The organism is Endozoicomonas sp. ALE010 (assembly GCF_049310165.1).
Lineage (GTDB): Bacteria > Pseudomonadota > Gammaproteobacteria > Pseudomonadales > Endozoicomonadaceae > Endozoicomonas.
Genome location: NZ_JBLYNV010000015.1, coordinates 57,672 through 102,289, shown reverse-complemented (window position 1 = coordinate 102,289; position 44,618 = coordinate 57,672). Strand labels below are relative to the sequence as shown.

Genomic DNA, 44,618 nt, shown 5'->3' with positions numbered 1-44,618 from the left:
ATAGCCCCGCTATTCTCCTCAGAAGCAGAAATTTTTATCCTCAATTTCTCGCAATCCTCGCTACGGACGCTTAAGTCCGACAGGCTCCTAGGACAATATAGAAGTTTTTAGCCGCTTTATCCGGTTTCGTGACTGAAATATTTTGAGGTGGCTGCCAGGATGGGGGCTGGCAGCTATGGTGTCGGCTTATTTACCCAGTTCGCGCTCCAGTGGGATCATGTGATGTTTTGGCTGCAGTACCAGAATATCGGTTTTGACCTCGGAGATCAGCTGTTCGGCGGTATTGCCAATAGCCAGGGCGCTGATGCCGGTTCTTGCGTGAGTGCCAAGAATCAGAAGTTTGGCATCAATGTCTTGCAGCAGCGCGGGGATCATGGTCTCGGTTGGACCGGGTTCAATATGGAAATAGTCTTCATTGAGATTGAACTCCCGGGCATATTCCTGACAATGCTTTTCGTAGTAGTCCTTGTCAGTCCGTCCATCACCGTGATCCTGAATCGCCAGCATCGTTGTCGGGTAAGCGGTGGCCAGATGCAGCTCTGATGAGAACTCACTGGCGATGTCCGTCGCATATTGCAGGATCGCCTGGTTAAGAATGCTGTGATAATGGTCTCTCGGGTCGGCGTTAATGGCCGCGAGGATTTTGCCTTTAGTCCAGTCACTATTATCCTGCACCAGCAGTACAGGAACCCGGCAGCGGCGGAGGAGGCTCCAGTCTTCAGGCGTAGAGAAGGCTTTCTTGAGGGCGGTGATTAACTTGGCATCTTTGACTACCAGGTGGCAGCGTTCCATCTGACGCACATGGATAATGGTTTCAATAACAGAGCCATTCCATGTTTCATGCAGATAAACCTCCTGACCCTCAGACATCAGTGGCTCAGCCAGTGCTTCCAGGCGAACCATTGATTCACCATCGGCCCTGGGGTTTGGCGCAAGAATATGCAGGGCAGCACCGGTTACCCGGCAGATCTGGCTGGCCCGTTCAAGGGCAAGCTGCTGTTCCTTTCTGGTATCAACAACGGCCAGAACCTTGGTAATTCCACGCATAATGTTTCCTCTCTTGCTGAATATTCTGCTTGTTATAGTTCCATCATGCATGAGCGGAACTGATGTTTTTATGATCTGGGTCAATAAAATGCTGTGCAGTTAGGAGTATGTGGAATGTTATTCCATGAATATTTGTATTTATAAAAGAGATCTTATGGAAACCGTTGTGTTTTTTGAAGAATTGATCTGGGTCAATAAATGTGCTGGCGAACTTTATATAATAACAGCATATTACATTTCCGGTTGATAAATAACAAAAAAGGTAAGGAATGAAAATCAAATCGCTTTCTCTCGCTATTATCAGTGCAACTGTATTGCTATCTGGTGCCGCACAGGCCTATGAGGCTGGTGACTTTATTGTTCGTGGTGGTCTGGCCAGTGTAAATCCTGATGTGGATAGTGGAAATCTGTATGTAGCAGGGGTCGAACAGCCTGACTCAAAAGTGGATGTCAATAATGAGACTCAACTGGGATTATCATTGACTTATATGATTCAGGATAATTTCGGTATTGAGTTGCTTGCAGCTACTCCATTCTCACACAAGTTGCAGGGTAAGGGTGGGCTTTCTGGTCTTGGTGATTTCGCTGAAGTAAAGCACTTACCACCTACTTTGAGTGTTCAGTATTATCCAATGGGTAATGCGTCAGCGTTCCAGCCCTATTTTGGCGCGGGCTTGAATTACACTATCTTTTTCAGTGAAAAGTTTGTTGGTGCTGGTTCGAATGCTGGTTTTCGGAATCTGAAGCTGGATGACTCCCTTGGTCTGGCGGCTCAGGTCGGTTTTGATTACCAGGTTGCTGATAACTGGAGTGTGAATGCTGCCGTCTGGTATATGGACATAGATACAACGGGTACTTTCACAGATGGCTCAAATGATTACAAAATTGATGTATCTCTGGATCCCTGGGTATATATGGCCGGTGTAGCATACCGTTTCTAAAGCCATGGCAATAAGTTGAATAAAAAAAGCTGTCAGTTGTCTGACAGCGTTTTTTATTCTGCGCATTGGTGAATCTGACCTTTGTAGCTTCAGCGTGCTTTATGGGTCTGCTTGATCTCCTGCTTCATAAGAAAAAGACATTGATGCCTCACTTTAACGCCCTCCTGTCGCTCGTGTTACCATGCTGGCTCAGCCAGGTGAGCCAGTTATGACCAATATTTCGCCCATTCTTGAATTCTTACCCTGTCCAACCCCTGAGGCATGGATTGATGAAGCGCGCAAACCAGAGAATCTTGCGGTGATTCTGGTTGATCATGCCAATAATGAACTGAAGGCCGCTCAATCAGCGATGGCGATAATGAGCCGTTATCGCACCGGGACGTTCGGCCGGGGTAACGGTCGCTGTGAACAGCAGAAAGGTGGGCTGCAACTCAGAATAGAAGATCAGTTAAGCCTGCTGAACAAAATGTCCAGACTGGCCCGTGAAGAGTTGCGGCACTATGAGCAGGTTCTGGCCATTATGGCACGCAGGGATATTCCCTATGTTCACCTTGGAGCCGGTCGCTATGCGGGGCAGTTAAGTGCTGCCATCAGAACGTTTGAACCATTCAGGCTGGTCGATACCCTGGTGATGGGGGCGTTTATTGAAGCCCGTTCCTGTGAGCGTTTTGCGGCACTCTCGCCATGGCTGGACGATGAATTGAAGAAGTTTTATCAGTCATTATTGAAGTCTGAAAGTCGACATTTTCAGGACTATCTGGCATTGGCAGAGGCCATTAATGGCGGGTCAGTGGCTGACCGGGTGGCGATATTCGCCGGGATTGAACAGGATGCCATTGAGTCTCCGGACAAACTATTCCGTTTTCACAGTGGTGTGCCTGTCTGAGAATATTGGTGCCAGGGGCTTCGCCGCTGTGACGACTGTCCGTAAAACGTGATAGACCGGCTCTGCATTGTCGTGGTTTTAAAATCTCTAGCCGTCTTTGCTTGTAAATAAACGTACGGGGGATAAAAAAAGGGAAATAAATGTCCAACAGGGCTATCGAAAACTGAATTGGAATTACAAAATGTATAGTGCAGTTTCCAGTCCTGATAGCCAGAGCACTTTCGCCGGTACAACTCCCTCTGGCCCTGATGCCACGGATAAGTCGTTAGCCGCTGTTCCTGCCTTGCCAAAAGAAACTTCCCTTGCTCACAACAGCCCTGTCCCCGCCGCTGCCCTGACGGAAAGAACCATCGCACCATCAGGGCATCATAACCCACGCCCCTTGCCGGAAAACTGGCAATGGCAATTTGTCTCTGGAATCCTGAATGGAGAAATCGAGGCCATTTCAGGATTACTTCAACAAGGTGCAGATGTTAATAGCGACCTCTCCAGCCAGATTGCAAAATTGGCTCAACAACCTGTCAACATTCACGGGACGCACCCCTCTGTGACAGTCCGCCTGGGCAAGACTGCCGGGCTGGGGGCTCTGTGCACCCCGCTCTGGCTGGCAGCCGGGGCTGGCAAGCTTGAAGTGGTAGAACTTCTGCTGTCTAAGGGGGCGCTCCCTGATGCCAGGGGCTCTCGCTTTGCACCTCTTGAGATGGCAGCCGTTGCAGGGCATCTGAAGATAGTCAGGGTCCTGCTGGAATATAAGGCAGACATACAAGCTGGCAGTACCACAGGAGTTAATTCTCCACTGTACTGGGCCGTTCATGCTGGCCATCAGGATGTGGTGGAGTTTCTGGAAATGAACGGTGCCCATTTGCAAGTTGGTTGCCCGGGCATGGATGCTCTGATTCACGAATCAGCCAGAAGGGGATCGACCAATTTAATAGAGTATCTGCTCAATCTCGGCGAGGACATTGATAACCACAGTACCGGTCAGCATACCCCGGTTTATGCTGCGGCAATCAATGGCCATTTTGAGCCGGTCAAGTTACTGCTTGAGCGAGGTGCCAACAATAGCCATGGCGAAACCGGTTACAAAACCTTGATCTGGGCTGCCTGTTATAGCGGCAACCTCCAAATGGTCAAATATCTGCTTGATCAGGGGGCGGACATCAACGCTGGCGGCGGTAATACCTACCCCTGGACAGAACCCCACCCCATCGAGGCTGCTGCTCATTCTGGCAATTGCCAACTGTTGGCGTACTTGCTGGAGCATCAGAATCTGACTATCAACACCCCCGACCTCAGCGCTACTCTGTTCCGCCACGCTGCTGAGGGAGACAAAGTGGTGATGATGGATTACATTGCCAACAGGGCAACTATCAACATTAATGAAACGGGTTGCGATTCCCCGATCTCAGCAGCGGCTCGCAGTGGCTCTATCGAAGCGGTGAAGTGGCTACTTGAAAAGGGTGCAAACATTGAGGCCAACTGCTCAGGCCCACAAGCTCCACTGTGTCAGGCTTGCGCCCGGGGGCACTTTAAACTGGTCAAATTCCTGGTCAGCAAGGGCGCAAGACTTGACGGCAATACAGGGTTGGATTCGCCAATCTATTTTGCGGCCAGAGCTGGCAGTATTGATACCGTGGCATACCTGCTTGACAGGGGCGTCAGCGTCAATGCCGATGCTTCAGGTTTTCGTACCCCTATCTATATAGCAGCGCAGAAGGGGCTTGTGGAGATGGTGGAATACCTGCTGGATAAAGGCGCAGAGGTTAATGCTAATGTTAATGCTGACGAAGGTCTCCACTCGCCTATCTTTGGGGCTGCATTTAATGGGCACCTTGAGCTGGTCAAGCGTCTGGTTCATAAATCCGCAGCAATTGATGCAGGTTCTTTGCTTTTTGGTGCCGCCCTGGGAGGTAACTGCCCCATACTGGAATACCTGTTTGAAGAGAACACAATACTGCAGCGTATCGAACTGTCACACTTTTCAGGGGCACTCATTCAAGCGTCTTTTCATGGCCACCTGAACGCAGTAAAGTACCTGCTCCGCGCATTCGAGACCCATTTCAGTACTGCCCCCAAGCCTGACATCTCTAAACCGCTCTGGATGGCGGCCCAAAGTGGGCATGTTGATGTGGTGAAGTATCTTGCTGGGCTGGGGGCTAACGTGAATGTGGAAAGCCAGAACTTTGGCAGCGCGGTTTGGACTGCATCAAAGTATGGTCATCTGGATACCGTCATGTACTTGCATCAACAGGGTGCCGACATTCACTACTCAAACCCTGCCAACAATACGGATGTACTTTCCATAGCGGAGCAAATGGGTCATCAGGATGTTGCTCAATACCTGCAGCAGCTTAATCATTTTTCTCCCAATGACCAGCAGTCTTTGTCGGAAACCCGGGGAGCACTTTTCCTTGATGAGTCAAAAAATGAGTGAAATCCGATTTCACAGCGGGGTGCCTGTCTGAGAATATTGGTAGCAGAGTCTTCGCCGCTGTGACCACTGTGCATAAAACTTGATAAACCGGCTCTACATTGTCGTGGTTTTAAAATCTCTGGCTGTCTTTGTTGTTAAATAAACGTCTGGCGGATAAAAAAAGGGAAATAATTGTCCAACAGGGTTCTCGAAATCTGAATTGGAATGACAAAATGTATAGTGCAGTTTCCAGTCCTGATAGCCAGAGCACATTCGCCGGTACAACGCTCTCTGGCCCTGGTGCCAGGGATAAGTCGTCAGCCCCTGTTTTTCCTGCCTTGCCAAAAGCGCCTGCCTGCAATCGCGCTGTCCCCGTCACTTCCCTGACGAAAAGAGCCATTGCACCATCATGGAATCATAACCCACGCGCCTTGCCGGACAACTGGCAAAGACAATTTGTCTCTGGAATCCTGAATGGAAAAATCCTCGCCATTTCAGGATTGCTGCAACGGGGTGCCGATGTTAATGGCGACCTCTCCGAGCAGATTGCAACATTGGATCAACAACCGGTCAGCATTCACGGGACGTCCCCTTATGTTATAGCCCGTCTGGGCAGGACTATTAAGATGGGGGCTCAGTGCACCCCACTCTGGCTGGCAGTCGGGGCTGGCAAGCTTGAAGTGGTAAAACTTCTGCTGGCTAAGGGGGCACTCCCTGACGCAAAGGGTTCTCTTTATGGACCTCTTGTGATGGCGGCCGTTTCAGGGCATCTGGAGATAGTCAAGGTTCTGCTGGAATATAATGCAGACATTCAGGCTGGCAGTACCACAGGTTTTATCTCTCCACTGTACTGGGCCATTCATGCAGGCCATCAGGATGTGGTGAAGTTTCTGAAAGAGAACGGTGCCCAGTTGCAAGTCGGTTGCCGGGGCATGGATGCTCTGATTTACCAATCGGCCAGAATGGGATCGACCAATCTAATCGAGTATCTGCTCAATCTCGGCGAGCATATTGATAACCACAGTACCGGTCATCGTACCCCGGTTCATGTTGCGGCAATCAATGGCCATTTCGAGCAGGTCAAGTTACTGCTCGAACGAGGTGCAAACAATAGCCATGGCGAAACCGGTAGTAAAACCTTGATCTGGGCTGCCTGTCGCAGCGGCAATCTGCCAATGGTCAAATATCTGCTTGATCAGGGGGCGGATATCAACGCCGGATGCGGTAACACATACTCCCAGACAAACCCGCACCCTCTTGAGGCAGCGGCCCATTCTGGTAATGTGCAACTGTTGAGGTTCCTGCTTAGGCACCTGAATCTGAATCTTGACACTCCCCACCTCAGCGCCACTCTGTTCCGGCAAGCGGCTGAGGGTGGCAAGGTGGTGATGATGAATTACATTGCCAGCAGGGCAGCCATCAACGTTAATGGGGCGGGTTACGATTCCCCGATCTCTGCTGCGGCCCGCAGTGGCTCAATTGAAGCTGTAACGTGGCTACTTGACAGGGGGGCAGACATTGAAGCCAATTGCTCAGGCCAGCAAACTCCGTTGTGTCAGGCCTGCGCCGGCGGGCACTTTGAACTGGTCAAACTCCTGCTGGAAAAAGGCGCAGATATCAACGCCAACGTCACGCTCGATACGCCTGTTGTTGAGGCTGCATCGAAGGGGCACCTTGAGCTGGTCATGCTTCTGGTTCATAAATCCGCAGCAATTGATGCGGATTCTTTGCTTTTTGTCGCCGCCCTGGGAGGTCACTGCCACGTACTGGAATACCTGTTTGAAGAGTACACCATACAGCAGCTTATCAAACCGTCACACGTTTCATCGGCGCTCATTCATGCGTCAAGTCAAGGCCACCTGAAAGCGGTAAAGTATCTGCTCAGCGCATTCGAGACCCATTTCAGTACTGCGCCCAAGCCTGACATCTCTGAACTGCTCTGGAAGGCGTGCCAAGGTGGGCATGTTGATGTGGTGAAGTATCTTGTTGAACTGGGGGCTGACGTTAATGTGGAAAGCCGGAACTTTGGCAGCGCGATCTGGACTGCATCAGATTATGGTCATCTGGATACCGTCATGTATCTGCATCAACAGGGTGCCGACATTCGCTACTCAAACCCTGCCAATAATACGGATGTACTTTCCATTGCTGAGAAAATGGGTCATCTGGATGTTGTTCAATATCTGCAGCAATTTAATGTGACCAGTAGTCTCCGCCGAAAACCTTAGGGCGTTTTCCATCGATAAGTCAAAAATGAGTGACATCCGATGTCACAGTGGTACCTGGTTTTTCGTCAGACTATACCTGAGCGTTTATTTGCGATGATAAGTCTTGCAGCGGATTGACTCTGCGCAGGCTGGTTTTCAGTATTAGAGGGGGTGGGTTGGAGCTGACGTTTGAGCGGGAAGCATTATGTTCATAAACACATGGGTAGCCATTGTGATGGATCCTGAAATCACTGCCTGGGCAAAGAAAGACAGAGTTTGATGTTCGCCACGTAGTTGCTGATAATTGATCCATTGACGAGTATCGTTAGCAAAGTAGTGTTGGTCTAAAAAATCTGCGGCAGGCTGGTTGAAGTGTGATTGGACCCTATCGATCGCCAAGGCAGTCAAGCAACCACAACTTTACGCCACAGTACTATACGCAGCGAACTTAAATGCCTTGACAGCCGTTGTTGATTCTAAGGACCGGGGCTCTTGGGAATTACCTTGCTGTCTCGCAGGAGTATTGGTGATGTGACTGGAAAACATGATCAAATCCTCTTAATTAATGTAAGATTATTTCTTATGACAATATCAGAGGGGCATTTGTTCAATTTTTGAAAAAAAATTATTGTTTTCATGCGGATTCCAGGGCATCGGGCGCAGTAAAATTTTTACTCGCAGATCATGGATGTTTTATCGGGAAAGCATCCAGCGTTATACCATTACTGTCCAGCTCAATCTCCCAGCCCTTATTCGTCCAGTCACCCAATACATAGCGTTTGCCAATCCCATGTTTCAACGCGACTTCATGGATGTCCGGGCGGTGGGTATGACCGTGGATCAAGGTATCTACCTCGAACCTTTCCATCGCCTCAACAACTTCGGATCGCGTAACATCCATAATGTCCAGCGCTTTTCCGATTTTGGCCGCTTTGCTTTTTTGCCGGATTTTGCGGCCCAGATTCTTGCGGTAAGACAAGGGAGTCATACGCAGTAAAGCCATCACCAGGGGATTACGGATGATTTTTCGGTAGCGCTGGTACTGCTTGTCTTCAGTGCAGAGTGAGTCACCGTGCATCAGCAGAATTTTCTGGTTATTAATCGTGATCAGTGTCGGGTCTTTCAGCCACTGTGCGCCGGTGGCCTGCAGGAAGCTTTTCCCGATGGCGAAATCCCGGTTGCCGGGCATCAGGTACAGGGCCTTGCCGCTGTTGGTATACTGTCTGAGTCGCTGGGCAATATCGTGTTGAAAGTCATCCATGGCATCATCCCCAACCCAGTACTCAAAGAAGTCACCCAGAATATAGAGGGCATCAGCCTGCGGGGCCCGATCGGCCAGATAATGGCAGAACGCCCGGGCAACCGCCGGGCATTCTGGTGTCAGGTGAAGGTCTGAAATAAACAGCGCCTTCATCAGGCGGTTTCCACGTTCTCAAGCACTTCAGCGGACTCAATCACCACGTCTTCTACCGGAACATCCTGGTGGCCAGCACGGAAAGTGGTTTTCACCCCTTTGATCTTGTTGACGATATCCATGCCTTCAGTCACTTTGCCGAAGACACAGTAACCCCAGCCATCACTGGTTTTGGCGCTGTGGTTAAGGAAGTGGTTGTCTTTGACATTAATAAAGAACTGGGCAGATGCCGAGTGCGGGTCCATGGTTCTGGCCATGGCAATCGTCCCGGTTTCATTCTTCAGGCCGTTATCGGCCTCATTGTCGATGGGCATCCTGGTTGATTTTTGCACCATGCCAGGTTCAAAGCCGCCGCCCTGGATCATAAAACCATCGATAACACGGTGGAAAATGGTGCCATTAAAATGGCCGCTATTCGCATACTCAATGAAATTGGCAACGGTTTTTGGTGCTTTTTCAGCATCCAGGTCCAGTTTGATATCACCGAAATTGGTGTGTAATACGACCATCATGTGGGTCACCACTCTTGTTAAATAACGTCTGTTAAATAACGTCCACAGACTCTGGGAGCGTCAGGAAAACCAGGGATTCTAGGTGTTTCTCGTACCCGTGTAAAACCTATTCGTTAAACCGGGGGCCGAATACTGATAGTCAATACGATCTATTATTGTCTGTTAAGGTATCTGTCGGTAAAAAGTGACGCCATACCTGGTAAATTCTCCTGGCAGGATAATGAGTTATTTTCCAGCATTGGCAGATATGGTAGTCTCAGCCGATTATGGCGCAGGTGTCTAAACTCTGTTCGCCAGTAACCTCTCATAGATGCATCAGTGACAATGACTGCTACCGAAAAAGCCAGAAACTTTCTGGAACAGATTATTGAAAAAGACTTGGCAGAAGGCCGGGTCAGCCATATTCAGACCCGCTTTCCTCCAGAGCCGAATGGTTTTCTCCACGTTGGCCACGCTACTGCTATATGTCTGAACTTTGGCCTGGCAGAAAAGTACCAGGGTGAGTGCAACCTCCGTTTTGACGATACCAACCCGGAGAAAGAAGAACAGGTCTATGTGGATGCCATTCAGGAAGATATCCGCTGGCTGGGCTTTCAGTGGTCCGGTGAAGTTCGTTATGCCTCCAGCTATTTTGACCAGTTTTATGATTGGGCTCTGCACCTGATTCGTGAAGGCAAGGCCTACGTGGACCATCAGGACGCTGAAGCCATGCGCGTTAACCGGGGTGATTTCAATAAGCCCGGTGTGGAGAGCCCGGACAGAAACAAGTCTGTCGAAGAAAACCTGGCTGAATTTGCCAAAATGCGGGCCGGTGACTACGAAGAAGGCAAGGCATCCCTGCGGGCCAAAATCGATATGCAGAGCCCCAATATGAACATGCGGGACCCGGTTCTCTATCGGATTCGCAAGGTGCCTCACCATCAGACCGGCGACAAGTGGTGCATTTACCCCAGCTATGACTTTGCCCATGGCCAGGAAGATGCCATTGAGCATATTACCCACTCTATCTGCACCCTGGAGTTCCAGGATCACCGTCCTCTCTATGAATGGTTCCTGGATAACCTGCCGGTTCCGGCCAGGCCCCGACAATATGAGTTTGCCCGTACCAACCTGAATTACACGGTGACTTCCAAGCGCAAGTTGAAGAAGCTGGTGGATGAAGGTGTGGTGAATGGTTGGGACGATCCCCGAATGCCAACCATCTCCGGTATGCGTCGTCGTGGTTATACCCCGACTTCCATCCGCCGCTTTTCCGAGATGGTGGGTGTAAGCCGATCCGATGGCACCGCTGATGTGTCCATGCTGGAACATGCCATTCGTGATGACCTGAACACCAATGCCGCCCGAGCCATGGCGGTACTCTCGCCTTTGAAGCTGGTGATTCAGAACCTGCCGGAAGGCGAGGTGCAGGAGATGGCGGCGGCAGCACATCCAAATCGTCCGGAGCTGGGGCAGAGAACCCTGCCGTTTACCCGGGAAATCTATATCGATCAGGAAGACTTCACTGAAGATACCACCTTATCCCGCAAAAAGTTCAAGCGTCTGGTGATTGGTGATTATGTTCGTCTCAGAAGTGCCTATGTCATTAAGGCAGAAGCAGTGATCCGTGATGAGAGTGGCAATATTGTTGAAGTTCATGCCTCTTATGTGCCGGGTACGGTAGGGGAAGATCCACCGGCAGGTATTCGTCCTCGTGGCGTTATTCACTGGGTTTCGGCGACTCAAGGGCAACAGGCTGAATTGAGAATTTATGATCGTCTGTTCAGCCATCCGGCACCGGATCGTGGTGAAGAGGACTTTCTGAGTCATGTGAATCCGGACTCCCTGAAGGTGACTCAGGCGTGGGTTGAGCCATCGCTGGTCAATGCGGCACCGGAACAGTCCTTCCAGTTTGAGCGTGAAGGTTACTTTGTTGCAGACCGGCGTGACCACTGCGCCGAAAACCCGGTGTTTAACCTGACCATTGGTTTGAAAGATACCTGGGCCATTAAGGCTTGAAGAAAGGATACCGATAAAGTGCTGCAGATTTATAACAGCCTGACCCGCAAGAAAGAGCCGTTTACCCCGCTGGATGGCAATCACGTGCGCATGTACGTCTGTGGTATGACGGTCTACGACTACTGTCATATTGGCCACGCCCGTACGGTAACGGCGTTTGATGTGGTGGCACGTTATCTCCGTGCCCGTGGTTATGATCTGACCTATGTTCGCAATATTACGGATGTGGATGACAAGATTATTCGCCGGGCGGCCGAAAATGGTGAGGATTTTATGGCCCTGACCGGTCGTATGATCGCCGCCATGCAGGAAGACTTCCAGCGATTGGGTAACCTGCCACCAGACCAGGAGCCCAAGGCCACCGAATTTGTACCGGGCATGGTGGCAATGATCGAGCAGCTGATCGGTAAGGGGTTTGCCTACGCACCGGGTAATGGGGATGTCTATTACCGCGTTCATAAGTTTGCGGATTATGGCAAGCTGTCCGGCAAGGTGCTTGAAGAGCTGGAAGCGGGTGCCCGAATTGAGGTGGAAGAGCAAAAAGAAGATCCGCTGGATTTTGTTCTATGGAAAGCAGCCAAGCCCGGTGAGCCCAGCTGGTCATCGCCCTGGGGTGAGGGGCGTCCGGGCTGGCATATTGAGTGCTCTGTTATGGGTAAATGCTGTCTGGGCGATACCTTCGATATTCATGGTGGCGGTTCAGATCTGAAGTTCCCTCATCATGAGAATGAGATTGCCCAGAGCGAAGCGTGTAACGACGCCAGGTTTGTGAATACCTGGATGCACTCTGGCGCAATCCGCATCGATAATGTGAAGATGTCCAAGAGCCTTGGTAACTTCTTTACCATCCGGGAAGTGCTGGATAAGTACGATGAAGAAGTGGTTCGCTACTTTATGATCTCCAGCCACTACCGCAGCCCGATCAACTATTCCGAAGATAGCCTGAAAGAGGCGGGTGTACGCCTTGAGCGTCTATACACCGCGTTACAAGGGCTTGACCTGGAAGGGGTGTCCGCAGCAGAAAATAATGAGTTCGAGCAGCGGTTCTTCAAGGTTATGGACGATGACTTCAATACCGCAGAAGGGCTTGCCGTATTGTTTGAGCTGGTGCGTCACCTCAATACCGTGCGCAGTCAGGACGAATCTGCCGCTCTGCCACTGGCTGCCCTGCTGGTTAAGCTTGGTGGGGTTCTGGGTATTCTGCAGCGGGACCCGGAAGTGTTTCTGAAAGCCGGTGCGGATGTGGATGAAGCCATGATTGAAAGCATGATTGAGCAACGCAACAATGCCAAAAGACATCGTGATTTTGCTGAAGCAGATCGTATCCGTGATGAACTTGCTGCCCGGGGAGTTATTCTTCAGGACAGCAGAGAAGGTACAACATGGCGGATTGAGCGTTAAAGTCATTTTATACGGCTGGCGGCTTTTTGCTGTCAGTCCTCTTTCGGAAGGAGAGAAACCTCGCTGGAGCGCAGTTTTATTTTATTTATATTAAAGTCTCTCATAAAGGCTTCAGCCCCAAAGCCAAAAACATAGCTTTTTAATTTTTCATCATTGATTGGTTTTATTTTTGCCTGCAATTTACGGTATTTATTCGACAATTCTGCGATCGGGACACTCTTGAATTCTTGATCAGGCAGTCTGAAAAGGAAGCGGGTACTGATGCCACTTGCTTCATCATAATGGCAGGCAATACCTCCCTGGTGCTTGCTAAAAAATATCAGGATATCTGCAGTGATTGGCTGTCCGAAAAGCGATTTAATATGAGTCAGCACCTGTTGGGATTCAGGTGTAATTCTTCTACTGGCTTCATCAATCAAGGCGGTAGCTATCAAATAGATGGGAATTTCTTTTGCATGCTTTACATTCTGAAGCCGTAGGTCATAAAAAGCTCCTTCAGAATGTTTTTTGACATACGCTGCCACTTCGCTCTGATTAAATTTCAGATTCCCTTCTAACTTCATTGCCTTGATTTGTTGGTTGGGCAGTGCTTTAAACGCCTCAGGGAACCAAATGCGGAATTTAATGTGTAGTGGGTAGATGTAAGCTCTGCCAAGACCAGCGGATTTATGGTCTGTAACATGAATGATATCGCCATATATGCGTTGGTTTCGATAAAGGTTTAAACATTCTATTACATCAAGGCACTGCTGGCTGTGGGAAGGCATCCAGTTCACGGTTGGCTGATTGAAAGTGGTCGGAGTAGGCAGCAAGGGTGTCTTATGATTTTGGTTTTGCTGTAAAAATAAATGAAAAGCTCTTGCCAGCAAGGTGTTAGAGGGGGGGATCCCAAAAGTATTTTCATAGTTGAGGGTGGCTGCCCATAATTCGGCCATAAGCACTTGTACATGGGCATTATTTTGCAGGCTGGAATAAGGATTGATTGAGCTGCCAGCGAATGCTCCGGGTAACATTCCGTTGTCTTCTGATAACGATGCTTCAGCACTTTCAGCTGATTCATTAATCCCGTTGGCGGATGATGTTTGAGAAAAGCTATCAGTGTGTCTTTTTCCATCGTCGGGGCAGTGCTCAGATTTTCTGGGGTGGGGCCGATTCGGATTGCCTGTTGCTGTAGATTTGGGGGTATGTTCTGAAGTATGGGGTGTTGGGACATGTACGGGTGCCGACTTTTTCCTTTGTCGCATGTGCGGTTGCACATCGGCAATGCTGGTGCTGCCAGGACCGGTGAAATCCGGGTTTAAATATGAGGTGAACATCTGCCCCTGTTGACCTGTAAAGTATGGGAGTTGAAGTCGCTGTGCCAGATGAGCTGTGTGACTTATATTTCGTCCCTGCCAATGGGGCATTCCTGTAAAGGAGGGCTGTCGATAAGGAGAAGCCAGTTGAGCTGGTACTGGCACACCGTATCTGGGGTATCCTTGTGCAGTGGCGTTTGTTGTGTATGGATTGTTGTTCATTGTGAGTCACTTTGCCTGATTAAATTGTTAAATAGCTGGATTAAGAAGCGTGATGTCTTATTATCTCCCGGACTAATCATCTGATAGAAAACTAACAGTGTGAGAAAATAACTGTATGCTCCCCCTTCTGCGAATGCCTCGTCTAAGAAAGCAGCCTACACCCAAAGATTCAATATAATCTGATAACTCACTGTCATTCATGGAATGCTCTATGGTAGCTTCCAGTTCGCAAAACAGCCCCCTGAGCGATGATACTGACAGTGACGTATACACTGTAGGTGTGTTAAACATAAAATAGGCAAGATAGCCTGTTGTCGGGTCTCTATGGCAAGCTATTCCGCCAACTTGTTTGGAGTCAAAGAATACTATTCTGGCAGTGACTCTTTTCTCATTCAGGGATTTCAGGTGATCGATAATTTTTGGTATTTCCTGCTCTGCCTCCAATGGGTCAATGGTCTCCTGAGAGATTGCCAGCTGAGTAGATGAAGATGATTTCATTTCATCACATTTCAGGAAAATAGGGATTCTGCTGATGGGCTCTCTTTGCTGGTCTTTAGTATAAAAGCAGCCGGCGGGTTGTCTGGATAAGTATTGGGTCAGAGCCTTCCATGATGAGAAGCATAGCTTTCCCTGTATTGGTGACGAGATCATATCGCTGGCCATTAGATCTAATGGAAAGCGCAGGCCAACCTTCAGATTAAAAATCCCCAGTTGTATATTGCCAGTACCAGCTCTTCGATGGCAGGCAATGTCGTCAATGGTTGAAGTGAAGTATCTTCCCCGGTTTTCGGTAATGAGTTCCATGACTTCCGGGGCTTCAGATGCTTTTGCTGGTGTTATTCCTGCTGATCCTGCCGGAAACCGGGGCAAAAATTGAATTGCAGTGTCTGGGCAGGCCGGTTGGGGGATGTAGCAGGGCGTCAGGCTGGCCTGGAATGGACTAAAAGTGGGGGGAGGAGCGCAAAAGGTTGGTCGACAAAGGTAAAGCCCTGGCTCTTGCGCGGGGATAAAAGCAGGAATTCTTCGGCGTGTTGACACAACAGCAATGGGGTAGGTGTCACTCTGTGCGGATACCGTTGGTAGTGGTGCTGCTGCAACTGGTAGCGGTACCGGGTAAAAAACCGTTTGAGGAGGTGGGTTGAGCGCCTGTGAATAATGAACTTTTTGTTGCGTTGGCTGGTCTGGCAGGGCAACTTCTCTCTGCCGCCATATTGTTACTGGTTTTACCAGTAATGGGTTATTTGCTGTTGGTTGTATGATGATATTGTTAGTATCTGTACCAGATCGAAGCGAATTAACATGCATCTTTGAAAATTGCTCTCTTGGAGTAAGTGGACGATTAAAATTACTTTTTAATGGATAGCGCATTCACAGGGGAAGGCTTTATCTGAGTAAATTAATAGAAAGATGATTCAATATTTCATTATTATTCCTGCCACTTGTCATTTAATGCACTTTTGTAGCTGTTAATCAATTTTACTAATCAATTTGCAGGGGTTAATGTGTGACAATCCGGATATAATATGAATTCTCACCAGAAGATTTTTCAAACTTTAGTTGTTAAATAGAGCCTGTCAAATAACCAGTTTTCTGACTGTCGGTTTGTCTGGTAAAGCGTAGCGGGCCGGTTGCTTCCATAGCGCTTTTTGCCGGTATCCTCAAGCAGATTGTAATTCAGGAAACGGTTGCGGATCGAGCGCATGGGTGGGGCTTTGCCAAGAATAACAGAAAAGACATTTTGAATATCGGATAACGTGAACTCTGTTGGAAGCAGATAAACAGGCAGCGCACTGTACTGTATTTTATTTTTCAGTCTGTCCAGCGCTTCCATAACCAGTTGGTTATGATCATAGGCCAATCTGGTTACTGGTTGATCATTCACAACATCAACCCATGCCGCCTGGGCCTGTAATGACTGTTCATTACCCGGACGAAGGAGTGCGTAGTAAACGACGGTTAATGACCAGCCCCTGGAGTCTCTCTGGTTATCGCCAATGGTGACGACCTGCTCGAAATAGGTGGCAGGTTCTGACGTCAGTCGGCTCAGTTGTCGTTTTGCCGTATCTTCAAGGCAGTGATCAAATTCAGGCTCTATTCTGCCTGCCGGGAGCTGGGGGCACTTATTTTCCGGTAACTGATGAACAAGTACCTGGAGGCTGTTGTTGGCGCTGAGCTGAAATACGACCAGATCGACAGATATAAGTGCCGTGTTCAGGCTCTTGATTGTCTTGAGGCTTTTAATCGGCTGAAGGCTCTTGGTCGGCTTGGGGCCCATGGACAAATCCTGATGGCAGATACTCTGGTTGACAGGTTAGAGAACATAATTCACTATGTTAGTGAATCAGATTCCTTTTGTCACGGTGAAAATAATGTATGCCATTGGGTCGAGGGAGACCATTGCTGCTTTTGATGTGGATGCCCAGAACTGTTTCACCCCGTTGTGTCCAGATGAGCTACCGGTTCCGGATGGTCATAATATCGCTGCCGAGTTGAATCGCCAGGCCCGGCTGGCTGGTGTTCGTGTGGGTTCCAAGGATGCGCATCCGGCCAATGCAGTATGGGTGGCTGGGGCAGAGTATCCGCAGTTGACGCCGGTAACCGGTCATAAAAATGTTGATCTTCGCTGGAATAGACATGCTGTCCCCGGCACACAGGGGTTTGAGCTGGTGAGTGGGCTTCCCGACGTGACGGATTATGATTATTTTGTCTGGAAGGGGGTCGAGATGGATATTCATCCCTATGGTGCCTGTTTTCATGATCTGGTAGAACGGTTGAGTACAGGAGTTATCGAATTTTTAACCAATAAAGGCATTACCACCGTATTGGTTGGTGGTCTGGCGCTTGATTTCTGTGTAAAAACCACGGCATTGCAACTGCAGCGGGCTGGTTTTCAGGTGTATGTCAATCTTGCCGCCACCCGTGGCCTGGCTGAATCATCAGTGGCTGATGCTATTGCCGAACTGAATGCCGGCGGAGTTATTTTGGTAGAGAGTGCCAGCGATCTGATCATTGCTGATGCGGTCAGTGATGCCGACGCTCTCTGAAGGAAAGAAGTATGGATAGCCCGATTATACCAACCCTCCTCGACACCGACCTGTATAAATACACCATGCAGCAGTCCATGGTGCATCGCTATCCGGATGCCTGGGCTCGCATGGAGTTTCATTGCCGGAGTGACCAGCCGTTAGCCCTGTCAAAAAAGCAACTGAAAAGGCAGTGTGAATTTCTGGGAGAGCTGCGCCTGGGTTCGGAAGAACTTGAGTGGCTGTCTACTCTGCCGTTTATTGCGGATGATTTTATCGAGTATCTTGAGGGTTTCCGGCTTGACCCACATGCGGTTGCCATTGAACAGACCAGTGGTCAATTGTCGTTGGTGATTGAGGGGCTCTGGAGTGAAATTACCCACTTTGAAATTTTCCTGCTGGCAATCGTCAGTGAGCTTCATGGTCATAGCTTTTATGGTCAGGGAGCTCAGGATGATGTAATTACTCAAGGCCAGCGTCGCCTTGATGAAAAGCTGAGCCAGCTTCCGGGCGATAGTGGTATTATTCTGGTCGATTTTGGTACGCGTCGGCGGTTTTCAAGGGACTGGCATTACCACGTCGTGGAAAGCCTGAAGCACCGCTTACCAGATAACTTTGCGGGCACCAGCAACCTGAATCTGGCAAGAACCCTTGGCTTGAAACCGGTAGGCACCATGGCCCATGAGTGGCTGCAGTCCCATCAGGTTCTCGGTCAGAGTCTGCGGACCAGTCAGAAAGATGCGTTAAGGGTATGGCTGGATGAGTATCAAGGTCAGCTCGGCATAGCGCTTACGGATACCATCAGCATGGCAGCGTTTCTGAAGGACTTTGATGTTGAGCTGGCCAGCGCCTACCAGGGGATGCGCCATGATTCCGGTGACCCTTTCGTCTGGGGGGAATTGGCCCTTGATCATTATCGCCGACTGGGCATTGACCCGCGCAGCAAAAGCCTGGTGTTCAGTGATAAGCTGAACTTTGATAAAGCGTTGGCTATTTACCAATGGTTCGCTGGCAAAATTAATGTCAGCTTTGGGATTGGTACCTATCTCACCAACGATATGGGCTTTAATGCGCCCAATATTGTTCTGAAATTAACCGAGCTGAATGGGGCTCCCGTCGCCAAACTCTCAGACAGCCCGGGTAAAACACTGTGCCGTGATAAGGACTATATTGAGCGGTTAAAGAAAACGTTTGGCTATCAGTCAGATTACGGATACTCATGACCAATCATGCCGGTCATGGGGATTTGACTGGAAAAAGCTGGGGGTTGGCCTGTTTTATCAGTTCAACCAGCCTTTTGTTAACGTATCCTTTCATTTTTCCCCACGCCAGGATCTCCTCGCTTCCCGGGTGCGTGTTGACCAAATCATCCCTTGCCATATCGAAAACTGTTGATATTTTCTGGCTCAACTCCTTTCGATTATTCAGTGTGCCCTGTTCTTTAATCAGGTCCCTCTGCTCAATAATGTCAAGTAACTGGTTAGCCAGTTTCTTTCTCACCTGATCTTCAACTTTTCCGCCAGCAGACGATGCCCCGGCTTCCCCGACAACCCAGTCTGCCAGGAGTTTATAACAAAAGCGTCGTCTGGTATCTGTCCCCTCAACAAAGCAGGGTAGCGGCTCATTGTTTCTCTTTTTTTCCTGAATGGCGTTGCTGGCTTCCGTATCCCTGAAAGTGGGCACATACAATAATTCATGCTCGGGCTGAATCACTACCCCTTCAATATCCGTAGTCAGTTCTGAAGGCATGATCTCGATGTTATTCACTTGACTGGCAAGCATCGCAGCCGATGTTCCGGGAACATGATTAACCTTGAAATTACAGAGTTCTTTGAATGTTCCTTCTGCCAGCACATTGACCTTATGCATGTTTGGAGGACGAATTTCCTTATCCCACAACTGACTGAACTGATCGAAAGGGAGTTGTTCCCCCTCTATATCCAGGGCAAATGCAATCAAGTGATGACTCAAACCGTAATTCTGTCTGTTTTGAATATTAAAGCCCACCATTTCACAGCGGAGGAAGACAGTATCGATGTTATTTTTATTCATCCAGCGATTAACAGCAAAAATATCTTCAGTGTACTTTTTCTCGATAAGCCCTGCCAAAGGATCACTTTTGTTATGTACCTTGGTCAGTCTTTTGTATAAACAAACGTTGCCATTCCTGTCGACTTTAATGGTGGTGTTAATGCCATCGTGCTTTTCTGTTGCTACACATTTAAGTGCATCCACATCCACTTCATTGATTGATCGCAATTCAGACATGAATCGGTTGTGTTTTTCCTGATCCGTTCTGGAACCGATTATCGAGTTAAAATACCTGAAACCGAGCTGGCTTCCTTCGGCCTCATAATTTACCGTTATTCCATAATCATCAAGGCATTTTTTCTCAGGTGTTGTCGTATATGTCCCTTCATTGATCTTTACTTGGGTTTCTGGCTTGACTGCTTGTGTTTTGCTGCTATCAAACTCTCTTGAACATTCATTCGATAATTGATTTGTCAGTGTGGTTGCTATTGGTGGTGAAATTGCTGATGGGGTAAACATTATTAAATACCTGTCAAATAATGACTGTCAGGAAAAAACAAGTGTTTCAGGGAATCATAGGCCTTTCAATCGATACGTGTTGAACTTTTTTTTGGAAAGAAAGTCTAGAAAATATGAGTTGGAATTTGTTCTTCAGAAATTCGTTTTTCATGTGAGCTGACCCGGCAGCAATAACTTATTTCCCATACTGGTCAACAGGAATTGAATAATGCAGTCTACATCATGCCCAGGTGCGCCGTCCTGCCATCTGAAAGACTACTTTTTGAACGAAGAGGTATTAATTATCTCATGTTCTTGCGGTCAGATTGGCTCACTTTTATGTTATGCGGTATCGACTCTCCCTAAAGCTGTTCCTATCGGTTTTGTTTCATTTTGCACAGCTTCAGCCATTGGTCTGGCCATGGAGCAACGCAATATTGTCCGGCGCGACTATGAAACCAAACTGTTGCTGATAAGCAACAAAGAGTTAAAAAAAGAGTTAAAGGAAAAGCTTGAACGATTATCCGAGAGGCAATGTGCTACTTTTCTTGGATGTAAAAAAAATCGGGATGCAATTACTGATCTTAAAAAATTGATTAAAGGAAATGACGAAGCGCTATATAAAAAGCTTGATCGATTATGCAGGAGCCAAACCGAAAATAATCATACATGCACAATGAATAGCGAGAAAATTGAGGGCCTCCATGAACTGATAAACAACATGTCAACGGTAATAACTGAACAGCCCGGGGTATTAAATCAAATACCCACTGACCGTCATCGGCAAAAAAATGCGTAGCTGCTCCTTGTGCTCACCTGGTCCCAAAAGGCAGGGAGTCTTTCGGCTATCCCCTGGTTTGTAAGAAATGTAATATGCAGGTTATGTTCAATATCAGCACCAGCTTACAATGTTTTCTGTATTCTCCGGTCTGTTGTGTTCAACACTGCGGTTCAGTAGAGTCTGGCCAATACTGGTTCCGATCCGGTTCAAGAGCCAATCATTCATCGCCTGCCCGGACTTGTTATGGAAACCTTTTCCCTTTCCGCACTGGTTGTTTTTCTTGCTGAAATCGGTGACAAGACCCAGCTGCTCTCGCTGATGCTGGCGTTGCGGTTTCGCGCTCCCTGGCTGATCTCTCTGGCTATTTTGCTGGCGACTCTGTTGAACCATGCCGTTGCCGTCTGGTTTGGCAGTTGGGTGGTCGCCTGGATTTCCCCCGATATTCTTCAATATCTGATTGCCGCTTCCTTTTTTGCTGTTGCTGTATGGGCCCTGGTCCCGGATAAGCTGGATGACAATGATGGGTCAATGGCGGGTTATGGTGTTTTTCTAACGACACTGGCTCTGTTTTTTGTGGCCGAAATGGGCGATAAGACCCAGGTCGCGACTGTGCTTCTGGCGGCTGAATATTCTGCCACGATCAGGGTGATTGCCGGCACTACGCTGGGCATGCTGCTGGCCAATATGCCCGTGGTCTTCTTTGGTGAGAATTTGGCAGAGAGGCTGCCACTGCAATGGATTCACCGTGGGGCAGCGTTGTTGTTTGCGGTGTTGGGTGTGTTGGCGCTGGTGAATCAATGATAATATTTTTCCGGGCTCACCAGCCGGAAAAAACCGGGCCTGATTGTGAATAAAATGATGGCCAGATGTGCGCTGGCAGTTGACGTCAGGTCGGGTTTTATGCAGAATGCGCTGCATCGGGACGCGATGCCCCGGTCTTTATGGTGGACCTTGCCGGTCCCCCCGCAATAATCAGCTACGAACCCCGCCAGGCCCGGAAGGGAGCAACGGTAGTAGTGACGTTATGTGCCGGGGTGTGGCTGGCAGGGTTCGCCTCCATCATTTCGGGTTCTCCGGATTTTCCTCACTCCCAAACTCGCTTTCAAATACTTCTCTAAAGCTTCCTGATCGTGCAATTTCAAGGCTTCTTGGTTAGCATAGATACTTTAATTCCCATCTCAGGTATTGACGCTACTCAATGAGCTATCAGGTTCTTGCACGCAAATGGCGACCCCGTTCTTTCAAAGAGCTGGTAGGGCAGTCCCATGTTCTTCAGGCGCTGGTTAATGCCCTGGATCAGGATCGTCTCCACCATGCCTACCTGTTTACCGGTACCCGGGGTGTGGGTAAGACCACCATTGCCCGTATTTTTGCCAGGTGTCTGAACTGTGAGCAGGGTGTCAGCTCGACCCCCTGTGGCCAGTGTTCAGCCTGTAAAGAGATTGATGATGGCCGGTTTGTGGACCTGATTGAAGTGGATGCGGCCTCCAGAACCAAGGTAGAAGATACCCGGGAACTGTTGGATAACGTCCAGTATGCGCCAACCCGTGGGCGTTATAAGGTGTACCTGATCGATGAGGTGCACATGCTCTCGGCGCACAGTTTTAACGCGCTGTTGAAAACGCTGGAAGAGCCGCCTCCCCATGTGAAATTCCTGCTGGCAACCACCGATCCTCAAAAGTTGCCGGTGACTATTTTGTCCCGCTGTCTTCAGTTCAGCCTGAAGAATATGACGCCAGAGCGAATTGTCGGTCATCTGGAGAATATCCTCGGACAGGAACAGATCCCCTGCGAAGTGGCGGCCCTGTGGCAGCTGGCCCGTGCTGCGGATGGCAGTATGCGTGATGCCCTCAGTTTGACGGATCAGGCCATTGCTTTTGGCAACGGGCGAGTCAGTGAGGCTGAGGTGGGGGCGATGCTGGGTACCATTGACCAGGGGCAGGTGATGAAGATGGTGGTGGCGCTGTCGACCGCCAATGCGGCCCATATCCTGGGTTCGGTGTCATCCCTGGCAGAGCATTCGCCGGATTATCTGGCGGTACTGGATGATATGTTGTCCCTGCTGCATCGGGTGGCCATTGCCCAGGCTGTGCCCGATGCCGTTGATAACAGTCAGGGTGATCGTGAGCAGGTTATAGCGCTGGCATCATCAATGACGGCTGAGGATGTGCAGCTTTATTACCAGATTGGTCTTGTGGGCAAGAAAGATCTGCCCCTGGCACCGGATCCCCGGGGTGGTTTTGAAATGGCCTTGTTGCGTATGCTGGCGTTCCGGCCCGATGGTGCGCCAGCGGCTGGCAGGCCGCTTGATATTTCTGGTGCAAAACAGGATGTGATGGCGGTTGCAGCGCCGCCGACAAACAGTGTTGCCTCTTCATCTGCGCAAGGCTTTTCATCGGCTGAGGGCTCTTCATCGGCTGAAGGCTCTTCATCGGCTGAAGGCTCTTCATCTCACAACAGCACGTCTGATGAAGAAGGTGCTTCTGATCCGGAGCCTGAGCCTGCTGCCCAACAAGTTGATGCGCCTGCTGTTATTCATGAAACTGCTCAGGAAACAGTTGAGCACGAAAGCCCTTCGGTCCAGAGCGGTGGTCACAGGGATACCTTTGAGCCTCCTGTTATTGCTGAAGAACCACCAAAAACACCACCAGAGGAAATAACCTCCCGGGCGGTGGTCAGTGAAGATGCACCGCCAATCCCGGAGGTCGTTCCACTGTCAGCTTATGACCAGGCTGCCTTTGAGTCGCCTGTTTATGATGAACGTGACAGTGCTCTGGATGATATGCAGGCACACTGGTCGTCCGGAGTCGATTCTCAGGAAGTCGCTACTGTAGCGGATGCCTCTGCTCACCAGTCTCTGAGTCTGCCATCGGTTGTTGCCCCTGAAGCTCCGGTCAGGGCAGTGGTGGAATTACCGGCAAAAGAAGACCGGGTGCCATTTACGCAGATGGATGCTGTGAGCTGGATTCAGGTTTTTCGCGGTCTTCCCCTGGGAGGGGTGACAGGCACCATTGGTTCCCATTGTGAGTTTGTTGACAGTGAACAGGGTGCCGTCCGGTTGCGACTTGATGAACAGCGCAGCACGCTCTACAACGACACCCATCGTCAGCGTGTGGAAAAGGCGCTGTGTGATTATTTTGAACAGTCCGTTAAACTGTCAATTGACACTGGTCGTATTGTTAATGAAACTCCTGCTGCCTGGCGCGAACGGAAAATTGCCGAGCGTCTCCAGGAAGCGAAAGAGAGTATTTATTCCGATGCCAGGGTAAAGGGGTTGATTGAGACCTTTTCGGCCATGGTTCTGGATGATTCGATTCAACCAGTTGGTAATATTATCAAGTAAAAAGCCCGGGCGGGATTATCGGTGAATTTCGGTGGTCCCTGTTTGGTGTTTTTTGTGCAGAGGTCAATATGTTTAAAGGTGGTATGGGCAATCTGATGAAGCAGGCCCAGAAAATGCAGGAAGATATGGAGAAACTCCAGGAGGAGTTGGCCAATGCAGTAGTCACTGGTGAAGCCGGTGCCGGGCTGGTTAAGGTCATCATGACCGGTCGTTATGATGTTCGTAAGGTGGAGATCGATCCAAGTCTATTTGCGGAAGATAAGGAGATGTTGGAAGATCTGGTGGCTGCAGCAATTAATGATGCGGTTCGCAAAGTAGAAGAGAACAACAAGGAAAAAATGGGTGAGCTGACCTCAGGGCTCGGTCTTCCAGCCGGTATAAAACTGCCATTCTAAACTCCTTACGCCCGACACACTTGCTAGAACTAATGGGTGTCGGGTAGCGATATCATTGTTAATCAGGTTTTGTTTATGTTCAGCCCCATGATCAGGGAATTGATGGAGTCATTGCGCTGTCTGCCAGGCGTGGGGCCGCGTTCGGCCCAGAGAATGGCGTTGCACCTGCTGGAAAGGGATCGTGACGGGGCTGTGCGCTTGTCGGCTGCTCTCAGACAGGCTGCCGAAGGGGTGGGGCGATGCGGGCATTGCCGTACCCTGACAGAAGAACCTGTCTGTCAGATTTGTGCCAATCCCGGCAGGGATGAAAAACTGTTGTGTATTGTCGAGAATCCTTCGGATGTTATGGCCTTTGAGCAGGCCGGTGGCTTTTCAGGGCGTTACTTTGTGTTAATGGGGCATTTGTCGCCTATTGATGGTATCGGGCCAGAAGATATTGGCATTGAACACCTGTTGAAAACGGTGGCTGATAATCAGGTAGAAGAGGTCATCCTGGCAACCAACCCGACGGTGGAAGGTGAGGCCACGGCGCACTATATTGCTGAGGAGTTGAAAACCCTCGGGGTGAGGGCCACTCGCATTGCCCATGGTGTTCCCCTGGGTGGTGAGCTTGAGTTTGTGGATGGTGGTACCCTGGCCCATGCCCTGGCAGGCCGCAAGAAGGTTGAAATCTGACTCAGGCTAAAAAGCCCCGTCTTCCTGTGCATGCAATTGCTACCGGGCATTTTCCAATGATTCGTTTTATTGGCCTGGGGGATATGACCTGTGATGAAGAGTATCTTATACCCTGGCAGCACAAGTTGAGGGAATGGATATCAGCAGGAAAACAACCCTGCTTTTTTATGCATAGCCCAAGTAATCGCGAGGTTCCTCTTCTGGCCAAGCGCTTTCATGACAGTTTTCAGGACTTGCCCGGATGGCATCCGCTGAAGATTGAGGCTCAAACCGATCAGATGGATATCTTCTGAAGAAGATGGGGGATTTGAAGGCTTGGGTAAAACAGGGAGTAGGTAAATCTGAGAGATAGGTAAAAATAATTTGGTCGGAGCGAGAGGATTTGAACCTCCGACCCCCACAACCCCATTGTGGTGCGCTACCAGGCTGCGCTACGCTCCGACTCTCCTGAAGAGTCGATGCGACGTCTCTTCCGAATGACTGTTATGTTACCTGAACGAAGTTCTTTTGCAAGTTCTTGATGTTACAAGATTCTTTATCCCGGACTTGAGTCCTGATGAAGCGTCCCTTAGCCGTTTTCAGGAGACGAAAATACGTGGCTATTGTAATTTAGCCGGAAAAGCCCCATCTTAGAGACCATGGCCGGTTTTACAGATGCCTGAGACGGTGTTTCAGGTAGTTCTGCTGTAGGCTGACCATTGATCAAACACGTAATAGATCGTGTCCTGAATGCCTGCCAGGTTTTCACTTTCCAGTTTTCAGCCAGCCAGCGGGCTGGTGGACGGCAGGCTTTATTGATATTGAACATATAGGGGCTGAGCTATGGATAATAAAGATACCCTGCAACCATCAGAGCACTATGAATTGCCGTTGTTGCCCCTCCGTGATGTGGTGGTCTACCCGCATATGGTGATCCCGCTGTTTGTCGGCAGGGAAAAATCCATCCAGGCGCTGGACCTGGCAATGTCTGGTGACAAGAGAATTCTGCTGGTAGCCCAGAAAAGTGCCCAGACCGATGAGCCTCAGGTGGAAGACCTGTTTTCTGTGGGCACCGTTGCCAGCATTCTGCAGTTGCTGAAGTTACCAGACGGAACGGTCAAGGTTCTGGTGGAAGGTGAGACCCGGGTAACGATTGACTCGGTCTATGAAGACGATGGGCTGGTTAAGGCGAAAGTTCATGAGCAGCTTTCAGAGCAGATCAGCGACCGGGAAGGTGAGCTGCTGGTTCGTTCTGTGATGTCTCAGTTTGAGCAGTATGTGCAATTGAGCAAGAAAGTACCGAATGAGGTGCTTAGCTCATTATCCGGTATCAAAGACCCGGCCAAGCTGGTGGATACCATCAGTGCACACATGCCCATGAAGATCGAAGACAAGCAGAAGATGCTTGAGATCATCGACCTGGGCGACCGGTTGGAGTATCTGATTGGTATTATGCAGGGTGAGATGGATTTTCTGCAGGTGGAAAAGAAAATCCGTGGTCGCGTCAAGAAACAGATGGAGCGCAGCCAGCGAGAGTATTACCTGAATGAGCAGATGAAAGCCATTCAGAAAGAGTTGGGGGATATGGACGATGCACCCAACGAGCTGGAAGAGCTGAAAGCGAAAATTGATCAGGCGGGGATGACCCTGGAGGCCAGGGAGAAAACCCTGGCGGAACTGGCCAAACTGAAAATGATGTCGCCGATGTCCGCAGAGGCGACGGTGGTCAGGGGCTATATTGACTGGATGCTCAGTGTTCCCTGGAAAAAGCGCAGCAAAGTCCGCCATGATATGAAGCGTGCCCAGGATATTCTTGAGGCTGATCACTATGGGCTGGAAGAGGTTAAGGAACGTATCCTTGAATATCTTGCCGTGCAGAAGCGGGTTCGTAAACTGAAGGGGCCTGTGCTCTGTCTGGTGGGACCTCCCGGGGTTGGTAAAACGTCACTGGGTGAGTCACTGGCCAGGGCGACGAATCGCAAGTTTGTCCGTATGGCGCTGGGTGGCGTTCGTGATGAAGCGGAAATCCGCGGTCACCGCAGGACTTACATTGGCTCCATGCCGGGTAAACTGATCCAGAAGATGGCTAAGGTTGAAGTGAAAAACCCGCTTATCCTGCTGGATGAAATCGACAAAATGGGCTCTGATATGCGTGGTGATCCGGCTTCAGCGTTGCTGGAGGTGCTGGACCCTGAGCAGAACAACTCATTCAATGACCACTATCTGGAAGTGGATTACGATCTTTCCGATGTTATGTTTGTCTGTACCTCCAACTCCATGGATATTCCCGGGCCGTTGCTGGACCGTATGGAGGTGATCCGCATTCCGGGTTACACCGAGGATGAGAAACTCAATATTGCCAAGCGTTATCTGGTGCCCAAGCAAATCAAGCGCAGTGGCCTCCGTAAGGGCGAGCTGTCCTTTGCTGATGATGCAGTGCTGGATATCATCCGCTACTACACCAAAGAAGCCGGTGTCCGTGGACTTGAGCGGGAAATTGCCAAGGTCTGTCGCCGGGCGGTAAAACAGGAAGCGCTGTCTGAAAAGGACCGCAAGAGCGCCGTTACCACGGAAGTGCTTGAAGACTTCCTGGGGGTTCGCAAGTTCACCTATGGACGGGCTGAAGATCAGGATCAGATCGGTCAGGTAACCGGCCTGGCCTGGACATCGGTTGGCGGTGAGTTGCTGACCATTGAGTCGGTAGCGGTTCCCGGCAAAGGGCAGATTATCAAAACCGGCTCCCTGGGTGATGTGATGCAGGAGTCAATCCAGGCGGCATTGACGGTGGTTCGCTCCCGGGCAGCCGCCATGGGTATTGAGCCTGATTTTCATCAGAAGAACGATCTGCACATTCACGTTCCTGAAGGCGCGACGCCAAAAGATGGCCCAAGTGCGGGTATCGGTATGTGTACCGCCCTTGTGTCCATTCTGACCGGGATTCCGGTTCGGGCAGATGTTGCCATGACCGGTGAGATCACCCTCCGGGGACAGGTCCTTGCCATCGGAGGTCTGAAAGAGAAACTTCTGGCAGCTCATCGTGGTGGTATCAAGAAGGTGCTGATTCCTGAAGAGAACCGTCGCGACCTGAAAGAGATCCCTGACAATATCAAGGATGACCTGGAGATTATTCCGGTTCAGTGGATTGATGAAGTTCTGGAAGTAGCGCTGTCGTATATGCCCGAAGCCCTGCCAGAAAAAGCACTGGAAGTTGCCGATTCCGAGCAGAAAACCGGGCAGAAAAGCGATGAACGTGTCAATACCCACTGACCGTTGAAGGTGAAGACCGCCCTGTATTGGGCGGTCGTTCAGTAATGACGGGGCTTTCCGGTGGATTCTTCAGTTGACATGACGGCCGGACGATTGGTATAAATTGCCGCTACTTCGGATCAGGAGTTAGCCCGGATTTTTCATAAACTGCCCCGATTCTCGCGCACGACCACATGGATGTGGGAGATAGGGCGACGCAGGATGCCAAAGCCGAGGACTTTGTCGCTCTAAGGGATTTTGTGAGGGAGCGCCGTACCGGGGAGTACGGTCGACTGAACAAAACTCCCTTAGAGCGGCAACGGACAAGTGAGAGCGGGAGCATGTTTATGAAATATCCGGGCCAGGTCGAAGCCATAGAGTCAGGTTGTCAGCTCAACTGTCAGACAACTGTATGCTAATGCGGATAAAAGTAGACTTCTTTTACCGGAATGACCGGACAGGTACAGACTGTAACCGGTGATTTGCTTTCCTATGACCCTCCAGACAAGAAACGCAGGAATGACTCTGCTTCCCCGATTTGATGAGCCTTCGGACTACTGTCTTCAGTAGCTCCGGGGGAAGCGGGTTTCCCGCCAGACTTCTTGAATCCAGTCAGACAATTTGCTTGACGGCAGATTATCAGACTTCATACTGCCCCGGTGTTATCGTTCGCTGTCAGTGTTCGATGGTTGCCATTGGCATAATGGATTCTGGTGATTATTTTCAGTGGTTTTAGATCAAATTGGCTGGTTGGCAGGCTATTAATGACGAAGGTGCATGTATGGTGCTTGTTTTTCACTGGAAAATGCAGCAGCATATCGGTCGCACCTGATAGGGTAGATGACAGAAGACCGGTAAATTACTCAGTTGCCAGCACGCTTTCTGTGTCTATCCTCTGTTAATGATTGAAAACGCATCCTACTTAGAAGGGGAATAGAGTGAACAAGTCCGAGCTTATTGATGCTATCGCTGCATCTGCAGACATTTCTAAGGCTGCCGCTGGTCGAGCCCTGGACGCCGTGATTAACTCTGTCACTGGTGCACTGAAAAATGGTGAGCAGGTTGTTCTGGTAGGTTTTGGCACATTTTCTGTGAAAGAGCGTGCCGCTCGTACCGGCCGTAACCCACAGACTGGTGAGCCGATTGAAATCGCCGCTGCCAGAATTCCAAGCTTCAAAGCTGGTAAGGCTCTTAAGGATGCCGTGAACTGATCTGGTACGGTTCACTGTTATAGTGCTTTAATCGGTTCTATTTCATCAGGTGGGCAAGGCAGGGTTCCACATGAATTATTCCAGGGGAGTTGTCTGCCGGTTCACCAGAAAGCGCATCCGATGATGCGCTTTTTTTTTTAAACCTGGTCTTCATCAGGCTGGGTGAGAAGAACAAGGGATATGCTCTGCTGTCTCAGCGGCCCTGGTACCTGAGGTTATTATGCTGCAATCGATGAGGGACAAAGCGAAGAGTTGGGTGACATTTGTTGTCGTCGGCATCATCGCTTTTATGATGGCCATTACTGGTCTGGAAACGCTTGCGCCCAATCCAAACAACCCGGAAGTGGCGTCAGTCAATGGTAAGGATATAACCCGGGCAGAGTTGGCTCAGGCTGTTGACCAGCAGCGGCGGGTTTTGATTCAGCAAATGGGCGGTCAGTTTGATCCTGCCATGCTGGACGATCAGTTACTGCAAAGCTCGGTTCTTGAAGCCCTGATTGATCGTCAGTTGTTACTGCAAAACGCTGAAGATCAGAAAATGGATATTGGCAAAGCCGAGATTGATAAGCTGATCGTATCCATGCCGCAGTTTCAGCAAAATGGCCGCTTTGATGCCGACCGTTTTCAGATGATGGTTCGCAGTTATGGTATGACACCATTGCAGTTCCGCGACGCCATCCGCGAAGAAACACTCTTGCAGCAATTACGCGCCGGGGTTGCCAATACCGAATTTGTGACTGCAGAAGAACTTAAACGACTGCAGAGTCTTGAAGGTCAGACCCGTGACCTCGCCTGGGTTATGCTGTCGGCGGAACCGGTTCGTCAGGCCATTACGCCTTCCGAAGAAGAGATCAGCACTTACTACCAGGCCAACTCGAATCAGTTCATGACGCCTGAGCAGGTTGTCGTAAACTACGTGGTTCTGAACAAGGCAGATATTGCCAGGGGTATCGACGTCTCTGCTGAAGATATTGAAGCTGAATACCAGTACCGTGTCGAACAGTTGCAGCAACAGTCTGGCAATAATGCCCATGTTTCCGTTATCTTGATTCAGACCGGTGAAGATCGCACCCTTGATGAAGCGAAAGCACGGGCCAATGAAGTGGTTGCCAAACTGCAAGCCGGAACCGATTTTGCCGAGTTAGCCAGGTCCTATTCTGATGATCCGATGACCGCTGAGAACGGCGGTAATCTGGGGGCTGTTGAGCCGGGCTTCTTTGGCGATGCTTTTGACAATACCGTTGCAGGTTTGAACGTTGGCCAGGTTTCTGAGCCTATTGAAACGGATTTCGGTATACAGATCCTGAAAGTGACTTCCCGTGATAAAGCGGATGTGCCATCGCTGAATGAGATGCGCGCAGATATTGAAGTGGCACTCAAGCAGAATGAAGTTGACTCCCTGTTCATTGAACAATCCAGGCAGCTCGCGGATATCAGCTTTGAGGCTTCTGACCTGGCTCAGCCAGCAGAGCAGCTGGGCCTGACCGTATTGACCAGTGAGCCCTTTGGTCGAAAGGGTGCTGAATCGGGTATTGCCGCCGATCCCCGCGTATCAGCAGCGGCTTTCAGCGAAGATGTATTGGATCTCGGTGCCAATAGTGAGCTGATTGAGATTACTCCGGAACAGGCTGTTGTGGTCCGGGTTAAGGAGCACAAAAAACCTGAGCTTATACCCCTTGCTGATGTGCAGGAAACCATCGTTAATGCCCTGAAGAACAGCCGCGCCCGGGAACAGCTGGCCAGCCGTGCAGAACAGATGGTAACGACCCTGCAGTCCGGAACAGCGCTGAACGTGCTGGCTGATGAGCAGAAGCTGGACGTGGTTGAGAGTCCTGCAACCAGCAGGAATATGCCCGGTGTGCCTGCACAGCTCCTGCAGGAAGCCTTTAAAATGCCTCATCCCGGAAACAGTGTCGCCTATCGTTCAGTCACTTTGGCAAATGGTGATTATGCAGTGGTTGGCCTGAGCGCCATCTACCCCGGTGAAGCAGTAGCAAATCCTGAGCAGCTCAAAGGGCTGGGTCAGTTTATTGCAGCAGGCAATGGGCGCGTAATGTTTGATGAGTACCTTGCCAGTCTGAAGGAGAGAGGTAAGGTAAAGATCCTGCTTGATAATCAGTAATGAATTGAGTTTGGATTCAACGTCCCGGAGGCCACCGAAAGGTGGCCTTTGTCATTAATAAGAAGCAGAAAAAATTGTCCTGATGGTTTTCCTGTTATCAGGTAGAGAGTAGCCATAGTCTTTGTGGTCATCTTCCTGCAGGCAAGTACAAGCACTCGATTATCCAGTCAGGCGAGCATAATGATATGCTCACCCTGAGCCGCCGTAGCCGTTATCCTGATCTCCCCTTGCAGCGTCTCCTGCCATTGTTACACTGTTGGTTTCAGCTACGGTTTTCGGCAGTGGCCTAACAATAAGCGATATTGGGAAATAGTAATGTCAGATCAATTTATTAAATCAAAAGCGGCCATTGCCTGGGGGGCAGGCCAACCGTTGTCGATCGAAGAGGTTGATGTGATGTTGCCAAAGGCTGGCGAGGTGCTGGTTCGCATCGTTGCTACAGGTGTTTGCCATACCGATGCCTTTACCTTGTCCGGTGATGACCCGGAGGGGGTATTTCCTGCCATTCTTGGTCATGAGGGTGGCGGGATTGTCGAACAGGTGGGGGAGGGCGTGACCAGCGTTGCTGTTGGTGATCATGTCATTCCACTCTACACACCGGAGTGTGGTGAGTGTAAATTTTGCCGTTCAGGTAAAACCAACCTCTGCCAGAAAATACGTGAAACCCAGGGAAAGGGGCTGATGCCCGACGGTACGACCCGATTTTATAAGGATGGTCAGCCCATTTATCACTACATGGGGTGTTCGACATTTTCCGAGTATACCGTGTTACCCGAGATTTCACTGGCAAAAGTCAGCCCTGATGCACCGCTGGAAGAAGTCTGTCTGCTGGGTTGTGGAGTCACTACCGGTATGGGGGCCGTATTAAAGACCGCAAAGGTACAGCCCGGGGACACCGTTGCAGTCTTTGGTCTTGGCGGTATTGGTCTATCGGCCATCATTGGTGCCAGAATGGCCGGTGCTGGCAGGATTATCGGGATTGATATTAATGAGAAAAAATTTGAACTGGCCAGAAAGCTGGGAGCCACTGACTGTGTCAATTCAACATTGGTTGATAAACCGATTCAGGATGTGATCGTCGAGATGACCGATGGTGGTGTTGACTTTTCCTTTGAGTGTATCGGGAATGTTAACGTCATGCGTTCTGCACTTGAGTGCTGTCACAAAGGCTGGGGGGAGTCGGTTATCATCGGCGTTGCCGGTGCTGGCCAGGAAATAGCCACCCGCCCATTCCAGCTGGTGACCGGGCGTGTATGGCGTGGATCCGCATTTGGAGGGGTGAAAGGCCGTTCTGAGCTACCGGGCATTGTCGAGCAATATTTAGCGGGTGAATTCAGACTCGACGATTTTATCACCCATACCATGGCATTGGAGGAGATTAACAGGGCGTTTGATCTGATGCATCAGGGAGAGAGTATTCGCTCTGTGATCCATTACCGGCAATAACTGCACCATCGGTTATTTTTTTCACCGGGGCTTTACGGTTTTTTCAGTAAGGCCTGTCCCGTATTGAGCAAGGTCTATGTCTTTGGAGAATATCAGCAGTAATAAGCTGTTTGGTGGCTGGCATAAACAGTACACCCATGAGTCACGAACCCTTAACTGCAACATGCGTTTTGCCATCTACATGCCTCCTGAAAGCCAGAGCAAAACGGTGCCCGTTCTGTACTGGTTGTCCGGGCTGACCTGTACCGATGAGAATTTTATGCAGAAGTCGGGAGCCCAGCGGGTAGCTTCAGAGTTGGGCATTGCGATTGTTGCACCGGATACCAGCCCCAGGGGGGATGACGTTCCAGATGATCCTGACGCTGCCTACGACTTCGGGCTTGGTGCCGGGTTTTATGTGAATGCTACCCGGCAGCCATGGCGTCAGCACTATCAAATGTATGATTATGTGGTTTCTGAGCTGCCAGAACTCATTGAACAGCACTTTCCTGTAAATGATAAACGGAGTATTGCCGGCCATTCCATGGGGGGGCATGGTGCACTGGTGATTGCTTTGCGAAACCCTGATCGTTACTCATCGGTGTCTGCTTTCAGTCCGATCTGCAATCCGGTCAATGCGCCATGGGGACAAAAAGCATTTATGGGCTATCTTGGTAATGATCGCGAGCAATGGAAACACTATGATGCCTGTGAGCTGTTGAAAAGATCACCTGTAGCAGTTCCAACACTGGTGGATCAGGGCAGCAGTGATACCTTTTTGCACGAACAGTTGCACCTGGATGCATTAAAAAAAGCAGTTGCAGACAAAGGGTATCCAATGACCATAAGAATGCAGGAGGGATATGATCATTCCTATCATTTTATTGCCACGTTTATTGAGGATCACTTAAGATTTCACTCACAAAAGTTTTTATAGCTGACTGGAAAAGGTATTTACTGGTTTTCTGGCAAATACCTTATCCGGGCTTCTGGTAAAAATATAACTGGTTGGTTGGCTTTATGTGAAAGCAGCTTTAAGTAGTTAACCAAATGAAATTATATATCAATTATTACGCAAAAATTAATATGACAGGGTGGCAATAATGCTTGGTAATATAGCTTATCGAGAATGTATTCAGGGAATATTGTATAAAGAGTTAAGCAAGGATTCTGATGATATAACTCCGGAATTATCTAAATATCTTGTTGATGAATTAGAAAAAATACATGTTAAATCGCTTGAGGAATATTCAATCAGTTATGTTAATAAAAAGTTCGATACTATGACTAACTGTCAATATGTTCCTGTTCCTCTAATAGAAGACTTGGAGTTGCCGGGTGTATTAAAAGTGGTTCTCAATACTTCAGGGTTGTATGGTTATGATATTCAACGCAAAATAAATGGCGGTTTGAATCGAGAGTTTGCTAAAGATAATCCAAATCCATTTCATGCGAAAGTATGGCTGGATATTGGGGCGAAAATAGATGCTAAAGTCACAAATAAACTGAATTCAGGCTTGGAAAGAATGATAAAGAGTAATGAGCCCGTTTTTGCCGGAGGCTGGTTGTCTCTGGGGGCAATGATACCCGACCTTCAGCAGAAACTTAATGAAGGTTTAAAAACAGCTACTACAGTGGATAAAGCGAAAGAATGGTGCGATCTGGGAGCTTCGATAGATACTAACGTTCAACTGAAATTAAATGAATGGTTAAAACAATCCCTGAAGCAAAAAGATGTATCTGACGTAAAAGATTGTGTGGCAATGGGGGCCACCATAGAAAATCTTCAGCAACAACTTGACGATCTTCTGGCCAGTAAGCTTCATGAAGATAGACCTGACTCGACAGAAGTTATCTTTTTAAAACAAGCTGGTGCGGATATTAAACCTGAATTTCAAACAATTCTTGATTCAAATCTGGAAAGAGTTGCCCAAGAAAATAGCATTGTGCAATTTAAGCATTGGCTGGAACTGGGTGCCAAAAAAACCGATAAAACCAATCAATTTATAAATCTTGCCGCCCGGAGTTATGCGGAAGGTAATAATCCCCATGGTGTAAAAGAATGGGTGAGTTGCGGTGCAAACAACCCTTACAGTCAGGCTGATCTTAATACAATGCTCCTAACACAAATCCTTAATAATCGTCCTAATTCTGCTAGATGTCTCCTCGAACTGGGTGCGGAGGTTTGTTTTGATATACAAGCTGAGCTGAACGATGGATTACTCAGGGCAATAAATGAGGATGACAGACCTTATTTAATAAGAGAGTGGTTGGATATGGGTGCAAGATTGAATCGCGGGCAGTTTGTAGTTGATGCAGCTGATTGAGTAGAAAAAGTAGATATATCTAGTGAATTATCTAATAATTGAATTGCTGCTTCCATTCAACTGTTATTATAAAAGTTGCTGCCTGAGCCAGTCCAATCAATATTTATATCAAGATAGATGTTGTCACCTTCCAGATTTGATGGATTTTGCACAATTCCCATGCCAGACCAAGTGTGAACCTGAAGCTACAGTTGTTGGTAAGTAATTTCCCGGCAACTCCTGAAAATAGGAAATTCCAGAAATATTATTTGGGTCTGGGTTAAATATGTTCATTGGATTATTGAATTATAGGTTAAGACCACTTCATCCTGTTAAAGTTCCTTATTTATGGAACACCCTTCGGTGAGTCCTTCAGTGCTCTGCGTAAACGGGATTTTTTACTAAGCAGCCTTCTTGCACCCTTTGGCGCTGCCTTTGTTGTTCGTTCAGGTGCTGTTTTTGTTGCTCTCTTTTGTGCTGCCTATGGGGCTTAACGTTATTTTTCTTCTATCAATGCTCATAATTTAAAGCCCTGCCTTTTGTCCATCAGTGACGGCCGGGATTGCGGGTAGGGGGTCTGCGCTTTTGCGGGCGAACTTTAATTTTGTCATGCGCAGCCTGGTGATTAAGCCTTTCCACCCCGCCGGGTATAAGTTTGTCGTCTGCGGATTCAGGCTGTTTCGTTATTTTCTCTGGTTCCGTAACAGACGCTTCCTGATTGTCTTCTTTTGTACCGGCAGAATCATATTCAGCCTCGAACTCGCTGTCACTGCCCTGCGATTCCCCGGTTAACGCTCTTTTTGCCAATACCGATTTTAATTCAGCCTGCATATCTGAAGGGGCTGCGGTGCGCTCTTTGATGTTTGTCTTTACCAGCGCTTCTGGCTCCTGAGCTGTGGGAGCCTGAGAAATAGTGGCTGTATTCGATTTTTGCCAGTTTTGTACTTTCCGACGGTTGAAGAAGCAATTCGCAGCACTGGCCAGAGCCTTCATTTTTTTCATAGGGCCTTTGTGCGACTGCAAAGTTTCCGCGTAGACTCCTCTGGCGGCTTCGGTTCTCTCTGTTATTTTCATTATCTCTTTCCATGAGGTTTGTTAGTCTTTCATCGTACTATCGAACAGTAATCTTTAGTAGTTCTCTGGTATAAAGACGAAAAGTTCAGGCCTGCTTTTGTTGTTGGACGGGTTCTATACGCTCAATATCATCCTGCTCAGCCTGCTGTACTTTGAACAGATCCCATCGTTGCTGGAGGTTTAGCCAGAAGTCTGCGGACATGCCAAAAAAACGGGCAAGGCGCAGGGCTGTACTCGGGGTAAGCCCCCGTTTGCCATTGACTAGCTCATTAACCCGCTGATAAGGGACATGAATCGCAGCAGCAAGCTCTTGCTGGGTGATGTTCATTGGCAGTAGAAACTCCTCCCGCAACATTTCGCCAGGATGAGTGGGCGCTCGGTTGGTTGGAATACGCGTCATCATAGCCTCCTAATGGTAATCCGTGATTTCAACATCAGCCGGACCAGAGTCGCTCCAGACAAAACAAATCCGGTATTGATCGTTAAGCCGGATGCTGTATTGGCCTTTGCGATCCCCGGTCAATGCCTCCAGCCGATTGCCTGGCGGCACTTTCAGGTCATCAAGCGATACCGCCGAATCAAGCTGATCCAGCTTGCGGCGAACAAGACGTAACAGTGACTGAGGACAGGCTTTACGAGCATGACGGGACGCGATGCCGTTAAACAAATCCTCAGTGGCCTTATCTCTGAAAGAAATGATCATTTTGACATGATAGCACGGATGTCATGCTATTGGTGATTAGTCAGGGTAGTTGTTCAAGACGCTGAAACAGGACTGTTGGTCTGTCTATCCATGCTGTCATTGGTCTTCCTGTGATGATCAATAAAGAAACACGGTCAGACCGGATAAAGGCAGTACCTGCTGCAAAATTCATTTATTGTCATACGTTTGTTAACTACAAAGCGGCTGAAATTGACCCTGATTGGCTGTATGGAGATTTGCTTACCAGTGTTCGCCTTAAGGTTTGCAGAGATGCAGATATCAATAGAGTTATGGATGCTGGTGGTACTTTTGCTTTTTCATACTTTGGCCGTGAAGGATTGATGATTGGCGGCTTTGAAATTAACAAGCAGGATTGTGAGAATAAATCGGCAGTTAAAATTGAGCGCACAATTCAGTTGTCGTAGCAGTGAGGGGTTGTTTAAACCTCCACCCCCAACCGCTCAATCTCCCCATGGCACCGCTGCCAGTGTGGGTAATGTTTTTCCACCAGTAGCCAGAATGCCGGATTATGGCTCTTTTCCACCGTATGGCACAGTTCATGGACAATGACGTAATCCAACACTGACGGAGACAACTCCATACAGCGGGGGTGAAACTCAAGGATATTATCATCGGAACAACTGGCCCACCGGCCTTTGAACTTGAACAGCCGGGCCGAGACCGCCTGCAAACCCGTTGCCCGTTGCCAGTGACGAATGCGGGGCATCAGTTTCTCTTTGGCTTTATCACGATAAAACCCCTCAAGCGCCGGTTTCAGGGCTTTGCGGGAAATGCTGTACCCCTGGGGCGACTGAATAAAGAAACGGCTGTTACTGAAGCGGATCACCGGCTTGCTCAGTTCCGCAGCGGGTTGCACCTGGCAGTACCAGGTTTTGCCCCGGTAGAGAATCCGGCTGCCGGTGACGTACATCTCCTTGCAAGGCTGGTTCACTTCCTTCAATCGTTCCCGAATCCAGCGGGCCCGCTGGCGGATTAACTGCCGCTGTTCGGCTTCAGGAATGGCTCTGCCTCGCAACAACACCGGCCGACCGCGCTCGACGGTGATGTAGTGCCGCTTCAGCCCCGGTTCGGCCTGAAAAATCCACTCGATGGTGGTTGTCCCGTAAGCAATCAGCGGCATGGTGGTGGGCGTCCTGTCAGTTGTTCAGCAATATATGTAGCAGTTCGGTGGCGTGCTGACGAGCCACGGTCATATCCCAACCGGCCAGGGTTCGCAGCTGTTTGCGAATACAGGTTTGCAGTGGTTTGTGAATCTCCGTTTTCTCCTGCCATACCGGGCTGGCGATGGTCTGGCTGATTTCCTGATCGGCAAACAGCGCTTGTGTCCACACGGCAGCGGTTTCACCATCGTCGTTCAGTTGGCTGCGCAGATAGTCAAAAACCGCCACCTTGGCCGGGGTATTGAACCCGGCCTGCTGACCGCCCGCTGCTTTCTCCCGCACCTGCTGGCAGAACAGCTCCAGTTGCAGCAAAAACGCAGCCTGCTCAATGCGGTTGGCTTTTTCGTCCGCCAGCAGTTGCTCCAGTGCCTCCTGCAATTTTCCGAAGAAGCCGGGGTTCTTGCGCATGCCCACGGCAATGGTGTGCTTAAGCTGGTTCTTCATCACCAGCGCCTGACTGCCTGCGGCCTTGAGCTTGCGCAGGCGCTCCATATCACCGGCATCCAGAATGGAGACTTCTCGCCCGATCAGGCTGCGAACCTCATCGGTGGCGATGTAATCATCCAGCAGTTGTTGCAGCAGGGCCGACTCCAGTTGGCTCAGTGGCTGCTGGTAAGCGTCATCGGGCAGGCTTTGGCGCACCGCATCCTTGATCGCTGCCAGCACCTGAAAGAACGGTTTGTAGCGGGCACCCCGTTGATCGGGGAGTACGGTATCGAGGCGGGCATTAAACGCCTTGAAAGCTGCAAGAAAATCATCCACCACATCCAGTCGTACGTCCGGGTCAAGGTATTGCTCCGCATCACGCTTGAAGGGTTCTGGCTCCTGGATCGGATCATGCTTTTTCGGCAACAGGTCCAGCACCTTTTGCAGCGCTGCTTCGAGCTTTGGCAGCTCGCTGTTGATATCGGTCCAGATTTGCTCCGGTTGCACGTCGCCGCTGTAGATTTTCAGGGCATCGTCCAGATACTCGACGACGCCGTAATAGTCGACAATGTACCCGGCATTCTTGCCTTTACGGGTGCGGTTCACCCGGGCGATGGCCTGTAGCAGGGTGTGCTCTTTGAGGGGTTTGTCCAGGTACAGGGTGCTGACAATGGGCGCATCCCAGCCGGTCAGCAGCATATCGGAGACGATCAGCAGGCCAATATTGCAAAACCGGATGCCCTGGCCATCGGGCGCATTGCTGTCATTCTGGCTTTCATCGCCGTAGGGTTTCTTGAACAGGTTGTTGACCAGCGCGGGAATCTCATCGCTGGGTACCGCCACCGGCACCTGACCGGCATTGCGCTCTGCCTTGATGCGCTCCTCGATGGTTTGCAGCGATTTTTTATCCAGTTGGTATTGGCCAGCGGCTTCCTGCACCTGATCGGCACCGGTGCGGCTCTCGGTGATATTGCCCAGGGAGATCACCACCCGACTCTCGAAGGTCTCCTCGCCATTGGCGGCCCGTTGCGCCATAAGCCGGTCGAGGGTGTCTTTATAACGCACCGCCATCTCCCGGCCGTTGCACACCAGCAAGCCCTTGAACCCCCGGGCTTTTACCGACGACAGAAAATGATCAACCAGATGCCGGGTATTGGCCTCGATACGATCACTTGCCGTGCGTCGTTTCTTCAGCAGCGCCTGTTTGAGTTTCGCCTGGCGACCTTCGTCCTCCTGCCCGAAGGTATCGGTAAAGGCGCTATCGAGTTGGGCATCGGTGGTCAGCTCGGTCATGCCCTCCTGGTATTTGATGGGCAGGGTGGCACCATCGGCCACGGCTTCGTCCAGACGGTAGGTGTCGATATAGTCCCCGGCACCGAACTCCCGCAGGGTGTCTTTGTCGTGTTTGGCAATGGGGGTGCCGGTAAAGGCGATAAACTTGGCATTGGGCAGGCTGGCCCGCATAAACGCCGCCAGAAAGCCGTACTGACTGCGGTGCGCTTCATCCACCAATACATAAAAGTTGGGCTTGGTGGAGAGCACCAGAAAATCGACCTTTTCCCGGCTGATCTCCTGCCAGAGCGGTGGCAGTGGTGTTCCGGTGTCGTCCAGTCGGCCGAAGTGAGTGTTGCTGTCCTCACAGATAAAATAGTTGCCACCGTCTTCTACCCGGCGGATACGGGTTTTGTGGTCGGCACTGTCTTCTTCCGGGTCGTGCCGGGCGGCTTTGATGGGTTTGCCATCGTGCTCCTGAAACTTCTGCACGGTGCTGGTGAAAATGCTGCCGTAGTCGTTGCCCAGCATCTGCTGTAACCCCGCCACCGACGGTGCCTTGAGCGGGTGCAGGCCGATATTGGTGAAGGTGTTGAAAATCTGCCGGTCCAGGTCGGTGCGGTCGGTTAACACCAGAATGCTGGGGTTATTCAGGCCAACACTTTCAGCCCGCAGGTAGCGGGCCAGATAAGCCATGGTCAGGGACTTGCCGCTGCCCTGGGTGTGCCAGACCACACCGCCAGTACCAGCACTACCAATCACTCCGTTGCTATCAGCCTTGGTGAGCCGTGCCAGCGTCTTGCGTACCGCCCGCCACTGCTGGTAACGGGGCAGCTTTTTAATGGTGCGACCGTCTTCCACTTCAAACAGCACAAACTGGCAGACCAGCTCCACAAAGCGGGTCGGCTCAAACAGCGCCCACAGCAGGCGGTCCTGTTCGCTGGGTTCAGTGCCAATTCGTTGTCGTACAACCGCTTCTTCGGCATCGTCCAGCCGGTAGCGAAAGTAGAAGGCTTCTGGCGTGTAGATGGCACCGTAACGGGCCTGACCACGGTTAATGGCCACACAAACCTGGTTAAAGACAAAGTGGCGCGGGTGGCTGTTCTGGTAGGCGAGCAGCTGGTTAATGCCTTTGCTCAGTTTGATATGGCTGGCCTTGCACTCGATCATCGCCAGGGGCAGACCGTTGATAAACAGCAGCAGGTCCGGCCGGAACTCATCGCCCTCGCTGTTGCTGCCAATGTACTGATCCACTACATGGAAGCGGTTGGCGGCGGGGTTGCCCTGATCGATAAAGCGGACGCTGTGGGCACGGCCACGGGCATCCTTGATCTGGATATTGCTGCCATGAATGACCGACGCCCAGGCGTTCTGGTTCGCTTCCAGCAGGTTCTCCTGCCAGAATTTGCGTAGCTCCCGCAGGATGGTGGCGGTGGGGCTGTTGCCGTTCTCTTTTTGCAGCGCCGCCAGCCACGGGTTGAGGCGCAACAACTGTTCAGCCAGCACATCCTCCAGAATGGGTGCCATATGACGGTGCGCCTGCTGGCGGCCCACCTCGGCACCGCTGAGATGGGTGTAACCGAGTTTGACCAGCCAGGCGATGGCGGGTTTTTCCACGCCTTCCAGTTCCGGGTTATCCATGGTTAGTTGTCCTGCGGGTCGGGCTGTACGCGGATTTGGCCGGTCAGGAGCTTTTGCATCAGGCCTTTTTTTAGTTGTTGGGTTTGGGCTTTTTGGGTTTGCAGGTGTTCCAGTTTGCGGTCAACGGTTGAGAGGATGCAGGCGATTTCTTTCTGCTCTGTGATAGACGGAATAATACACAATTGTTTTGATTGCTCCGTTATACCCAGATAAGCACGTGTTGATTGTGCAGCAAGCACCTTTAGTTTTTGTTGAAAATTCGGACTTTGAAAATATGCATGTAAATATTCTGGCAGTAATGATTGCTCTTCACGCACTCTGTAGTAAGTCACCTGAGGAGTTAACATAATTTCACCGTGATCCTTATCTACCAGTGCTGTTAGGCCAATGGTTCCCTTGTGAGTGAGAAGAATGTCTCTGGCTTTTGAAAAACCAATGCGTAGTCCTAAATATTGCTCTCTACTGATTTTTGCAGCTTTGTTGGTATCCAGTTTATTCTGTTTCGATATACAGTTTGCCATGATGAAGGGTATTCCTTCGCTTACAAAGTCAGTCGATACAGGATGTTTTTCGCCATGATTACCGTCTTGAATTGAATCAATGACTCCATCCTGTTTGAGCTTTGCAAATGAGGTCGCAATCCATGCCATCGGCACCCGCCCCAACTCCGTTTCCTGAAACTCGGTATGCGGCTGCCATCGGCCATCAGCATCCTGGGTGCCGACACCCTGGGTAAACAGCTTCTGCATCAACCCCTTTTTCAGGCTTTGGGTGGTTGTGATCTGCTGGTCGATCAGGGCTAGCTTGCTATCGACGGACGACAGGATGCGGGCGATTTTTTTCTGTTCGGGTAGTGGGGGAAATGCGACTCTTACTTTGTGAACATCGTTGCGGTTCAGTGTGGGAACACTAGTGCCCGTGCCATACTTTTCCAGCTCTAAAGCTCTCAAAAAGTAAGACACGTATAATGCATCATTCCCTTTAAAATCTTTGACATAAAGAGCGGTGTTTAGAGGCCAATAATTGCCGTTAACAAAATAAACCTTGCCAATGGTACCTGATCGACCTGTAACTACCCCTGGGCCTTGGACCATGTATTCGCTGTGGTAGTCGAGTAGACCATTGGATGCGATGATGGGATATGCACCGTTTTCACGCTGAGAAACTGGTAGATCATAACCCCGTTTTAGCTCCAGAAAATCAAAAACGTCACCCGATATCCATTTACCGGAAGTAGCTTTATTCAGCATACGACCTCCATATCAGTAGTTGACGCCAATAGCCCCAGCTCTTTCAAATACCCATCCAACTCAGCATCCACTTCTGCCAACTGCCCACTGATAACTGCCAACTGACCAAGCACCCCAGCAATATCCACCGCCACCTCCGCCACCGAAGTATCGATATACCGAGCAATATTCAAGTTGTAATCATTCCCAGCAATCTCACCCATCGGCACCAAACGACAATATTTCTCCTCCTCCACACCATTATGAAAAGCCGCACTATGCGCCTCATCAATACGGTCAATATCCTGCACCCGCAAACTGTTCTGGTTCTTGCCCTCGGCAAACTCACCGCTGGCATCAATAAAGATCACCTTGTCCTTAAGGTTGGCGGGCTTCTGTTTATTGATAACCAACACACAGGCAGGAATACCGGTGTTATAGAACAGCGCCTCCGGCAGGCCGATCACCGTCTCAATACGGTCACCGGGCTGCTCGCTGGTGCCTTTCAGCAAGCCCTGGCGAATCTTGCCCTCCTCACCGCCACGGAACAGCACGCCGTGGGGCAGTACCACCGCCATACGACCATCGTCTTTCAGACTGGCCAGCATGTGCTGGACAAAGGCCAGGTCGGCATAGCCACGGGGCGGGATGCCGTAACCGAAGCGTCCGTAACGGTCGTAGACCTCTTTCTTGTAGTTGGGGGCCACCTCTTTCTCTTTGCCGTCTTTGCCCACTTTGGTTTTCAGGTTGACTTCCAGCGGCGTCCACCACTGTTTGGCGGAAAACGGCGGGTTGGCAATCACCCGGTCGAATACACGCACACTGTCCTGTTCCAGGTGCAGCGGCTCCACCAGGGTATTACCCCGGCGCAGGTCGGCATTCATATTGTGCAGGTAGAGGTTCAGCTTGCCGATGGCCCAGGTGCCCAGATTGCGCTCCTGGCCATAGAGCGCCACATTCGGCCGCCCCATGATCTGGCCGCCGGGCAGTTCGGCCACATGGTGGGCGCTCTCCACCAACATACCGCCACTGCCAAAGGTGGGGTCGTACACCGTGTCGCCGGGCTGCGGGTCCAGCAGGCGTACCAGCAGCTGCACCACCGGCTTCGGGGTATAGAACTCGCCGCCTTTTTTGCCGGCGTCGTCGGCAAACTGCTTGATCAGGTATTCGTAGGCATCGCCCAGCATATCGGCCTTGTACAGGTGCAGGTTGCCCAGGTTGTAGCGGTTGAAATGGCGCAGCAGGCGGGCCAGCAAATCATCGCCCAGCTTGGCTTTGTCGCCAAACTGAATGGCGGTGAGCACACCTTCCAGGTAGCTGTTGCGGGCTTCAATATCACCAAAGGCTTCGTCGATCACCTCGCCGATATTTTCGGTGCGCTCAATAATGTAATCCCAGCGGGCATCCGGCGGCACAAAGTAGTCACCTTCTTCCTCTTCAATCGCCATGGCCTCTGAACGGGTGCAGTCTTCATCGTCCATGATGGCGGCGACACGCTCCTCAAATACATCGTTCAGCCGCTTGAGGAAGATCAGGCCGAAGATGTAGTTCTTGAAGTCGGAGCTGTCGATGGAGCCGCGCATGATATTGGCGGACTCCCAGAGCCAGGATTCCAGGGTTTCGAGGGTGAGTTTTTGCGACATAAAGGGTAACCGGTGGCGGGGCGGGCAAGCGGGGGGGTTGTTAACCTGGTGCTTCTGTCGGCCCATTAGTAGTAAATG

The 44,618-nt window shown here is 50.1% G+C and carries 36 protein-coding genes, 1 tRNA gene and 1 other RNA gene; 22 read left to right on the top strand and 16 right to left on the bottom strand.

What is annotated here, in order from left to right:
• Positions 1-186: 186 nt before the first annotated feature.
• Positions 187-1,047 carry a universal stress protein gene (locus tag ACO6UY_RS08995; RefSeq protein WP_422448258.1) on the bottom strand — a complete coding sequence of 287 codons (861 nt, stop codon included), beginning with the start codon at positions 1,045-1,047 and terminating at the stop codon, positions 187-189.
• A 269-nt stretch (positions 1,048-1,316) separates the two neighbouring features.
• On the opposite strand from ACO6UY_RS08995, the gene ACO6UY_RS08990 reads away from it, so the two are divergent.
• From ACO6UY_RS08990 to ACO6UY_RS08975, 4 genes are all read left to right on the top strand, one after another.
• Positions 1,317-1,988 (top strand): OmpW/AlkL family protein, encoded by a 672-nt coding sequence (locus tag ACO6UY_RS08990; protein WP_422448256.1) that lies wholly within the window; start codon positions 1,317-1,319, stop codon positions 1,986-1,988.
• 208 nt (positions 1,989-2,196) lie between these two features.
• On the top strand, positions 2,197-2,874 hold the full coding sequence (locus tag ACO6UY_RS08985) for a tRNA-(ms[2]io[6]A)-hydroxylase (protein WP_422448254.1): 678 nt from the start codon (positions 2,197-2,199) through the stop codon (positions 2,872-2,874).
• Positions 2,875-3,055: 181 nt separating this feature from the next.
• The gene (locus tag ACO6UY_RS08980; protein ID WP_422489684.1) at positions 3,056-5,308 is read left to right on the top strand and encodes an ankyrin repeat domain-containing protein; all 2,253 of its coding nucleotides are present in this window, start codon (positions 3,056-3,058) and stop codon (positions 5,306-5,308) included.
• 212 nt (positions 5,309-5,520) lie between these two features.
• Positions 5,521-7,515: an ankyrin repeat domain-containing protein gene (locus ACO6UY_RS08975; RefSeq protein WP_422489682.1), complete on the top strand. Its 1,995-nt coding sequence runs from the start codon at positions 5,521-5,523 to the stop codon at positions 7,513-7,515.
• A 661-nt stretch (positions 7,516-8,176) separates the two neighbouring features.
• Here ACO6UY_RS08975 and ACO6UY_RS08970 read toward each other — a convergent pair.
• Together ACO6UY_RS08970 and ACO6UY_RS08965 are read right to left on the bottom strand one after the other, a co-directional pair.
• Positions 8,177-8,908, bottom strand: coding sequence for a UDP-2,3-diacylglucosamine diphosphatase (locus ACO6UY_RS08970; RefSeq protein WP_422489680.1), 732 nt, complete (start codon positions 8,906-8,908; stop codon positions 8,177-8,179).
• Positions 8,908-9,417, bottom strand: a complete 510-nt coding sequence (locus ACO6UY_RS08965) for a peptidylprolyl isomerase (protein WP_422449555.1) — start codon at positions 9,415-9,417, stop codon at positions 8,908-8,910. Before ACO6UY_RS08965 ends, ACO6UY_RS08970 begins: the two co-directional genes overlap by 1 nt.
• A gap of 327 nt (positions 9,418-9,744) precedes the next feature.
• On the opposite strand from ACO6UY_RS08965, the gene ACO6UY_RS08960 reads away from it, so the two are divergent.
• Positions 9,745-11,418: a glutamine--tRNA ligase/YqeY domain fusion protein gene (locus ACO6UY_RS08960; protein WP_422466442.1), complete on the top strand. Its 1,674-nt coding sequence runs from the start codon at positions 9,745-9,747 to the stop codon at positions 11,416-11,418.
• Between the two features lie 21 nt (positions 11,419-11,439).
• The gene (gene cysS, locus ACO6UY_RS08955; protein WP_422449554.1) at positions 11,440-12,819 is read left to right on the top strand and encodes a cysteine--tRNA ligase; all 1,380 of its coding nucleotides are present in this window, start codon (positions 11,440-11,442) and stop codon (positions 12,817-12,819) included.
• Positions 12,820-12,851: 32 nt separating this feature from the next.
• On the opposite strand, the gene ACO6UY_RS08950 is transcribed toward cysS, so the two are convergent.
• From ACO6UY_RS08950 to ACO6UY_RS08940, 3 genes are all read right to left on the bottom strand, one after another.
• Positions 12,852-14,336, bottom strand: coding sequence for a hypothetical protein (locus ACO6UY_RS08950; RefSeq protein WP_422448244.1), 1,485 nt, complete (start codon positions 14,334-14,336; stop codon positions 12,852-12,854).
• A 72-nt stretch (positions 14,337-14,408) separates the two neighbouring features.
• The gene (locus ACO6UY_RS08945) at positions 14,409-15,641 is read right to left on the bottom strand and encodes a hypothetical protein (RefSeq protein WP_422448242.1); all 1,233 of its coding nucleotides are present in this window, start codon (positions 15,639-15,641) and stop codon (positions 14,409-14,411) included.
• Positions 15,642-15,882: 241 nt separating this feature from the next.
• The gene (locus tag ACO6UY_RS08940; protein ID WP_422489678.1) at positions 15,883-16,611 is read right to left on the bottom strand and encodes an NUDIX hydrolase; all 729 of its coding nucleotides are present in this window, start codon (positions 16,609-16,611) and stop codon (positions 15,883-15,885) included.
• A 55-nt stretch (positions 16,612-16,666) separates the two neighbouring features.
• Between ACO6UY_RS08940 and ACO6UY_RS08935 the strand changes: the two genes are divergently transcribed.
• Positions 16,667-17,380, top strand: a complete 714-nt coding sequence (locus tag ACO6UY_RS08935; protein WP_209199741.1) for an isochorismatase family protein — start codon at positions 16,667-16,669, stop codon at positions 17,378-17,380.
• A gap of 11 nt (positions 17,381-17,391) precedes the next feature.
• Positions 17,392-18,582 (top strand): nicotinate phosphoribosyltransferase, encoded by a 1,191-nt coding sequence (gene pncB, locus ACO6UY_RS08930; RefSeq protein ID WP_422448238.1) that lies wholly within the window; start codon positions 17,392-17,394, stop codon positions 18,580-18,582.
• Between the two features lie 13 nt (positions 18,583-18,595).
• On the opposite strand, the gene ACO6UY_RS08925 is transcribed toward pncB, so the two are convergent.
• Entirely contained in the window at positions 18,596-19,909 is a 1,314-nt protein-coding gene (locus ACO6UY_RS08925) for an RNA ligase family protein (RefSeq protein WP_422448236.1), read from the bottom strand.
• A 208-nt stretch (positions 19,910-20,117) separates the two neighbouring features.
• On the opposite strand from ACO6UY_RS08925, the gene ACO6UY_RS08920 reads away from it, so the two are divergent.
• The 7 genes from ACO6UY_RS08920 (at position 20,118) to ACO6UY_RS08890 (ending at position 25,375) form a co-directional block, all read left to right on the top strand.
• Positions 20,118-20,687 (top strand): hypothetical protein, encoded by a 570-nt coding sequence (locus ACO6UY_RS08920; RefSeq protein ID WP_422448234.1) that lies wholly within the window; start codon positions 20,118-20,120, stop codon positions 20,685-20,687.
• 225 nt (positions 20,688-20,912) lie between these two features.
• On the top strand, positions 20,913-21,470 hold the full coding sequence (locus ACO6UY_RS08915; protein ID WP_422489676.1) for a TMEM165/GDT1 family protein: 558 nt from the start codon (positions 20,913-20,915) through the stop codon (positions 21,468-21,470).
• A gap of 151 nt (positions 21,471-21,621) precedes the next feature.
• Positions 21,622-21,718, top strand: an RNA gene (gene ffs, locus ACO6UY_RS08910) — signal recognition particle sRNA small type.
• A 149-nt stretch (positions 21,719-21,867) separates the two neighbouring features.
• Positions 21,868-24,012: a DNA polymerase III subunit gamma/tau gene (gene dnaX, locus ACO6UY_RS08905; RefSeq protein ID WP_422489674.1), complete on the top strand. Its 2,145-nt coding sequence runs from the start codon at positions 21,868-21,870 to the stop codon at positions 24,010-24,012.
• A gap of 68 nt (positions 24,013-24,080) precedes the next feature.
• Entirely contained in the window at positions 24,081-24,407 is a 327-nt protein-coding gene (locus tag ACO6UY_RS08900) for a YbaB/EbfC family nucleoid-associated protein (RefSeq protein ID WP_101746317.1), read from the top strand.
• Between the two features lie 75 nt (positions 24,408-24,482).
• Positions 24,483-25,082, top strand: a complete 600-nt coding sequence (recR, locus tag ACO6UY_RS08895; RefSeq protein WP_422448227.1) for a recombination mediator RecR — start codon at positions 24,483-24,485, stop codon at positions 25,080-25,082.
• Positions 25,079-25,375, top strand: a complete 297-nt coding sequence (locus ACO6UY_RS08890) for a DUF72 domain-containing protein (RefSeq protein ID WP_422449553.1) — start codon at positions 25,079-25,081, stop codon at positions 25,373-25,375. Before recR ends, ACO6UY_RS08890 begins: the two co-directional genes overlap by 4 nt.
• Before the next feature lie 71 nt (positions 25,376-25,446).
• Here the strand turns inward: ACO6UY_RS08890 and ACO6UY_RS08885 are convergent.
• A tRNA-Pro gene (locus ACO6UY_RS08885) sits at positions 25,447-25,523 on the bottom strand.
• Positions 25,524-25,904: 381 nt separating this feature from the next.
• On the opposite strand from ACO6UY_RS08885, the gene lon reads away from it, so the two are divergent.
• The gene (gene lon / locus ACO6UY_RS08880; protein WP_422448225.1) at positions 25,905-28,328 is read left to right on the top strand and encodes an endopeptidase La; all 2,424 of its coding nucleotides are present in this window, start codon (positions 25,905-25,907) and stop codon (positions 28,326-28,328) included.
• 625 nt (positions 28,329-28,953) lie between these two features.
• Here lon and ACO6UY_RS08875 read toward each other — a convergent pair.
• Positions 28,954-29,124: a hypothetical protein gene (locus ACO6UY_RS08875; RefSeq protein WP_422459832.1), complete on the bottom strand. Its 171-nt coding sequence runs from the start codon at positions 29,122-29,124 to the stop codon at positions 28,954-28,956.
• 121 nt (positions 29,125-29,245) lie between these two features.
• On the opposite strand from ACO6UY_RS08875, the gene hupB reads away from it, so the two are divergent.
• The 5 genes from hupB (at position 29,246) to ACO6UY_RS08850 (ending at position 35,392) form a co-directional block, all read left to right on the top strand.
• Positions 29,246-29,518, top strand: a complete 273-nt coding sequence (gene hupB / locus ACO6UY_RS08870) for a nucleoid-associated protein HU-beta (RefSeq protein ID WP_101746322.1) — start codon at positions 29,246-29,248, stop codon at positions 29,516-29,518.
• Between the two features lie 220 nt (positions 29,519-29,738).
• Complete coding sequence (locus ACO6UY_RS08865) at positions 29,739-31,640, top strand: SurA N-terminal domain-containing protein (RefSeq protein ID WP_422459830.1); 1,902 nt, start codon at positions 29,739-29,741, stop codon at positions 31,638-31,640.
• Positions 31,641-31,955: 315 nt separating this feature from the next.
• Entirely contained in the window at positions 31,956-33,086 is a 1,131-nt protein-coding gene (locus tag ACO6UY_RS08860) for an S-(hydroxymethyl)glutathione dehydrogenase/class III alcohol dehydrogenase (RefSeq protein ID WP_422459828.1), read from the top strand.
• 76 nt (positions 33,087-33,162) lie between these two features.
• Entirely contained in the window at positions 33,163-34,002 is an 840-nt protein-coding gene (gene fghA, locus ACO6UY_RS08855) for an S-formylglutathione hydrolase (protein WP_422448217.1), read from the top strand.
• 166 nt (positions 34,003-34,168) lie between these two features.
• Positions 34,169-35,392 carry a hypothetical protein gene (locus ACO6UY_RS08850; protein ID WP_422489673.1) on the top strand — a complete coding sequence of 408 codons (1,224 nt, stop codon included), beginning with the start codon at positions 34,169-34,171 and terminating at the stop codon, positions 35,390-35,392.
• Between the two features lie 525 nt (positions 35,393-35,917).
• Here the strand turns inward: ACO6UY_RS08850 and ACO6UY_RS08845 are convergent.
• The 3 genes from ACO6UY_RS08845 to ACO6UY_RS08835 all read right to left on the bottom strand — a co-directional run bounded on the left by ACO6UY_RS08845 (position 35,918) and on the right by ACO6UY_RS08835 (position 37,148).
• The gene (locus ACO6UY_RS08845) at positions 35,918-36,445 is read right to left on the bottom strand and encodes a hypothetical protein (protein WP_422448213.1); all 528 of its coding nucleotides are present in this window, start codon (positions 36,443-36,445) and stop codon (positions 35,918-35,920) included.
• An 85-nt stretch (positions 36,446-36,530) separates the two neighbouring features.
• Complete coding sequence (locus ACO6UY_RS08840) at positions 36,531-36,848, bottom strand: HigA family addiction module antitoxin (protein WP_422448211.1); 318 nt, start codon at positions 36,846-36,848, stop codon at positions 36,531-36,533.
• Between the two features lie 6 nt (positions 36,849-36,854).
• Positions 36,855-37,148 (bottom strand): type II toxin-antitoxin system RelE/ParE family toxin, encoded by a 294-nt coding sequence (locus ACO6UY_RS08835; RefSeq protein WP_422448209.1) that lies wholly within the window; start codon positions 37,146-37,148, stop codon positions 36,855-36,857.
• Positions 37,149-37,261: 113 nt separating this feature from the next.
• Between ACO6UY_RS08835 and ACO6UY_RS08830 the strand changes: the two genes are divergently transcribed.
• Positions 37,262-37,573, top strand: a complete 312-nt coding sequence (locus ACO6UY_RS08830) for a hypothetical protein (RefSeq protein WP_422448207.1) — start codon at positions 37,262-37,264, stop codon at positions 37,571-37,573.
• Positions 37,574-37,587: 14 nt separating this feature from the next.
• Here ACO6UY_RS08830 and ACO6UY_RS08825 read toward each other — a convergent pair whose 3' ends face one another.
• The 4 genes from ACO6UY_RS08825 to ACO6UY_RS08810 are packed head-to-tail and all read right to left on the bottom strand — an operon-like array spanning position 37,588 to position 44,540.
• Positions 37,588-38,289, bottom strand: coding sequence for a M48 family metallopeptidase (locus tag ACO6UY_RS08825; protein ID WP_422459822.1), 702 nt, complete (start codon positions 38,287-38,289; stop codon positions 37,588-37,590).
• A 16-nt stretch (positions 38,290-38,305) separates the two neighbouring features.
• On the bottom strand, positions 38,306-41,668 hold the full coding sequence (locus ACO6UY_RS08820; protein ID WP_422489671.1) for a type I restriction endonuclease subunit R: 3,363 nt from the start codon (positions 41,666-41,668) through the stop codon (positions 38,306-38,308).
• A gap of 2 nt (positions 41,669-41,670) precedes the next feature.
• Entirely contained in the window at positions 41,671-42,918 is a 1,248-nt protein-coding gene (locus ACO6UY_RS08815; protein ID WP_422489669.1) for a restriction endonuclease subunit S, read from the bottom strand.
• Positions 42,912-44,540, bottom strand: coding sequence for an N-6 DNA methylase (locus tag ACO6UY_RS08810; protein WP_422489667.1), 1,629 nt, complete (start codon positions 44,538-44,540; stop codon positions 42,912-42,914). The genes ACO6UY_RS08815 and ACO6UY_RS08810 overlap by 7 nt, the downstream gene beginning before the upstream one ends.
• Positions 44,541-44,618 lie beyond the last annotated feature (78 nt).

What these genes read in the sequence shown, in the direction of transcription:
- ACO6UY_RS08995 (WP_422448258.1), bottom strand. Translation starts at nt 1,047, where the DNA reads ATGCGTGGAATTACCAAGGTTCTGGCCGTTGTTGATACCAGAAAGGAA.
- ACO6UY_RS08990 (WP_422448256.1), top strand. Translation starts at nt 1,317, where the DNA reads ATGAAAATCAAATCGCTTTCTCTCGCTATTATCAGTGCAACTGTATTG.
- ACO6UY_RS08985 (WP_422448254.1), top strand. Translation starts at nt 2,197, where the DNA reads ATGACCAATATTTCGCCCATTCTTGAATTCTTACCCTGTCCAACCCCT.
- ACO6UY_RS08980 (WP_422489684.1), top strand. Translation starts at nt 3,056, where the DNA reads ATGTATAGTGCAGTTTCCAGTCCTGATAGCCAGAGCACTTTCGCCGGT.
- ACO6UY_RS08975 (WP_422489682.1), top strand. Translation starts at nt 5,521, where the DNA reads ATGTATAGTGCAGTTTCCAGTCCTGATAGCCAGAGCACATTCGCCGGT.
- ACO6UY_RS08970 (WP_422489680.1), bottom strand. Translation starts at nt 8,908, where the DNA reads ATGAAGGCGCTGTTTATTTCAGACCTTCACCTGACACCAGAATGCCCG.
- ACO6UY_RS08965 (WP_422449555.1), bottom strand. Translation starts at nt 9,417, where the DNA reads ATGGTCGTATTACACACCAATTTCGGTGATATCAAACTGGACCTGGAT.
- ACO6UY_RS08960 (WP_422466442.1), top strand. Translation starts at nt 9,745, where the DNA reads ATGACTGCTACCGAAAAAGCCAGAAACTTTCTGGAACAGATTATTGAA.
- ACO6UY_RS08950 (WP_422448244.1), bottom strand. Translation starts at nt 14,336, where the DNA reads ATGAACAACAATCCATACACAACAAACGCCACTGCACAAGGATACCCC.
- ACO6UY_RS08945 (WP_422448242.1), bottom strand. Translation starts at nt 15,641, where the DNA reads ATGCATGTTAATTCGCTTCGATCTGGTACAGATACTAACAATATCATC.
- ACO6UY_RS08940 (WP_422489678.1), bottom strand. Translation starts at nt 16,611, where the DNA reads ATGGGCCCCAAGCCGACCAAGAGCCTTCAGCCGATTAAAAGCCTCAAG.
- ACO6UY_RS08935 (WP_209199741.1), top strand. Translation starts at nt 16,667, where the DNA reads ATGTTAGTGAATCAGATTCCTTTTGTCACGGTGAAAATAATGTATGCC.
- pncB (WP_422448238.1), top strand. Translation starts at nt 17,392, where the DNA reads ATGGATAGCCCGATTATACCAACCCTCCTCGACACCGACCTGTATAAA.
- ACO6UY_RS08925 (WP_422448236.1), bottom strand. Translation starts at nt 19,909, where the DNA reads ATGTTTACCCCATCAGCAATTTCACCACCAATAGCAACCACACTGACA.
- ACO6UY_RS08920 (WP_422448234.1), top strand. Translation starts at nt 20,118, where the DNA reads ATGCAGTCTACATCATGCCCAGGTGCGCCGTCCTGCCATCTGAAAGAC.
- ACO6UY_RS08915 (WP_422489676.1), top strand. Translation starts at nt 20,913, where the DNA reads ATGGAAACCTTTTCCCTTTCCGCACTGGTTGTTTTTCTTGCTGAAATC.
- dnaX (WP_422489674.1), top strand. Translation starts at nt 21,868, where the DNA reads ATGAGCTATCAGGTTCTTGCACGCAAATGGCGACCCCGTTCTTTCAAA.
- ACO6UY_RS08900 (WP_101746317.1), top strand. Translation starts at nt 24,081, where the DNA reads ATGTTTAAAGGTGGTATGGGCAATCTGATGAAGCAGGCCCAGAAAATG.
- recR (WP_422448227.1), top strand. Translation starts at nt 24,483, where the DNA reads ATGTTCAGCCCCATGATCAGGGAATTGATGGAGTCATTGCGCTGTCTG.
- lon (WP_422448225.1), top strand. Translation starts at nt 25,905, where the DNA reads ATGGATAATAAAGATACCCTGCAACCATCAGAGCACTATGAATTGCCG.
- ACO6UY_RS08875 (WP_422459832.1), bottom strand. Translation starts at nt 29,124, where the DNA reads ATGCTGCTGCATTTTCCAGTGAAAAACAAGCACCATACATGCACCTTC.
- ACO6UY_RS08865 (WP_422459830.1), top strand. Translation starts at nt 29,739, where the DNA reads ATGCTGCAATCGATGAGGGACAAAGCGAAGAGTTGGGTGACATTTGTT.
- ACO6UY_RS08860 (WP_422459828.1), top strand. Translation starts at nt 31,956, where the DNA reads ATGTCAGATCAATTTATTAAATCAAAAGCGGCCATTGCCTGGGGGGCA.
- fghA (WP_422448217.1), top strand. Translation starts at nt 33,163, where the DNA reads ATGTCTTTGGAGAATATCAGCAGTAATAAGCTGTTTGGTGGCTGGCAT.
- ACO6UY_RS08850 (WP_422489673.1), top strand. Translation starts at nt 34,169, where the DNA reads ATGCTTGGTAATATAGCTTATCGAGAATGTATTCAGGGAATATTGTAT.
- ACO6UY_RS08845 (WP_422448213.1), bottom strand. Translation starts at nt 36,445, where the DNA reads ATGAAAATAACAGAGAGAACCGAAGCCGCCAGAGGAGTCTACGCGGAA.
- ACO6UY_RS08840 (WP_422448211.1), bottom strand. Translation starts at nt 36,848, where the DNA reads ATGATGACGCGTATTCCAACCAACCGAGCGCCCACTCATCCTGGCGAA.
- ACO6UY_RS08835 (WP_422448209.1), bottom strand. Translation starts at nt 37,148, where the DNA reads ATGATCATTTCTTTCAGAGATAAGGCCACTGAGGATTTGTTTAACGGC.
- ACO6UY_RS08830 (WP_422448207.1), top strand. Translation starts at nt 37,262, where the DNA reads ATGATCAATAAAGAAACACGGTCAGACCGGATAAAGGCAGTACCTGCT.
- ACO6UY_RS08825 (WP_422459822.1), bottom strand. Translation starts at nt 38,289, where the DNA reads ATGCCGCTGATTGCTTACGGGACAACCACCATCGAGTGGATTTTTCAG.
- ACO6UY_RS08820 (WP_422489671.1), bottom strand. Translation starts at nt 41,668, where the DNA reads ATGGATAACCCGGAACTGGAAGGCGTGGAAAAACCCGCCATCGCCTGG.
- ACO6UY_RS08815 (WP_422489669.1), bottom strand. Translation starts at nt 42,918, where the DNA reads ATGCTGAATAAAGCTACTTCCGGTAAATGGATATCGGGTGACGTTTTT.
- ACO6UY_RS08810 (WP_422489667.1), bottom strand. Translation starts at nt 44,540, where the DNA reads ATGTCGCAAAAACTCACCCTCGAAACCCTGGAATCCTGGCTCTGGGAG.